This window comes from Rhodococcus sp. IEGM 1305 (genome assembly GCF_030058635.1).
In the GTDB taxonomy this organism is placed as follows: Bacteria; Actinomycetota; Actinomycetes; order Mycobacteriales; family Mycobacteriaceae; genus Rhodococcus_F; species Rhodococcus_F opacus_D.
This window is the reverse complement of the sequence record NZ_JASHKX010000042.1, coordinates 1-54,362: the sequence shown is the minus strand read 5'-3', so window position 1 is coordinate 54,362 and position 54,362 is coordinate 1. Positions and strand designations below refer to the sequence as shown.

General features: G+C 68.1%; 55 protein-coding genes and 1 pseudogene. 26 read left to right on the top strand and 30 right to left on the bottom strand.

The features are described from left to right. On the bottom strand, positions 1-182 hold a 182-nt coding region (locus QM693_RS32535), incomplete at its 3' end, for a class II fructose-bisphosphate aldolase (protein ID WP_283354393.1). A 204-nt stretch (positions 183-386) separates the two neighbouring features. Here QM693_RS32535 and QM693_RS32530 point away from each other — a divergent pair. After that, a complete protein-coding gene (locus QM693_RS32530; RefSeq protein WP_283354392.1) occupies positions 387-1,115 on the top strand; it encodes a VTT domain-containing protein in 729 nt (242 codons plus the stop codon). 24 nt (positions 1,116-1,139) lie between these two features. Then, positions 1,140-1,805 carry a DedA family protein gene (locus QM693_RS32525; protein ID WP_005260048.1) on the top strand — a complete coding sequence of 222 codons (666 nt, stop codon included), beginning with the start codon at positions 1,140-1,142 and terminating at the stop codon, positions 1,803-1,805. On the opposite strand, the pseudogene QM693_RS32520 reads toward QM693_RS32525, so the two are convergent. From QM693_RS32520 to QM693_RS32500, 5 genes and pseudogenes are all read right to left on the bottom strand, one after another. After that, positions 1,802-2,456, bottom strand: a pseudogene (locus QM693_RS32520) (GTP-binding protein); the annotation flags it as partial. The gene QM693_RS32525 and the pseudogene QM693_RS32520 overlap by 4 nt on opposite strands. An 88-nt stretch (positions 2,457-2,544) precedes the next feature. Then, complete coding sequence (locus tag QM693_RS32515) at positions 2,545-3,900, bottom strand: LLM class flavin-dependent oxidoreductase (RefSeq protein ID WP_283354391.1); 1,356 nt, start codon at positions 3,898-3,900, stop codon at positions 2,545-2,547. 68 nt (positions 3,901-3,968) lie between these two features. Next, on the bottom strand, positions 3,969-5,087 hold the full coding sequence (locus tag QM693_RS32510) for a glycoside hydrolase family 76 protein (protein WP_280784150.1): 1,119 nt from the start codon (positions 5,085-5,087) through the stop codon (positions 3,969-3,971). Positions 5,088-5,121: 34 nt separating this feature from the next. Next, positions 5,122-5,808, bottom strand: coding sequence for a TrmH family RNA methyltransferase (locus QM693_RS32505; protein WP_283331588.1), 687 nt, complete (start codon positions 5,806-5,808; stop codon positions 5,122-5,124). 4 nt (positions 5,809-5,812) lie between these two features. After that, complete coding sequence (locus QM693_RS32500) at positions 5,813-6,412, bottom strand: hypothetical protein (RefSeq protein ID WP_280784152.1); 600 nt, start codon at positions 6,410-6,412, stop codon at positions 5,813-5,815. A gap of 114 nt (positions 6,413-6,526) precedes the next feature. Between QM693_RS32500 and QM693_RS32495 the strand changes: the two genes are divergently transcribed. Beyond that, positions 6,527-6,973 carry a hypothetical protein gene (locus tag QM693_RS32495; protein WP_283331589.1) on the top strand — a complete coding sequence of 149 codons (447 nt, stop codon included), beginning with the start codon at positions 6,527-6,529 and terminating at the stop codon, positions 6,971-6,973. Here QM693_RS32495 and QM693_RS32490 read toward each other — a convergent pair. Beyond that, positions 6,957-7,685 carry a lysoplasmalogenase gene (locus QM693_RS32490; protein WP_283354390.1) on the bottom strand — a complete coding sequence of 243 codons (729 nt, stop codon included), beginning with the start codon at positions 7,683-7,685 and terminating at the stop codon, positions 6,957-6,959. The genes QM693_RS32495 and QM693_RS32490 overlap by 17 nt on opposite strands. A 102-nt stretch (positions 7,686-7,787) precedes the next feature. Between QM693_RS32490 and QM693_RS32485 the strand changes: the two genes are divergently transcribed. Further along, entirely contained in the window at positions 7,788-8,429 is a 642-nt protein-coding gene (locus tag QM693_RS32485) for a ScbR family autoregulator-binding transcription factor (protein WP_280784155.1), read from the top strand. A gap of 5 nt (positions 8,430-8,434) precedes the next feature. Here the strand turns inward: QM693_RS32485 and QM693_RS32480 are convergent, their stop codons facing one another. Then, positions 8,435-8,728 carry a hypothetical protein gene (locus QM693_RS32480; protein WP_283354389.1) on the bottom strand — a complete coding sequence of 98 codons (294 nt, stop codon included), beginning with the start codon at positions 8,726-8,728 and terminating at the stop codon, positions 8,435-8,437. A gap of 245 nt (positions 8,729-8,973) precedes the next feature. Between QM693_RS32480 and QM693_RS32475 the strand changes: the two genes are divergently transcribed. Next, positions 8,974-10,242: a benzoate/H(+) symporter BenE family transporter gene (locus QM693_RS32475; protein WP_280784157.1), complete on the top strand. Its 1,269-nt coding sequence runs from the start codon at positions 8,974-8,976 to the stop codon at positions 10,240-10,242. Between the two features lie 4 nt (positions 10,243-10,246). Here QM693_RS32475 and QM693_RS32470 read toward each other — a convergent pair whose 3' ends face one another. After that, positions 10,247-10,744, bottom strand: coding sequence for a DnaJ family domain-containing protein (locus tag QM693_RS32470; protein WP_283354388.1), 498 nt, complete (start codon positions 10,742-10,744; stop codon positions 10,247-10,249). A gap of 131 nt (positions 10,745-10,875) precedes the next feature. Here QM693_RS32470 and QM693_RS32465 point away from each other — a divergent pair, with 131 nt between their 5' ends. The 4 genes from QM693_RS32465 (at position 10,876) to QM693_RS32450 (ending at position 14,712) form a co-directional block, all read left to right on the top strand. Continuing rightward, on the top strand, positions 10,876-12,423 hold the full coding sequence (locus QM693_RS32465) for a flavin-containing monooxygenase (protein ID WP_283354387.1): 1,548 nt from the start codon (positions 10,876-10,878) through the stop codon (positions 12,421-12,423). Further along, on the top strand, positions 12,420-12,875 hold the full coding sequence (locus QM693_RS32460) for an SRPBCC family protein (RefSeq protein WP_283354386.1): 456 nt from the start codon (positions 12,420-12,422) through the stop codon (positions 12,873-12,875). Before QM693_RS32465 ends, QM693_RS32460 begins: the two co-directional genes overlap by 4 nt. A 93-nt stretch (positions 12,876-12,968) precedes the next feature. Next, a complete protein-coding gene (locus QM693_RS32455; protein WP_283354385.1) occupies positions 12,969-13,409 on the top strand; it encodes a MarR family winged helix-turn-helix transcriptional regulator in 441 nt (146 codons plus the stop codon). A 34-nt stretch (positions 13,410-13,443) separates the two neighbouring features. Then, positions 13,444-14,712 carry an MFS transporter gene (locus QM693_RS32450; protein WP_283354384.1) on the top strand — a complete coding sequence of 423 codons (1,269 nt, stop codon included), beginning with the start codon at positions 13,444-13,446 and terminating at the stop codon, positions 14,710-14,712. Between the two features lie 57 nt (positions 14,713-14,769). On the opposite strand, the gene pyrE is transcribed toward QM693_RS32450, so the two are convergent. From pyrE to QM693_RS32420, 6 genes are all read right to left on the bottom strand, one after another. Further along, positions 14,770-15,300, bottom strand: a complete 531-nt coding sequence (gene pyrE / locus QM693_RS32445; protein ID WP_005238397.1) for an orotate phosphoribosyltransferase — start codon at positions 15,298-15,300, stop codon at positions 14,770-14,772. Positions 15,301-15,320: 20 nt separating this feature from the next. Further along, complete coding sequence (locus QM693_RS32440) at positions 15,321-16,115, bottom strand: SDR family NAD(P)-dependent oxidoreductase (RefSeq protein WP_105420669.1); 795 nt, start codon at positions 16,113-16,115, stop codon at positions 15,321-15,323. A gap of 67 nt (positions 16,116-16,182) precedes the next feature. Next, positions 16,183-17,019, bottom strand: coding sequence for a TtfA family protein (locus QM693_RS32435; protein WP_502942691.1), 837 nt, complete (start codon positions 17,017-17,019; stop codon positions 16,183-16,185). 85 nt (positions 17,020-17,104) lie between these two features. After that, complete coding sequence (locus QM693_RS32430) at positions 17,105-18,055, bottom strand: DUF5666 domain-containing protein (protein WP_283354383.1); 951 nt, start codon at positions 18,053-18,055, stop codon at positions 17,105-17,107. Positions 18,056-18,198: 143 nt separating this feature from the next. Beyond that, positions 18,199-20,751, bottom strand: a complete 2,553-nt coding sequence (gene clpB / locus QM693_RS32425; protein ID WP_009478774.1) for an ATP-dependent chaperone ClpB — start codon at positions 20,749-20,751, stop codon at positions 18,199-18,201. Between the two features lie 168 nt (positions 20,752-20,919). Further along, on the bottom strand, positions 20,920-21,954 hold the full coding sequence (locus QM693_RS32420) for an alpha/beta hydrolase (RefSeq protein WP_283354382.1): 1,035 nt from the start codon (positions 21,952-21,954) through the stop codon (positions 20,920-20,922). Between the two features lie 191 nt (positions 21,955-22,145). Here QM693_RS32420 and QM693_RS32415 point away from each other — a divergent pair, with 191 nt between their 5' ends. Together QM693_RS32415 and QM693_RS32410 are read left to right on the top strand one after the other, a co-directional pair. Then, positions 22,146-23,366, top strand: a complete 1,221-nt coding sequence (locus QM693_RS32415; protein ID WP_283354381.1) for a globin domain-containing protein — start codon at positions 22,146-22,148, stop codon at positions 23,364-23,366. 60 nt (positions 23,367-23,426) lie between these two features. Continuing rightward, positions 23,427-24,179 (top strand): FAD-binding oxidoreductase, encoded by a 753-nt coding sequence (locus QM693_RS32410; RefSeq protein WP_283354380.1) that lies wholly within the window; start codon positions 23,427-23,429, stop codon positions 24,177-24,179. A 9-nt stretch (positions 24,180-24,188) separates the two neighbouring features. On the opposite strand, the gene QM693_RS32405 is transcribed toward QM693_RS32410, so the two are convergent. Next, positions 24,189-25,355 carry an FAD-binding oxidoreductase gene (locus QM693_RS32405; RefSeq protein WP_280784167.1) on the bottom strand — a complete coding sequence of 389 codons (1,167 nt, stop codon included), beginning with the start codon at positions 25,353-25,355 and terminating at the stop codon, positions 24,189-24,191. Positions 25,356-25,466: 111 nt separating this feature from the next. Continuing rightward, positions 25,467-27,044: an AMP-binding protein gene (locus QM693_RS32400; RefSeq protein ID WP_283354379.1), complete on the bottom strand. Its 1,578-nt coding sequence runs from the start codon at positions 27,042-27,044 to the stop codon at positions 25,467-25,469. Positions 27,045-27,217: 173 nt separating this feature from the next. On the opposite strand from QM693_RS32400, the gene QM693_RS32395 reads away from it, so the two are divergent. From QM693_RS32395 to QM693_RS32375, 5 genes are all read left to right on the top strand, one after another. Then, on the top strand, positions 27,218-27,712 hold the full coding sequence (locus QM693_RS32395) for a CinA family protein (protein WP_283354378.1): 495 nt from the start codon (positions 27,218-27,220) through the stop codon (positions 27,710-27,712). Between the two features lie 58 nt (positions 27,713-27,770). After that, the gene (locus QM693_RS32390) at positions 27,771-28,175 is read left to right on the top strand and encodes a ChaB family protein (RefSeq protein ID WP_283354377.1); all 405 of its coding nucleotides are present in this window, start codon (positions 27,771-27,773) and stop codon (positions 28,173-28,175) included. After that, positions 28,175-29,356: a zinc-dependent alcohol dehydrogenase gene (locus QM693_RS32385; protein ID WP_283333511.1), complete on the top strand. Its 1,182-nt coding sequence runs from the start codon at positions 28,175-28,177 to the stop codon at positions 29,354-29,356. Before QM693_RS32390 ends, QM693_RS32385 begins: the two co-directional genes overlap by 1 nt. Then, a complete protein-coding gene (locus QM693_RS32380) occupies positions 29,356-30,834 on the top strand; it encodes an FAD-dependent oxidoreductase (protein ID WP_280784172.1) in 1,479 nt (492 codons plus the stop codon). The genes QM693_RS32385 and QM693_RS32380 overlap by 1 nt, the downstream gene beginning before the upstream one ends. Before the next feature lie 69 nt (positions 30,835-30,903). Continuing rightward, positions 30,904-31,467: a type 1 glutamine amidotransferase domain-containing protein gene (locus tag QM693_RS32375; protein ID WP_283333509.1), complete on the top strand. Its 564-nt coding sequence runs from the start codon at positions 30,904-30,906 to the stop codon at positions 31,465-31,467. Here QM693_RS32375 and QM693_RS32370 read toward each other — a convergent pair whose 3' ends face one another. The 3 genes from QM693_RS32370 to QM693_RS32360 all read right to left on the bottom strand — a co-directional run bounded on the left by QM693_RS32370 (position 31,468) and on the right by QM693_RS32360 (position 33,829). Continuing rightward, complete coding sequence (locus QM693_RS32370) at positions 31,468-31,944, bottom strand: DUF4383 domain-containing protein (protein ID WP_283354376.1); 477 nt, start codon at positions 31,942-31,944, stop codon at positions 31,468-31,470. 72 nt (positions 31,945-32,016) lie between these two features. Then, a complete protein-coding gene (locus tag QM693_RS32365) occupies positions 32,017-33,201 on the bottom strand; it encodes a sensor histidine kinase (RefSeq protein WP_283354375.1) in 1,185 nt (394 codons plus the stop codon). 1 nt (position 33,202) lies between these two features. Next, on the bottom strand, positions 33,203-33,829 hold the full coding sequence (locus QM693_RS32360) for a response regulator (protein WP_025432069.1): 627 nt from the start codon (positions 33,827-33,829) through the stop codon (positions 33,203-33,205). Positions 33,830-34,118: 289 nt separating this feature from the next. Between QM693_RS32360 and QM693_RS32355 the strand changes: the two genes are divergently transcribed. Next, complete coding sequence (locus QM693_RS32355) at positions 34,119-34,595, top strand: hypothetical protein (protein ID WP_280780859.1); 477 nt, start codon at positions 34,119-34,121, stop codon at positions 34,593-34,595. Between the two features lie 47 nt (positions 34,596-34,642). Further along, entirely contained in the window at positions 34,643-34,789 is a 147-nt protein-coding gene (locus QM693_RS32350) for a hypothetical protein (protein WP_009478761.1), read from the top strand. 86 nt (positions 34,790-34,875) lie between these two features. Here the strand turns inward: QM693_RS32350 and QM693_RS32345 are convergent, their stop codons facing one another. From QM693_RS32345 to dnaK, 4 genes are read right to left on the bottom strand one after another with little or no spacing between them, the layout of a single operon-like run. After that, positions 34,876-35,283, bottom strand: a complete 408-nt coding sequence (locus QM693_RS32345; RefSeq protein ID WP_011597686.1) for a heat shock protein transcriptional repressor HspR — start codon at positions 35,281-35,283, stop codon at positions 34,876-34,878. After that, positions 35,283-36,467, bottom strand: a complete 1,185-nt coding sequence (dnaJ, locus tag QM693_RS32340) for a molecular chaperone DnaJ (protein WP_005238348.1) — start codon at positions 36,465-36,467, stop codon at positions 35,283-35,285. The genes QM693_RS32345 and dnaJ overlap by 1 nt, the downstream gene beginning before the upstream one ends. 22 nt (positions 36,468-36,489) lie before the next feature. After that, on the bottom strand, positions 36,490-37,140 hold the full coding sequence (gene grpE / locus QM693_RS32335) for a nucleotide exchange factor GrpE (protein WP_009478759.1): 651 nt from the start codon (positions 37,138-37,140) through the stop codon (positions 36,490-36,492). Next, positions 37,137-38,981: a molecular chaperone DnaK gene (gene dnaK / locus QM693_RS32330; protein WP_009478758.1), complete on the bottom strand. Its 1,845-nt coding sequence runs from the start codon at positions 38,979-38,981 to the stop codon at positions 37,137-37,139. The genes grpE and dnaK overlap by 4 nt, the downstream gene beginning before the upstream one ends. A 296-nt stretch (positions 38,982-39,277) precedes the next feature. Between dnaK and QM693_RS32325 the strand changes: the two genes are divergently transcribed. Further along, a complete protein-coding gene (locus tag QM693_RS32325; protein ID WP_280780858.1) occupies positions 39,278-39,844 on the top strand; it encodes a hypothetical protein in 567 nt (188 codons plus the stop codon). 6 nt (positions 39,845-39,850) lie between these two features. Here QM693_RS32325 and QM693_RS32320 read toward each other — a convergent pair whose 3' ends face one another. Beyond that, the gene (locus QM693_RS32320) at positions 39,851-40,111 is read right to left on the bottom strand and encodes a hypothetical protein (RefSeq protein WP_005238337.1); all 261 of its coding nucleotides are present in this window, start codon (positions 40,109-40,111) and stop codon (positions 39,851-39,853) included. A gap of 70 nt (positions 40,112-40,181) precedes the next feature. Next, complete coding sequence (locus tag QM693_RS32315; RefSeq protein WP_283354374.1) at positions 40,182-40,502, bottom strand: hypothetical protein; 321 nt, start codon at positions 40,500-40,502, stop codon at positions 40,182-40,184. A 132-nt stretch (positions 40,503-40,634) separates the two neighbouring features. Between QM693_RS32315 and QM693_RS32310 the strand changes: the two genes are divergently transcribed. After that, a complete protein-coding gene (locus QM693_RS32310; RefSeq protein ID WP_280780856.1) occupies positions 40,635-41,177 on the top strand; it encodes a DinB family protein in 543 nt (180 codons plus the stop codon). A 193-nt stretch (positions 41,178-41,370) separates the two neighbouring features. On the opposite strand, the gene QM693_RS32305 is transcribed toward QM693_RS32310, so the two are convergent. The 4 genes from QM693_RS32305 to QM693_RS32290 are packed head-to-tail and all read right to left on the bottom strand — an operon-like array spanning position 41,371 to position 46,796. After that, positions 41,371-43,590: an alpha-galactosidase gene (locus QM693_RS32305; RefSeq protein WP_283354373.1), complete on the bottom strand. Its 2,220-nt coding sequence runs from the start codon at positions 43,588-43,590 to the stop codon at positions 41,371-41,373. Then, a complete protein-coding gene (locus QM693_RS32300; protein WP_280780854.1) occupies positions 43,587-44,522 on the bottom strand; it encodes a carbohydrate ABC transporter permease in 936 nt (311 codons plus the stop codon). Before QM693_RS32300 ends, QM693_RS32305 begins: the two co-directional genes overlap by 4 nt. Beyond that, positions 44,522-45,445, bottom strand: a complete 924-nt coding sequence (locus tag QM693_RS32295; protein WP_283333501.1) for a carbohydrate ABC transporter permease — start codon at positions 45,443-45,445, stop codon at positions 44,522-44,524. Before QM693_RS32295 ends, QM693_RS32300 begins: the two co-directional genes overlap by 1 nt. A 55-nt stretch (positions 45,446-45,500) precedes the next feature. Further along, positions 45,501-46,796 carry an ABC transporter substrate-binding protein gene (locus QM693_RS32290; RefSeq protein WP_283354372.1) on the bottom strand — a complete coding sequence of 432 codons (1,296 nt, stop codon included), beginning with the start codon at positions 46,794-46,796 and terminating at the stop codon, positions 45,501-45,503. A 231-nt stretch (positions 46,797-47,027) separates the two neighbouring features. Between QM693_RS32290 and QM693_RS32285 the strand changes: the two genes are divergently transcribed. From QM693_RS32285 to galE, 6 genes are all read left to right on the top strand, one after another. Then, positions 47,028-49,106, top strand: coding sequence for a beta-galactosidase (locus QM693_RS32285; RefSeq protein ID WP_283354371.1), 2,079 nt, complete (start codon positions 47,028-47,030; stop codon positions 49,104-49,106). Continuing rightward, the gene (locus QM693_RS32280; protein ID WP_283333498.1) at positions 49,103-49,909 is read left to right on the top strand and encodes a DeoR/GlpR family DNA-binding transcription regulator; all 807 of its coding nucleotides are present in this window, start codon (positions 49,103-49,105) and stop codon (positions 49,907-49,909) included. Before QM693_RS32285 ends, QM693_RS32280 begins: the two co-directional genes overlap by 4 nt. Further along, positions 49,896-51,062 carry a galactose-1-phosphate uridylyltransferase gene (gene galT, locus QM693_RS32275; RefSeq protein ID WP_283333497.1) on the top strand — a complete coding sequence of 389 codons (1,167 nt, stop codon included), beginning with the start codon at positions 49,896-49,898 and terminating at the stop codon, positions 51,060-51,062. The genes QM693_RS32280 and galT overlap by 14 nt, the downstream gene beginning before the upstream one ends. Continuing rightward, positions 51,059-52,249, top strand: a complete 1,191-nt coding sequence (galK, locus tag QM693_RS32270; RefSeq protein ID WP_283354370.1) for a galactokinase — start codon at positions 51,059-51,061, stop codon at positions 52,247-52,249. Before galT ends, galK begins: the two co-directional genes overlap by 4 nt. Before the next feature lie 28 nt (positions 52,250-52,277). Continuing rightward, positions 52,278-53,360, top strand: coding sequence for an ABC transporter ATP-binding protein (locus QM693_RS32265; protein ID WP_280780847.1), 1,083 nt, complete (start codon positions 52,278-52,280; stop codon positions 53,358-53,360). A gap of 39 nt (positions 53,361-53,399) precedes the next feature. Continuing rightward, a partial coding sequence (gene galE / locus QM693_RS32260) for a UDP-glucose 4-epimerase GalE (protein ID WP_283354369.1) occupies positions 53,400-54,362 on the top strand: 963 nt, incomplete at its 3' end.

Here is a 54,362-nt window from a genome sequence, read left to right as displayed (position 1 = left end):
GAACCGAACTCGGCGCCACCGGTCGAGAACTGGATGATGCCGTCACTGCCGGCGTCCGCGAAGCCCTTGATGGCGGCGTTGATGGTTTCGGAAGAAGTGCAGTTGATGGCGGGGAAGGCAAAGGAGTGCTCCTTGGCCCGACCAAGCATCTCGGCGTAGACCTCGGGAGTCGCGATTGGCACGGCGGCAGTCCTCCATTAAGAGTCGATTTCGGCGCGCGCGATCAGCGCAGCGCGCGATGTGGTCCTAGCAGTATGGCAATACCGGTAGCGTACGTCTCCCGGTGGCTGTCGCGGCACCCCGTTTCGGCAGGTCCACGACCCGGCCGAAACTCCATGACCTGCAGTATTCCGTCAGTCGGGGAATACGCCGGTACGCTGAGGGCCGTGATTGTGCAGGCAGCATCGGATTCCGTGACCAACCTCGCGTTGTTGCCGGGATTCCTCGACCCGGTGAACCTCCTCAACTCCTTCGGCACGTGGGTGCTCGTCGGACTTCTCCTGGTCGTCTTCATCGAGTCGGGATTGCTGTTCCCCCTGCTCCCCGGCGACTCGCTTCTCTTCACCGCGGGACTCATCGCGGCGTCGAAAGGGGAGATCGAACCGTTCGCCCCCATCTGGGCGCTACTAGTTCTGATCCCCATCGCCGCGATCCTCGGCGACCAGGTGGGCTTCTTCATCGGCAGCAAGGGCGGCACCGCCCTGTTCAAGCACGACGACGCGCGGTTCTTCAAGAAGAAGTACATCGACGAGTCGCACGCCTTCTTCGAGAAGCACGGCCCGATCACCATCATCCTGGCCCGCTTCGTTCCGATCGTGCGCACGTTCGCGCCGGTCGTCGCGGGTGCGTCACGGATGAAGTACTCGCTGTTCCTGACGTACAACATCGTGGGCGGCATCCTGTGGGGCGCCGGCGTCACGCTGCTCGGCTATTTCTTGGGGCAGATCGAGTTCATCCGCGACAACGTCGACATCATCTTCCTGCTGATCGTCTTCGTGTCCGTCCTGCCGATCATCCTCGAGGTGGGCAAGCGCGTCGTGAAGTCGCGGCAGAGCGCGGGCGCAACGACCGAGGACGCACAGCCGGTCACCACACCCACCGATCCGACCTCCTGAAACCGATCGAGTAGCGCACTGACGATGGTCACCACGGCAGCAGGCACCTTCGGGCCTCTCGTCTCGGCCGGCCCAGCGCTGGTCTGGATCGTCGTCCTCGCGTTCGTGTTCATCGAGTGCGCGGTGATCCTGGGCTTGTTCCTGCCCGGCGACTCGATGCTGATCACCGCCGGAATCGTGTTGGCCAACCATGCGTCGGGCGCCGGCCACGTGTGGGCGTTGTCGGTCGGCGCGATGATCGCCGCGATCTGCGGAAATCAGGTGGGTTATGTCATCGGTCACCGCACCGGCAACCGCATCCTGGCCCGCAAGGGCGGGAAGTACCTCAACTACACCAACCTGCACAAGGTCAACGTCCTGCTGGAGAAGCACGGCTTCTGGGCGGTCCTCATCGCCCGCTGGATTCCGTGGGTCCGCACCCTGTGCCCGCTGGTCGCCGGTGCGGCCAAGATGAACCACACCAAGTACACGATCGCCAGCACCATCGGCGCCATCTTTTGGGCACCCGTCCTGCTGCTCATCGGCTTCTACTTCGGCTCTTTCCTGGACCGGGTGTCGTGGCTGATGCCGGCCGTGCTCGCCGGGATGGTCGCGCTGCTGGTGATCGGCACCGTGCTCGGGGTGTGGCACTACCGGCAGGAGATGGCGCGGCCGCCCGAAGAAGTGGCCGTCGAAGAAGTTCTGGACTAGTGCCGATGCACCGCGTCCCACGCGGGCAGCGGGTCGTCGAACCGAACCCGGGCCGCCGGCCCTGACGCCAGTTCGTCGTCGGTGAGCAGCGCCGGGTCCAGGATGTGCCGCGGGCCGTCGGGGTCGAGGCGGACACCGATGAACACGATCTCCTGCCCCGGTGTCTCGTGCGCGGACGCCCACAGCTGGGCCGGCTCGATCACGAGGTTCGGACCGGCCCGCGACCAGACGGCGGCGAGGTCCGGGCGGCTCGCGGCCCAGCCGGGCAGCTCGGCCGCGACCTCCGAGTTGTACAGGCCGGTCCCGAGAACCTCACCGGGATCCACGACGCCGCGCGTGTTGCGCAGCAGTGTCGCGGTGGGGTTGAGCCTGCGCACGGTGGCCTCGCTCACCGAGGAACGTCGACGCATCCACCACCGTCACCATCGTGTCGAGGGCGGCCACCGAACCGAGACTGAACCTGTCCTCGAACTCCCAGTCGAACGTGGCGGCGACGGGCATCGGTTCGGAGATGCCGGTCGATTCGATGACGAGATGGTCGAACCGGCCCTCCTTCGCCAGCCGCGCGACGGCCTCGACGAGGTCTTCCCGCAGGGTGCAGCAGATGCAGCCGTTGGTGAGCTCGACGAGTTTCTCCTGCGTCCGGTCCATCCGCAGCCGCGGGCTCCCGATGTCACACCCGTCCACTCGAACGGATACGGATGCGACACCGGGCGCGAGCGGACGCCGGCGGCCGCGCCTACAGCGCGACGGCGCCGGACGCGTCGGCGTACTGGCTCTCGGGGCGGGGCAGACCGAAGTGGTCGCGCAGTGTGGCGCCCGAGTACTCGGTGCGGAAGAGCCCGCGCTCCTGCAGGATCGGGACCACCTTCTCCGCGAACACCTCGAGACCGCCGGGGTAGTACGGCGGCATGACGTTGAAACCGTCCGCCGCGCCCTGCGTGAACCATTCCTCGATGGTGTCGGCCACCTGCACCGGCGTCCCGACGACCACCCGGTGCCCGCGCGCACCGGCGAGACGGTGCAGCAATCCGCGCAGGGTCGGACTCTCCCGCTCGACGATCCCGGCGATCACCTGCAGGCGACTCTGCTGGTTGTCCGTGACGTCGCCGGCGTCCCCGAACAGTCCGGCGGGCACGGGGGCGTCGAGTTCGAGGTGGCGCACGCTCGAACCCGTGAGGCCCTCGAGCTGGGCGAGCCCGTACTCGGGCGACGTGAGTTCGTTGAACTCCCGCTCCAGGTCGCGGGCCTCGGCCTCGGTGTCGCCGAGGAACGGGCTGATGCCGGGCAGGATCTTCACGTGATCGGGGTTGCGACCGTACTGCGTCGCGCGCTGCTTGACGTCCGCGTAGAACGCCTGCCCGTCGGACAGCCGCTGGTGCGCGGTGAAGATGGCCTCGGCGTACTGGCCCGCGAATGCGCGGCCCTCGTTGGACGCACCCGCCTGCACCAGCACGGGGTGTCCCTGCGGGGAGCGTGGCGCGTTGAACGGTCCCCGCACCCGCAGGTGGCGCCCCACGTAGTTGATCTCGTGGATCTTCGCCGGGTCCGCGTAGATGCCTGCGGCCTTGTCGATCAGGATGGCGTCGTCTTCCCAGCTGTCCCACAGTTTGACGGTCGCGTCGACGAACTCCCGCGCCCGCGCATAGCGGTCGGCGTGATCGGGGTGGCCGGCGAGCCCGAAGTTGGCGGCCGCCAGGTCGGTTCCGGTGGTCACGATGTTCCAGCCGGCCCGGCCGCGGGAGATGTGGTCGAGGGACGCGAACAGCCGCGCCAGATTGTAGGGCTCGAAGTACGTCGTGGACGCGGTCGCGATCAGGCCGATCCGTTCGGTGGCGGTCGCGATGGCGGTCAGCAGCGTGATGGGTTCGAGCGCTCCGGCGGCGCCGTGCTCGACGTCGCTGCGCAGGGCAGGGCCGTCGGCGAAGAAGATCGCGTCCAGCTTCGCCGCCTCCGCGGTCCGCGCGATGTCCTGGAAGTAGGAGACGTCGTACAGCCGCTCGGGTGTCGTGAGCGGGTGGCGCCACGCCGACTCGTGGTGCCCGGCCGGGTAGATGAACGCGTTGAGACTCAGCTGCCGCTGTTGATCTGACATAACGAACTGTTTAGCAGCGCCGAATCGGGGGCGACACGGTTAATTTTCGCGTGATTCGAACCGTCGCTCTAGCGGCGTGGATACCCTGCCGCGGAAACCATGTGCGCGGCCTCCATCAGCATCCAGCCGCCGAGCTGGACGGACATGTCGCGTTCCGGAACCCCGGACGACCGCACGGTGCCCCCGGTGAACGTGGCGATTCCCCCGCCCAGCCCCGGCAGCTGCGCCTGCTTGGTCCAATCGTGGCCGAACAGCGGCTGCCCCTCGATCTGCAGCCGGTTCTCCCAGGCCGATTCCGCGGAGCTCAGCACGAGCTGGGCGGCGATCTCCCGTGCCCTGATGTCGGCGGGCGACTCCCACGGCAGCATCACCGCGGTCAGCGCCAGATACCGCGCGAGGATCCCGTTGAACAGGCCACCGTCTCCCCCACCGCCGCCGTTTATGACGCCGCGGGGTGCGAGGTGCTCGTCGATGGCGTCGACCAGCCGGTGAGTCCTGTTGCGGTGCCGCGGCGAACCGAGGCGCACGGCGAGTTCGGTTTCGAGGCCGAGAACGACGCCCTGACAATACGAGTAGACGTTCCTTTCGATTTCACCACCCGGGTGGATGCCGTCGACGATCAGGTTGGTGTGCACGTCCCGCAGCGTGTCGTCGATCCAGTCGGCCGTGGCCTGGGCGCGCCACAGCTTTCCGGTGCGGGCCAGCATGATCCCGGCGGGCCCGTTGGCCGGTGCGTTGTAGAAGTCAGAGCCCTTCCGCCACGGGATGCCGCCCCCGGCCTCGGGCGCCCAGGCGTCGAACAACTGGGATTCGAGCGCCTGCACCGCACTTCTGTTGTCTATGAAGTGCATTCGCTGGGCACGCTCGAGGGCGATGCCCAGCCAGGCCATGTCGTCGTAATAGTTGTTGGTCCAGCCCGACAGGTTCCGCAAACGATGGCTACGCGCCAATTTCACGATGCGCCGACGACGGCGCGGCGTGGGGTCCCGTTCGAGCGCGTCCACGGCGCAGTCGAGCAGGTGGGCCTGCCACCAGTAGTGCCAGCTGAGGAACAACCGCTCGCGCCGCACCGCCGGCCAGGCGACGACGCCCAGCGTGGTGCCCGGAAGCGCCCACAGCCGGCGAAGGTGCCTGCTCACCACCGCTTCTTCAGCGGCGTCCGCGCGCGCCGACCACGAGTCCTGCATGAGAGTTGATCTTGCCTATTCGCCGGGGGTTCCGCTACCAGGCACGGTCGAGGTCGGCGTGCTGACGCACCCACGCATGCATGGCGATTCCTGCGGCGACGCCCGCGTTGATGCTGCGGGTGGAACCGAACTGGGCGATCGACACCGTCATCGCCGCAACCTCTTTCGCCTGGTCCGTGACTCCCGGCCCCTCCTGGCCGAACAGGAGCACGCAGTCGCGGGGCAGTCTCGCCGTCTCGAGCGGGACGGACCCGGGCGTGTTGTCGACGGCCACGATGGTGAGACCCCGCTCACGTGCGAACTCGACGAGGCCGTCGACGTCCGAGTGATGGAGGACGTGCTGGTACCGATCGGTGACCATGGCCCCGCGCCGGTTCCAGCGGCGACGTCCCACGATGTGGACCGCGGCGGCGGCGAACGCGTTGGCGGTGCGCACCACCGTCCCGATGTTCGCGTCGTGGCCGAAATTCTCGATGGCCACGTGCAGCGGGTGGCGGCGGCTGTCGATGTCCGCGACGATCGCTTCCCGCGTCCAGTACCGGTAGGCGTCGACCACGTTGCGGCGATCGCCGCCGGCCAGCAGTTCGGGGTCGTAACGCGGGTCGGCGGGGACCGGGGTGTCGTGCTCCTCGGTCCACGGGCCCACGCCGTTCGGGTTGTCCCCCCATTCGGTGGGCCCCGCCTCGGCGACTTCGACCTGGCCGGTCTCGACTCCGCTCACGATGTCAGAACGTCTCGTTCGAATCGGGGGCGACGGTGAACCCGTGCGACGTCTCGTCGTTGGTGCACGTGACGGCCGTGGCCGTGGTGCTGCACGTGTAGCCGAGCTTGGTCAGTTTCGCCCCGGCGGGCAGGGCCGCGTCCGGTTCGTCGCCGCCCGACGTGTAGACGAGGCCACCGGCGCACATGAACGACGCCTCGCCGTCGTTCTCGACGCGGATCCCGTGACCCCAGTCGACCATGCAGTCGGCCGGGCGCGGCGGCACCGGGCTCGTCGACCCCTGACATCCGGCCTCGGTGCGGTTCGGCAGCTTGATGATGCCGCACTGGAACCCGCCGTCCGGGGACGTGAAGAAGTACGACTCGTTGTGCTCGTAGGGGACGTCGACGAGCGTCGTGGTCGGCGCCTCCGTCGTCGTGGGCGGCGGCGCAACGGTCGTGGTGGTGGTCGTCGGCGGAACCGTGGTCGTGGTGGTGGTCACAGGAGCCGCGACAGTCGTCGTGGACGGCGGCGGTGCCACCGCGTCCGAGGACCCACCACACCCTGCGAGCATCATGGCCGAGCCAATGCTCAGACACACCAACGACACCCGACGCCACGCCATACGGCCACCTCCACACACGCTTACCTGCTGCCGACACTGCACTCTAACGGCAGTGCGGCGGTGGGGCCGCCTCGGCGACGCCGGGACGGGCTAACCTGGAGGTGGAGGCAATCGATGAATCATCAGCGCATCGTGCGGACGGTCTGCTTCGTCACGGTCGGCTACGTCATCGTCCTCGCCGTCTGGCTGGGATGGTTGATCGAGCACACCCCTCCCGCCACCATCCCGTACCAGATCATGGGATTGGTCGCCGCCTTCGGTTCGGCGCTGGGATTCGGGATGATGGCGGCCGAACGGCCCAGCCGCGCCGACCGCCTACTCGAACGACACGGGCTCGAAGGCTGGGCCCGGATCGAGCACGTCACTCCGCTTCGCCGCACCCCCGACAACGGCGAACTCACCGAATTGGATCTGCGGCTGACCGTGCCCGGTTCCGAGAGTTACGCCGGACGCGTCGTCTACGAGGTGCGGCGGGAGAATGCGACACGCTTCGTGCCCGGCGAGACGATCACCATTCTCGTGGACCCGAAGGACCGGGACCACATCATGCTCTGCCCGTGACCCGGCGACGCCCGAGCACGAGCATCCCCTCGACGAGCAGCAATTGGGCCGCAGCGTAGCTGGCGAGGATCACACCTTCCGCCGCAGCCCTCCCCCGCTCACCCCGGATGAACAAGCGCCGCACCACGATCAGACCGTCGGAGGCGGTGAACAGCATCCCGCCCGCGCCGAGCCAGCTACGACGGTCGGTTCCCGGCACGGCTACATTCGCGACGATGTCCGCGCCGGGCGCGAGGGACGGATCGGCCGACAGGGTCGACGTGGTGCCGAGCAGCGACCCGTACGCGGTCAGCGGCACGGCGACCTCCTTCGCCCGCCCGCGGAGCAGCGCCGCCGCGCCTGCCCAGCCGGCGAACCGGGGAAGCAGTGCGGGCGCGGTGGGCCGGGCGCCTCGGCGCAGCAACAACGCGGAATAGCCGACCTGCATGGCGGCGAACGAGGACGCGCCGCGCACCAGGCGGGCGTCGTCGTCGGGATCGATCATGAAGACGTCGCCCACGGTCGCGGCCGTGAGACCGGCGAGGAGGAGCGCGACGTCGGCGGGGTCCGTGTCGGCGCGCCGCCGCAGCACGCGGGCGGCGAGCGCGGGCGCGATCAGTGGTTTCGCGACCTGCTGCCACCGTTCACGGCCGGTGACGGCCCCGACGACGGTGGCCAGTGTCGCACCGGCGAACACCGCGTGCTCGACACCCCAGTTGTTCTTCGACTTCACGTCTTCCTCCCACACTCGCGGACGTGCCGAGGTTACCGGCCCGAAGAGTGGTTGACTTGAGAGTGGACGCGACGGACAATCCGCGATTGTGAGGCACAGGTGATGGCAAAACAGGCGCGCGCGGCAGCCACCCGCCATCAGGTACTCGAGGGCGCGGCACTGAGCTTCGAGAAGCTCGGGTACGGCGGCGCGAGCCTGAGCGGGATCCTCTCCTACGCCGACGTGACGAAGGGCGCCTTGTACTTTCATTTCGAGTCCAAGGAAGCACTCGCCTGGGCCGTGATCAAGGAACAGCACGCCATGGCGATGCTGGCGGCGCAGCGAGTGCTCGCGACGGCGCAGTCACCGATGGAGGCGATCCTGTTGTGCGCCAAGGAGATGGCGCGCCAGCTGCTGACCGAGCCCATCGTGCGCGCGGGGGTGCGACTCACCCTGGAACTCGGTACGTCCCGCGGCCCGGCCACCGATCCCTACATCGACTGGACCGACACCCTCGTCGCGCTCGCGGGCAAGGCGCGGGAGGCGGGAGAACTGCGCGGGACCGTCGACCCTGCCGCACTGGCCCGGTTCCTGGTCAGCTCGTTCACCGGTATGCAGTTGGTGTCCGAGGCACTGACCGGACGTTCCGACCTGTACGAGCGGTTGGCCGACATGTGGGCGCTGCTCCTGCCCTCGATCGCGTCGCCGGACATGTTGCCCCGCCTGCTCGAACTCGCGGCACTGCGCGACGACGTCGCGTCCTGACGGGCTCAGACCCCGCCGGGTGTGGGCGCGGGAGTGTCCGGCGCCGGATGCGGCAGATCGAGCGGTTGCGTCTGCGTCGGCACCGTCTGGACGACGGCGATCCGGGCGCCGTCCGGGATGGCGTCGACCGAGCAGATCGTTCCGAAGATGCCGAGCCCGCCGAACAACGCCAACAGTCCGTAGGCCAGGATCGTCGACGTCCGTTCGACGGCGGAACGCGGTTCGCGTTCCGCTGTCACCGTGGTGCGCCGCACGTACACGGCGCGTCGCTGTCGGGGAATTCGGGTGAGTTCAGCCATGTGGCCCTTCTTCGCATGGTTCGTCGGTGCGGGTGGTGTCGGGTCGACGCTTTCGAGTCTGTCGTGATGCCGCCCTTGTGTCGTTCACCCCAGGGATGGAAAGCGCCCCACCCAGGGTTCGGCGGCCCGGCGTGGGGCCCCGGGACGCGGGTGGTTATGATCCAGACCACACTCAGCATGTACGCACTGCGGATGACATGACCGCTCTGCGTACATCGCGAGTTTCGCCCGAGCAGGAAGGCCTCATGACGACCACCGAGGAACCGACTCGCAGCGACGACGTGCAGACCCGTCCCCCTCGCTTCGAGCGACCGCCGTGGCCGCCCGCGGGCCCGCGCCGCCTGCTCGGCGACCTCGGCGCCACCTACGCCGCCAACGGGTTGATCGGGCTGATCTTCTCCGCGACGGGTCCCGTGGCCGTGATCCTGGCCGCCGGCTCCGCGGGCGGACTGTCGCCCCAGCAGATGGCGTCGTGGATCTCCGGCGTCTTCTTCCTCAACGGCATCCTGACCGCCCTCGCCAGCTGGCTGTACCGTCAGCCGCTCGCGTTCTTCTGGACGATTCCCGGCACGATCATCGTCGGCGGCTCGCTCACCCACCTGTCGTGGCCGGAAGTGCTCGGCGCGTTTCTGGTGACCGGGCTCCTGATCCTCGCCCTCGGACTGACCGGGCGGGTGCGTCAGGTCATGGCGATGCTCCCCATGCCGATCGTCATGGCCATGGTGGCCGGCGTCTTCCTGAAGTTCGGCACCGACCTGGTCCGTGCCGTGGGAACCGATGCGGCCGTGGCCGTTCCGATGGTCGTCGCCTTCGTCGCCCTGGCATCGCGCGCCGCGCTCGGCCGGTGGATGCCACCGATCCTCGGCGCACTGCTCGTCGGGGCAGCCGCGGTGGCGGTCACGGGCCGCTTCCACCCGACCGGCTCGGGTACACCGTGGATCGCGGCGCCGATGTTCCAGGCTCCGCAGTTCACCTGGCAGGCGATCACCGAACTGGTCGTGCCGCTGGCGATCACGGTCATCGTCGTGCAGAACGGTCAGGGCGCGGCCGTGTTGACGTCCGCCGGCCACAAGCCGCCGATGAACGTCGGCACCGTCCTGTGCGGGGTCTGGTCCCTCGCCACCTCCGCCGTCGGAGCCGTCTCGACATGCCTGACGGGTCCGACCAACGCCCTGCTGGTGGCGTCCGGGCAGCGCACCAGGCAGTACACGGCGGCCGTCGCATGCGGGCTGCTCGCCATGGTCGTCGGCCTGTTCGCGCCGCTGTTCGTGCAGCTGATGCTGGCCACCCCGGTCGCGTTCGTCGCGACGCTCGGCGGGCTCGCGATGCTCCGGGCGCTGCAGGGTTCGTTCGTCGCCGCGTTCAGCTCCCGGCACACGCTCGGCGCGCTCGTGACCTTCCTCGTGACCGTGTCGAACATGCAGTTCCTCAACATCGGGGCCGCGTTCTGGGGGCTGATCGCCGGACTGCTCGTGTCCCGGGTGATGGAATCGGGTGATTTCCGGAAGGAGTGATCCGTCACCGTCTCCGCCGCCACCACCGCGTGCCCGTTCGGGGCGGATCCGGCTCGGGTTCCGGCGACGCCGTCACCTTCGGCTTCCGCGCCGGCCGGTTCTGCTGGCGCCAGGTCGCGACGACCTCGTCCGCGTCGACCGGACCGACCGGGATCCGTGGGCCGGAGGGGGCCCGCAACCAGGCGACGATCTGCAGGTTGATCTGGGCCACCACGTCCCGCACCGCCCGCTCGGACGGCAGACCGCGGATCGTGTCGGGCAACCGCTCGATCTCCTTCCGCAGCTGCAGCGGTGTGGGAAGCAGCGAATCGGCGGGCAGATTCTCGCGCCGGAGGTAGTTCTTCACCCACCACAGTTCGTCGTCGACATCGCCCGCCGGAATCGGTTTACCCGAGCCGGGGAGATCGTCGAAGTCGCCGCGCTCCTGAGCCAGCCGGATCTGTTTGTCGATCCAGCTCTCGAAGCTCACCCCGGGAGGTTTGCGCTCGGTCACGGAGGACATTCTTCCAGGACCCGTCCACCCGCGGTTGCCGACGGCACTTGCCAAGGCACATACTTCCTTTTACTGTGACACGGCGTCTCAGTTAACTGGACCGGCGTTGACGGTTCCGCATCCACCCCAAGGAAGAAGCCATGACAGCGACAACCACTCAGCACGCCGCCGCACCCGACGGCAGCGGAGACGAGCGGCACCTGCGCGTCGTCGTGGTCGGCGCCGGACTGTCCGGGATCGCCGCCGCGGTCAAGCTCGAACGCGCCGGCATCACGGACTTCGTCGTCCTGGAGAAGACCGATCGCGTCGGGGGCGTGTGGCGGGAGAACACGTACCCCGGGTGCGGTGTCGACATCCCCGCCCCCGTGTACTCGTTCTCCTTCCACCCCAATCCGCGGTGGCGCAGCAACTTCGCCCTGCAACCGGAACTGCTGGCCTACATCGAGGACACCGTCGACACGTTCGGTCTGCAGTCCAGGATCTCGATGCAGACCGAAGTTCGCGAAGCCGCATGGTCCGACGAGCGCCGACGCTGGATCCTCGACACCAGCCGCGGCACGATCGTCGCCCAGCACGTGATCTTCGCGGCGGGCCCCATCACCGAACCGAGCACTCCCGCCGTACCTGGAATCGACGGCTTCGACGGCGACATCTTCCACTCCGCCCGCTGGAACCACGACGTCGACCTCACCGGGAAGAGGGTCGCCGTCGTGGGCACCGGCGCGTCCGCCGTGCAGTTCATCCCGGAGATCCAGCCGGCTGTCGAGGAGTTGTACGTCTTCCAGCGCACCCCGGCCTGGGTGGTGCCGCGCCTGGACTTTCCGTTCCCCCGCATCGCCCAGCGGGTGTTCGCGCGGGTGCCCGCGGTGCAGCGCGCGTTCCGGCGACTCCTCGACGTCATCCTGCGGACGCTTACTTCGGTGATGCGCCGCGAACGTACCGCCCGGCTCCTCAACCCCATCGGTACCCGCTGGCTGGCCAGACAGGTACCGGACCCGGCACTTCGCGCGGCCCTGACACCGAACTTCACGCTCGGGTGCAAACGCCTCCTGCTGTCCAACACGTATCTTCCGGCGCTGACGAAAAGCAACGTCGAGCTGATTCCGCACGCCCTCGCCCAGGTCGACGGACGCGTGGCGGTCGGAGCCGACGGCACCCGCCGCGAGGTCGACGTCATCATCTTCGGCACCGGCTTCGACGTGAGCCATCCACCGATCGCGAGCCGGATCCGCGGCCGGGACGGAACGCTGCTGTCGGAGAAGTGGTCGAAGAGCCCCGAGGCCTACCTGGCCACCACGACGCCCGGCGCACCGAACGCGTACATCATGCTGGGCCCGAACATCTTGGTGTACAACTCGTTTCTCGGACTGGCCGAGACCCAGCTCGAATACGTGATCGACGGACTCACCAAGGCGGAGCGGCAGGGCATCGAAGTGCTCGAGGTGCGCGATCAGCCGTTCCGCCGGTTCAACGACGCCGTGCAGAAGGGTCTGGAGCCCACCGTCTTCAACAACGGCGGTTGCAGTAGCTACTACCTCGACGCCGACGGCAGGAACTTCGCCGCATGGCCCTGGTCCACCGGGTCCCTGCGCCGTCGCCTCGCCCGGTTCGACCTCGAGAACTACACCATCCGGCCGTACCGGACAGAGCAGCCCCCCGCCCTCCACCCGTCAGGAAAGTCACGATGATCGAGATCCATCACACTGCCGTCGCCGTCGCACCGGTCGCGGCCACGTTCGACTACGTGGACGACTACCGCCACGTCCCGTCCTGGATGTTCGGGATCACGAAATTCGATCCGATCGGCGACCAGGATCGGGGCCTCGGCGCGGTCTACGACGCCGCGATGAAGGTCGGCCCCAAGACCCTCGACTCCGTGATGAAGGTCACCGGGTGGGAACGCAATTCGGTGATCGAGCTGGAATCGATCGACGGCCTGTACACCCAGTCGCGGTGGCAGTTCGAGGCAATCGGCGAGACCGAGACCCGCCTGACGGTCGACTTCCGCTACGACCTGCCCGGTGGACTCGCGGGTAAGGCGCTCGGCAAGATCATCGAGCCGTTCGTTGCGCAGGCGATCCGCCACACCGACGCCACCCTGCGGCGTCAGGTCGAGCAGGGCGCGAAGCACTCGTCCTGAGCTACACGGCCCGCACCCACTGAGGGGCGGATGCGGGCCGTGTAGCTCTTCATCGGGTTTACATAGTTAGTTAGCCTATGTAATGTGTTTGGCATGGACGACGACACACGGCTGCAGAGCCTGCTCGTCGACCTGGTCACGAATTCTCACCGATTCACCAGGCTCGCGAGCTCCTTCGGATCCGAGGCTCACCCCCGGCCGTGGACACGTGCCCTCGCCCTGCTCGACGACCAGGGCGAGATTCGGATCAGCGAGTTCGCCCGCATCGACCGATGCTCGCAACCGTCCGCCACCGCCCTCCTGCAGAAGCTGGCCGATCGCGGATACGTCGCCCGCCGACCCGATCCAGAGGACGCCCGGGCAGTCCGGGTGTCCATCACGGGCCTGGGCCGCGAATGGCTGACCGTGGCCCGCAACGAGATCGCGGGTGCACTCGCCCCGCACTTCGCGGACCTCGAACCCGAGCAACTCGAACGACTGACGCAGGGCCTGTCGGAACTGCGGTCGATCGTCACATCGTCGGCGCGCGCCTGACCACCCATCCACACCCCGACATACATCGAAGGAGGTGGCCGTGAGCACCACGACCGCAACCGTCACGAACAGCACATCCAGCGAGGCTCCACCGAGCCTCCTCCACCAGCCGAAGTCGGTGTGGGCCGTCGCCTTCGCCAGCGTCATCGCGTTCATGGGCATCGGACTCGTCGACCCGATCCTCAAGCCGATCGGCGAACAACTCGACGCGACGCCGTCCCAGGTGTCGCTGCTGTTCACCAGCTACATGCTGGTCACCGGCGTCGCGATGCTCATCACCGGCGTCGTGTCGAGCCGGATCGGCGCCAAGAGGACCCTTCTCACCGGACTCGCCGTCATCGTCGTGTTCGCGGCGCTGGCAGGCAGCTCCGGCACCATCGGGCAGATCGTCGGCTTCCGCGCCGGCTGGGGACTGGGCAACGCCCTGTTCATCGCCACCGCGCTCGCCGCCATCGTCGGCGCGGCCAGCGGCGGCGTCGCGCGGGCCATCATCCTCTACGAGGCAGCGCTGGGCATCGGCATCGCCGTCGGCCCGCTGGTCGGTGGCGTCCTCGGCAACATCAGCTGGCGCGCACCGTTCTTCGGCGTCGCAGCCCTGATGGCCGTCGCGTTCATCCTCATCGTCGTGATGCTGCCGTCCGCGCCCAAGCCGGAGCACCGCACGTCGATCGCCGCGCCGTTCCTCGCCCTGCGCCACCGCGGCCTGCTCACCGTCGCGATCACCGCGCTGCTCTACAACTACGGCTTCTTCACACTGCTCGCGTACACACCGTTCCCGCTCGACATGGGCACGTACTCGATCGGATTCATCTTCTTCGGGTGGGGCCTCGCACTGGCCGTCGCGTCGGTGTTCCTCGCCCCGCGGCTACAGCGTCGCTTCGGCACGCTGCCGATGATGATGCTGGCCCTCGCACTGTTCGCCCTCGACCTCGCCATGATGGCCGCATTCACCGACAACAAGACCGTGCTCGTCGTCGGTGTCGTGCTCGCCGGGCTGTTCCTCGGTGTCAACAACACGCTCATCACCGAGACCGTGATGATCTCCGCACCCGTCGAGCGGTCGACGGCGTCCGCGGCGTACAGCTTCGTTCGCTTCGTCGGCGGCGCCGCAGCACCGTGGGTCGCGGGCAAGCTCGGTGAGAGCAACATCCACATGCCGTTCTGGGTCGGCGCCGTGTGCACCGCCGCCGCGATCATCGTGCTCACGACCGGACGCAAGGTCCTCGCCCACGTCGACGAGCACGATCCCGAACCGCACAGCGTCGAGGAAGCACTGGCCGTCACGGTCGCCGACGCCGACTGACCACCCCATGTGAGTGGCGAAGTGTGCCGGGGCACACTTCGCCACTCACATGTGCGGTCAGAGGTTCAGGTCGGGGAGGCCGAGGAGCGAACGGTACTCGAGACCCTCGGCCGCGATCACCTCGTCGGCACCGGTCGCGCGGTCGACGACGGTCGCGACACCGACGACGATCGCCCCGACGTCGCGCAACGCCTTCACCGCGGTGAGCGGAGAGTTGCCCGTGGTCGTGGTGTCCTCGACAACGAGGACACGCTTGCCGACGACGTCCGGCCCCTCGATCTGCCGCTGCATGCCGTGCGCCTTCGCGGCCTTGCGCACCACGAACGAATCGATCGGCCTGCCCGGGGCGTGCATCACGGCCATCGCCACCGGGTCGGCGCCCATCGTCAGTCCGCCGACGGCGTCGAAATCCCAGTCCGCCACCAGTTCACGCAGCAGCTTCCCGATCAGCGGGCCAGCCTCGTGATGCAGCGTGGCGCGGCGAAGGTCCACGTAGTAGTCGGCTTCCTTGCCCGAAGACAACGTCACCTTGCCGTGCACAACAGCCAGCTCACGCACCAACGCGGCCAGATCCTCGCGATCACTCATGCCCGAAACCCTACCCACCTCTATGTGCGGGCACGCCCCCGGCCGAACACGTTGGTCAGCCGCCGGACCAGACTCTTCGGGACGAGTCGACCGGCAGTGGTCAGCACCTTGTACTGGAGGCCGGGAATGCTCACGACCTTGCCGTCCTCCAGGTCGGCCAGCGACGCCGCGACCACCTGGTCGACGCTCAGCCACATCGGCTTCGGAATCGAACTCATCTCGATGCCCGCGCGCTCGTGGAATTCGGTGCGAATGAATCCCGGGCACAGCGCCTGGATCCGCACACCCGTGCCGCCCAGCCCGTTCGCCAGTCCCTCGGAGAACGAGATCACGTACGCCTTGCTCGCCGAATAGGTCGATCCGCGCCCGGACAGCAGGCCGGCGACGCTCGCCACGTTGATGACGGTGCCGTTCGCCGACGCGATCATGGTGGGCAACGCCGCGCGGGTCAGCTGCATGACGGCGGTGACGTTCACGTCCAGCTGGGACTGCAACAGCTCCGGCGTCGCCGTCCAGAATTCGCCCGACGTGCCGAATCCGGCGTTGTTGACCAGCACCTCGACACCCTTCCCGAGGCGCTGCGCCACTTCCTCACGCCCGGACGCCGTGGCCAGATCGGCCTGCAGGATCTCGGACTCGGTGTCGAACAACGCCTTCATCTCGTCGGCGAGGGCCTGCAAGCGGGTTTCGTCACGCGCGACGAGCACGAGGTCGTAACCGAGAGACGCGAACTTCCTCGCGAAACCGGCACCGAGCCCCGACGTCGGGCCGGTGACGAGGGCAACGGGTCGGGCGGAACTGGGGGGCGTCGACATACCGGTGACGGTAGCAAGGCGCTGCGCGCCTGTGCGCGGTTAACGAGTCCCAGGACTCGTCAGGCACTCACGGGCGCGGAGCTCCGGGGCCCGGCGGGCGGGGAGCGCCGGGGGTCTGCTGGCGCGGAGCTCCGGGGGCCGGCGGACGGGAAGCGCCGGGGGCCTGCTGGCGCGGAGCGCCGGGGGCAGGCGGGCGGGGAGACGTCGGACGCGCGGGACGCGCCTCGGCGGGAGCGTCTTCCCGCACTCGCGGCCGGCTCGGGTCGTGGTGGCCACGGTCGAGTCCCCGCGGTTCGGTGACCGGGGGCAGGACGTGCAGGATGCCGGACAGCCGGGCGACGGCCTCGATGGCCGAATCCCACTCGCGTCCGCTGCTGCCGATGGGCAGCGAACCGAGGGTCCATTCGCCCTCGCTCCACAGCATGTTCACGTGCGGCGGCACCGACTCGGTGAACGCCACCATGCGCTGATCGCAGACCCTGCGGGCGATTTCGAGGTCGGTGGCGAACACGACTCGCGGTCCGATGGCACCGAGGAGTTCGAGATCCGAGTCCTTCGGCGGCGGGGTCGACTTGAGGCGCAGGTCGATGTCGACGTCCGAGCCCACCCGGCGGCGCACGGCGACGATGGTCGCGGTCTCCTCGAGGTCGAACAGGATGAACGACTCGCCCCGGCGTTCGCCCTTCACCACGTCGATGGCGCTTAGGTACTCCTGCTTGGCCAGCGCGGCGCGATGGAATTGGCCAGGCAGCTTCTCTTCGACGTTGTCGTACGTGTAACCCTGGGCCTTGGCCCAGATCTGCCGCACCCGACCTGTCTGATCACGACGCGAGCGATCGAAATAGAGCAGCGCGCACGCGCCTGCGAGTGCGATCAACGCCAGTACGAACCACATTCCCGTCATCGGTGATCAGCCTAGCGAGTCGACGCCGCTACGAGGCGAAGCGGTACCCGGACACCCCGTGTCGGTTTTGCCCGGACCCATCGTCTCAGTTACCGCCGAGCTTCGGCAGCTCGGTGCTGATGATCGTCTCGGCCATCATCGTGCCGTTCTCGACCTTCGTCCCCTGCACCATCACGGTGAACCCGGGCTTCAGATCGGCGACCGTGGTGCCGTCGAGTGCGATCACGTTGGTCTGCGCGTTGGTCTGAACCGTCAGCCGGGATCCGCCGAGGGCGTCGAGGGTGAGTGTGGAGCCGTCGTTGGCGCTGATCGTTCCGAACGCGGCGCCCGCAGCGCCGATGGCCTCGCCGATTCCGCCGGGGAGTTGATCGAGCGGCGACTCCGACGTGGTCGACGGCGGCGGTGTCGTCTTCGGCGGCGCGGTTGTGGCGGGCGGACGGGACGTGGTCGGGCCCGCCGCCGTGGTGCTCGAGGAATTGTTCGGCGCGGACGTGAGGAGGGCGACACCGAAACCGATGACGGCGATCAGCAGCAGCGCGGCCGCCGTGGCGGCGATCCACGTGCCGATCCGCCGGGGCTTCTTCTCCTCGGGACTCTCGGTGACCGGCGCCTGGTACTGCGAGCCGGGGTACTGCCCCGGCGGGTACTGGGCGTTCGGGTACTGCCCCGTCGGATACCCGCCCTGGTACTGCTGGGCGTCGTACGGCGGATACGCCTGCGTGGCGTTCGGTGGCGGAGCCTGCGGGTCGTACCGCGGATCGTAGGTCGGGTAGGCCTGGGTGGGATTGGGCTGGTTCTGCCCGTACGCGGCGGTCGGATCGGACGTGTAGAACTGCTCGGTCGGCCTGCCTGCGGGGCCCAGGTGCTCGGTGCGCTGCTCAGCCGATCCGAGGTGCTCGGTCGGCTGGTCCTGCCGCGACCACGCCTGGGTGGGGTCCTCGTCACCGGCCCTCGACGCGGAATCGTCGGTGGTCCACGACTCCGTTCCGTCGTACGCGCGTTCCTGCGGGGTGCGCGGGTCGTCGGGGTTCGTCATGATCGGCCCCTCCCTCGGGTTCGTCTGGCCGGTGTCCTGCGGCTACGGACGGTCCAGGGTAACGGCGAAACTTAAGACGTCGCTGTGAAAACACAGGTGAGTGGCACGGCGTGCGGGAGCACACCGTGCCACTCACGTACGGATCAGCCGAGGACGAGCGCGTCCCCGGTCTCGGACACCTTCACGGGGACGGTGTCACCGTCCTTGACGTCACCGGCGAGCAGCAGCTTCGCGAGCTGGTCGCCGATCGCCTGCTGAATCAGCCGGCGCAGCGGCCTGGCCCCGTACATCGGGTCGTAGCCGCGGACCGCCAGCCAGAAGCGGGCCGAGTCGGACACGTCCAGCGTCAGCCGCCGCGCCGCGAGCCGGCGGGACAGCTGGTCGAGCTGGATGTCGACGATGGATTCGAGCTGCTCTTCCGTGAGCGACTCGAAGATCACGACGTCGTCGAGCCGGTTGATGAACTCCGGCTTGAACGCGTGCCGCACCGCATCCATCACCTGCTCCCGCGATCCACCCGCACCGAGGTTGGACGTGAGGATCAGGATGGTGTTGCGGAAGTCGACGGTGCGTCCCTGACCGTCCGTCAGCCGGCCTTCGTCGAGGACGGCGAGCAGGATGTCGAACACGTCGGGGTGCGCCTTCTCCACCTCGTCGAACAGCACCACCGTGTACGGACGCCGTCGCACGGCCTCGGTGAGCTGGCCGCCCGCCTCGTACCCGACGTATCCGGGCGGGGCGCCGACGAGCCGGGCCACCGAATGCTTCTCGCTGTACTCGGACATGTCGATGCGGACCATGGCGCGCTCGTCGTCGAACAGGAAGTCGGCGAGGGATTTCGCGAGCTCCGTCTTGCCGACGCCGGTGGGCCCGAGGAACAGGAACGAACCGGTGGGCCGGTTGGGGTCGGCGACTCCGGCGCGGGCGCGGCGCACCGCATCCGACACGGCGACGACGGCCTCTTCCTGGCCGACGACCCGCTTGCCGAGTTCGGATTCCATCCGCAGCAGCTTGGCGGTCTCGCCCTCCATCATGCGTCCGGCCGGGATGCCGGTCCATGCCGCGACCACGTCTGCGACGTCGTCGGGACCCACTTCCTCCTTGAGCATGACGTCGCCGTCGGCGGCGGCACCGGACTCGCGGGCTGCCTGCTCGAGTTCCTTCTCGAGCTGCGGGATGCGGCCGTACCGCAGCTCCGCGGCCCGGCCGAGGTCGCCGTCGCGTTCGGCGCGTTCCTCCTCGCCGCGCAGCGTCTCGAGCTGCTCCTTGACCCCGCGCACGGAGTCGATGGCCTGCTTCTCGTTCTGCCAGCGGGTGGTCAGCTGGTTGAGCTTCTCCCGTTCGTCGGCGAGTTCCTGCCGCAGCTTCTCGAGCCGGTCCTTCGACGCCGCGTCGGATTCCTTCTGCAGCGCCATCTCCTCGATCTCGAGGCGGCGGACGATGCGTTCGACAGTGTCGATCTCCTCGGGTCGCGAGTCGATCTCCATCCGCAGCCGGGACGCGGCCTCGTCGACGAGGTCGATCGCCTTGTCCGGCAGGAACCGGGACGTGATGTAGCGGTCGCTGAGCGTGGCGGCGGCGACGAGCGCGGAGTCGGTGATGCGCACACCGTGGTGCACCTCGTACCGCTCCTTGAGCCCGCGCAGGATGCCGACGGTGTCCTCGACGGAGGGTTCGCCCACCAGCACCTGCTGGAAGCGACGTTCGAGGGCGGCGTCCTTCTCGATGTACTTGCGGTACTCCTCGAGCGTGGTCGCGCCGACGAGCCGCAGCTCACCGCGGGCGAGCATCGGCTTGATCATGTTGCCCGCGTCCATCGCGGACTCACCGGTGGCACCCGCACCGACGATGGTGTGGAGCTCGTCGATGAACGTGATGACCTGACCGGCCGAGTTCTTGATGTCGTCGAGGACGGCCTTGAGCCGCTCCTCGAACTCGCCGCGGTACTTGGCGCCCGCGACCATCGATCCGAGGTCGAGGGAGATCACGGACTTGCCGCGCAGCGATTCGGGAACGTCGCCGGCGACGATGCGCTGGGCGAGTCCCTCGACGATGGCGGTCTTGCCGACACCGGGTTCGCCGATCAGCACCGGGTTGTTCTTGGTCCGGCGGCTGAGTACCTGCACGACGCGGCGGATCTCGTTGTCGCGGCCGATCACCGGGTCGAGCTTGCCGTTGCGGGCCAGGGCGGTGAGGTCGGTGGAGTACTTCTCGAGCGCCTGGTATGTCCCTTCCGGATCCGGGCTGGTGACGCGCGCACTGCCGCGGACGGTGGTGAACGCATCACGCAGCGCCTCGGGGGTGGCGCCGTGCCGCTTCAGCAGTCCGGCCACGTCCGACTCACCCGAGGCGAGACCGACCATCAGGTGTTCCGTCGACACGTACTCGTCGTCGAGTTCGGTGGCGAGGTGCTGTGCTGCGGTGAGTGCGGCGAGGGCCTCGCGGCCGAGCTGCGGTGTGGTTGTGGCGCCCGTCGTCTTGGGCAGCCGGTCGACGAGATCCTGCCCTTCACGATGGACCACGGTGGGATCGACGCCGACCGCCTTGAGCAGCGGGGCGGCGATGCCGTCGGTCTGGTCGAGCAGGGCCACGAGCAGATGCGCGGGCCTGATGTCGGGATTACCGGCCGACGACGCCGACTGGAGCGCAGCGGTCATCGCGGCCTGGGTCTTGGTGGTCGGATTGAACGAGTCCACTGTTCACCTCTTCTGGCGTTGTAGAGCGGTCCGCCGCCCGGGGCCGAGTGGCACGTGGCGACGCTGTCATCTTCTTAACGCGCGAAGGGTTGAGTCTGTTCCGCTCAACTTTAGAAATCTTCCGCTACCCCCATCATCTCGCCCCGCAACGCTTCGCGGGGCGGGATGTCAGGCCCCGATCGCGGTCGCCATAGTCGGCCAGGACGCGGACAGGTCGTCGCGCCAGTACCCCCACGAGTGCGTTCCGACCGGCCGGAGGTCGACCGTGGCCGGAATGTCCAGGGCGCGGAGTTTCTCGGCCAGCCGCATCGTGCAGTCGTTGGTGACGGCCTCGATGACACCACCCACCACGACCTGCGTCGCAAGGTTGCGACGGTCGCCGCCGACGGTCCGGGCGTCGAGGGTGTCGTACGGTCCCGGCAGCCCGCTGCCGTTGGAGATGTAGAGGGTGGTCCCCCGGAGCTTCTCGGCGTTGACGTACGGATCGTTCGCGGCCCACAGCGGATCGTTGGCCGCACCCCACATATTCTCGGGGTTGCCGCCGAAGTCCGACACCGTGATCTCGACGAACCGGCGCGCCACCGGGTCGCTCGTCATCGCGCACCCGCTGTACGCCCCGACGCTTTGATACAGCCCCCGCTTGGAGATCGCGAGGTTGAGGACGCTGGTGGCCGACATGGACAGCCCGGCGATGGCGTTCTTCCCGGTCGTCTCGAGCGCCGAGTCGACGATGGGCGGTAGTTCCTTCGTCAGGAACGTCTGCCACTTGTTCCGCCCGAGCTCGGGATCGTCCTGCTTCCAGTCCGCGTAGTAACTGGACTGGCCACCGAACGGGATGACCACGTTGACGTCCTTGTCGGAGAAGAACTTCTCGACGTCCGCCTTCTGCTCCCAGCCGAACTGCTCGGAGTTCCCCTCGACGCCACCGAGCATGTAGACGGTGGGACGCTTCTCCGACGCGGCCCGGATGACCCGGACGGTGATGTCCTTGTCCATGGCGGTCGAGTGGACGGTGAAGTTCATCTGCGATTCGCCCACCGGGGTGACTTCGATCAACCGCGAACCGTCGGGCGCCTCGTCGGCCGAGATCGACTCGATCGTCGTCCGTGGTTCCGCCGAGACGACGCTTCCGCCGCTGATCACCGTCAGCGTCACGGCCGTCACGACCGCGGCGGTCCGGCGAATCCGAACCGAACTGGCCATCCCCGGACGAAACCGACCCCGATCCCGCGCACAGCCAACTCTCATGGGCCCCCCTCGGTAACGCCGCCTGTTTACTGGATGCATCGTGCCTTGCCGGTGGTCACAGCTCAATGGCGACCCACCGAAATACCGGGGGCGAACGCCCAGCCGGCCGTTGCCGTAACCCCGGGTCCGCGCGCGGGACGGCTAGAATGCGGGTGTTCGAATCAGCAGGCACGGAGGCAGGGGACGGCTTGACACGAGATTGCCTCGATCCGCTCGTGATTTCGCGTCTACGCGCCAGCTTTTCGTCGATCGTGTCCACCGAACACGGACGCAACCGGCTCACCACCACGTTCTACGCCACCCTGTTCGCCGAACACCCCGAATTCCGCGCGCTCTTCCCGCCTGCGCTGGATCAGCAGGGCCACCGCCTGTTCCAGGCGCTGCAGTTCGTCATCGACAACCTCGACGACGAGGGCCGGGTCCTCGGTTTCCTGAGCCAGCTCGGCCGTGACCACCGCAAGTACGGCGTCGAGGGCAGGCACTACTTCGCGTCGGGCAATGCGCTGCTGGTTTCGGTGCAGAGTTCCTTCACCCAGGCCATCTGGACGCCCTCGCTGACCGCGGCCTGGACGGAACTGCTCGACCTCCTCCTCCACACGATGGCCGACGCCGCGGACACCGACGACCTGCCCGCCGCGTGGGGCGCCACCGTGGTCGATCACGAACGCCGCCTCGACGACCTCGCGATCGTCCGTCTCGAGACCGACTCCCCCATCCCCTACGGTGCGGGCCAGTACCTCAGCGTTCAGATCCCGCAACGGCCTCGGATGTGGCGATATCTGTCGGCGGCCATTCCCGCCAACCCGTACGGACAGCTCGAGTTCCACGTGCGCCGCGTGTCGGGTGGGTGGGTGAGCCCCGCCATCGTGAACGAGACGCAGGTGGGCGACCGGTGGCTGCTCAGCTCCCCGCTCGGTGGGCTCGAGGTCGACCGCGACAGCGGGCAGGACGTCCTGATGATCGGTTCGGGAACGGGCATCGCGCCGCTGCGCGCGCAGGTGATGGAAATGGCGATGCGGTCGAACAATCCGCGGGTCCACATGTTCGTGGGTGGCAAGTACCCGTGCGATCTGTACGACATCGAGACCCTGTGGCACCTGTCGCTGAGCAATCCGTGGTTGACCGTGGTTCCCGTGTCCGAGGAGGACGAGGACCCGTGGTGGCACACGATTCCCGCTCCGGAGGCGCCGCCGGGGTTGCATCAACGCCTCCAGGGGCAGCTCGGCCGCGTCGTCGCCCGGTTCGGGTCGTGGGCGGACCGGCAGATCCAGATCTCCGGTTCGCCGGCGATGATCAAGACCACCGTGTACGCGTTGCAGGGCGGCGGTACGCCGCCCGAACTGATCCGGCACGACCCCCTGATCTAGTTCCGCAGCCCGTCCCCGCCCATCCGCCATCCGGTTCGACCGTCGGGAGAGCATCACGCCATGCAAGCCACGCAGACCACCTGGACCAGCACCGTCGTCGAGCATCACCGTCTGCGGCACGACCTCGCCGTGATCCGCCTCGTTGGTGATTACGTCCCGTTCGTGCCGGGGCAGTACGTGGACGTGAGCGTGCCCCAGAACCGTCGGCTGCTGCGCAGACTCTCCCCCGCCCTGCCGCCGTCGTTGGACGGCAAGCTCGAATTCCACGTCCGGACGGTTCCCGGCGGCTGGGTCAGCGGCGACATCGTCACGGGAACCTCGCCCGGCGACCAGTGGCAGATCCTCGAGCCGCGCGGCACGATGTCCGTCGACGAGGACGGGCCGGACGTCATCATGATCGCCGGCGGCACCGGCCTGGCCCCGTTCCGGTCGATCCTGCTGGACCTGTCGCGCAAGCCGAATCCGCCGCGGGTGTTCCTGTTCACGGGCGATCGGACGCCGCGCGATCTGTACGCGTCGGACATGCTCTACCTGCTGCTGCAGGATCTGCCGTGGCTCACCGTCATTCCGGTGGTGGAGAACGTCGTGAATCCGGACTGGACCGACGAATGGTACGAGCGCACCAGAGTGGATGTGGGGTTCACCGAGGACGATCTCATCGAGGGCTCACTGCCCGACGTCGTGACGTCCTACGGCGCGTTCACCGAGCACCAGGTGCTGGTGTGCGGGTCGGCGGCGATGGTCCGTGCCACCCTCGACCGTCTCCGCGACACCGGGACCCCCACGGAGAACATTCAGTTCGACCCGTACTGAGCCTTCGGGTCAGTAGGACGGGTCGTGCCGGATGTTTTCCGGCGGAGTGCCCGCGGCGTGCAGCCGGAACTTGGTGGTGTTGATCATCGCCTCGGAGCCGACGAGCTGGATGTCGCGCTCGGCCCACGTCCCGAAGTCGGCGACGACCTGCCCCACTTTGCCGGTCAGCCGGCGGTGCATGCCGGGCAACGCGGCGCTGCTCGGCCCGGTGTACCACCAGGGGTCCTCGTCCTCCTCGGTGACCGGGACGACGGTCAGCCACGGGTTCTGCTCCGCGAGCGCCCACAGGGTGCCCAGGTCGTAGAGGTCGCAGGGGTACCGGCCGGCGAAGAAGAGGTGGACGCGGCGGTCTTGGCCGCGTTGCGACATCTGCAGGATCTGCGCGCGCAGCGGGGCGATGCCCGTCCCCGATCCGATCATGAGAATGTCGCGACCGTTGTCGTAGCGGACTCCCAGGTCGCCGAGCGGGGATCCGATCACCCACCGCTCGCCCACGAGGGTCTGGCTGACGATGGCGGGGCTGACCCAGCCGCCCGACACCCGGCGGACGTGGAACTCGATGATGCCCTGGTCGTTGGCGGGGTTCGCCGGCGACAGGTACCGCCACATCCGGGGACGCGACGGCACCTGCACGCTCACGTACTGGCCGGCGGTGTAGGCCATCGGCTCGTCGAGTTGCAGGCGGACGATCGACACGTCCTTGCGGACCTGCAGGTGCTCGATCACGGTCGCACCCCACGCCGGCGGGCCGCTCTCGGCGTTGGCCGCATCCATCATGGTGGCGGCGACGACCGAGAGGACGTCGCGCCACGCCTGCTCGAGTTCGTCGGTCCACGGCTCGGTCGAGGGGAACTGTTCGACCGCGGCGATCAGGGAGTTGCCGACGGCGACGTAGTGCGCGTCCTCGATTCCGTACTTGCGGTGGTCCCGGCCGAGCTGGGCGAGGTAGGCGAGGATCTGCCCGGATTCCTCCTCGAGCCGTTCGATCACGTACTGGACGGCGGAGATCAACCGGTCGCGTTGCTCGTCCATGGCCGCGGGGAAGAAGTCCCGGGCGTCGGGATACCGCGCGAACAGCAGCGCATAGAAGGACCGGGACAGAGTCTGAGGCCCGTCCGGCACCGCCGCGATAGCCTTGAAACTCGACCGGACCAGCGATATTGCCTGTGAATCCACCGCGCATCCTCGTCACCGACTGAACGCGGCCCCGCCGCGAAGTACTTGGGCAGACTATAGGCGCGGACGCCACGCCGCAGACCAGGTCCCTTCTTTCCGGCCCTGGTCGTGCTATCCGACCGCTCGGTCTGCACTTTCCCAGTACCGGGAGCGCAGCGCCTTCTTGTCCAGTTTGCCGAGCGGGGTCAGCGGCAGTGCGTCGACGAAGTCGATCGACTTGGGGGCGTGCACCGATCCCTTCGCGGCGCGCACCCGTTCGACGAGTTCGGCGGCGTCGACCGTCTGCCCGGCCCGCAACACCACGCACGCCTTGACGGCCTCGCCCCACTTCTCGTCCGGAACGCCGACCACCGCGACCGAGCCGACGGCAGGATGCGCCGAGATGACGTCCTCGACCTCCCTGGGGAACACGTTGAAGCCGCCGGTGACGATCATGTCCTTCTTGCGGTCGACGATCGTCATGAATCCGTCTTTGTCCTTGCGCGCGACGTCGCCCGTGTGCAGCCAGCCCCCGCGGAACGCCTCGGCGGTCTCGGCGGGCTTCTTCCAGTACCCCTTCATGACCAGCGGGCCGCGGACGCAGATCTCGCCGAGCTCACCCTGCGGCACCTCGTTCAGGTCGTCGTCGAGCAGGGCGACGTTCAACCAGGGCACGGGACGCCCGCACGTCGCGAGCCGGCTGGGATCGTCCGCCAGGTGCTCTTCCTTCCGCAGCACCGCGATGGTCATTCCGCATTCGGTCTGGCCGTAGAACTGGAAGAAGATCTGGCCGAACTTCTCGATGCCCTCCTTCAACCGGGCCGGCGACATCGCCGAGGCGCCGTAGAACAGCGTCTGCAGGCTGGACACGTCCCGCTTCGGCAGGTCGGGGTGATCCATCAGCAGGTAGATCATGGTGGGGACGAGCATCGTGGCCGAGATCTTGTGCTTCTCGATCGCCTCGAGGACGGCACCGGGCTCGAACGCGGGCAGCACGATCAGCGCGCCACCACGCAGCAGGGTCGGGATGAAGAAGGCGGCGCCGGCGTGCGACAGCGGCGTGCAGATGAGGAATCGCGGTTCGTCGGGCCACTGCCATTCGGCCATCTGAATCTGATTGAGCGTCGCGCCGGACTGGTAGGAGCCGACGACGCCCTTCGGCTTGCCGGTGGTGCCGCCGGTGTAGACCATGCTGCTGTTGTCGTCGGCGGCCACGTCCGCCGCCCGCAGGCGTTGCGGGGTGAACGTCTCGGCGAGTGCGAGAATGTCGGTGCCGACTTCGGACGGCCCCAACGACAACACGTTCTCGATCGACGGCGACTGCGCCACCAGTTCGGCGGCGCGCTCCTCGAAGGCGGTGGGATCGAAGATCAACGTCTGGATCTCGGCGTCGTCGACGATGTACAGATGGTCGTCGAGCGAGCCCATCGGGTTCAGCGCGCTGGCGCGGCATCCGGAGATCATGGTGGCGCCCATGCTGATGAGCACTTCGGGCCTGTTCTTGGACAGCATGGCGGTGCTCGTGCCCTTACCGATTCCGAGTGAAGCCAGTGCCTGCGCAAAGCAACTGATCTGATCGCGCATCTCACCGCCGGTGAGGACGACGTCGCCGAGGTAGAGCGCCGGCTTGTCGGAGTTGCGTTCCAGTGCAGTGATGAGGAGGTCTGCAGCGAAGGCGGGTCGATGCAGATCTGCGAACTCGTCGGTCATCTGTAATCCTTCTACTCCCGCGACGCCGAGGCGCGTGGTCCGGCGGCCTGGATTTTCTGTGTCCTGGGTCACCGACACCCTAACCGGAAACCGGAAAAACTGAAACCTGTTCCACCTGGCGCGCGGTGCCGACGGCAACTCCGCGCCGGAACGCGTCCGATAACGTGAGGTCCATGAGTCCGCAGGACCGAATCGCAGAACGGATCTCGACCGCTGCCCAGAGCGCGCACGTCTTCCTCGCAACGGCGGAATCGCTCACCGCCGGACAGATCTCGTCCATTCTCGGCGCGGCGCCCGCCTCCTCCGACTGGTATCGGGGCAGCGTGGTCGCGTATTCCAGCGAAGTGAAGCACCGGGTGCTGAAGGTGCCGGACGGTCCCGTCGTCAGTGAGGCCAGTGCCCGCGCGATGGCCGGAGCGGTCGCGGAACTGCTCGGAGCCGACATCGCCGTCGCGGTGACCGGTGCGGGCGGCCCCGACCCTCAGGACGGGCAACCGCCGGGGACCGTCTGGTTCGGACTCTTCACCCACGGCCGTATCGACACCGAGATGCACCGATTCGCCGGTGAACCGCAGGACGTCGTGACCGCAACGACCGACCGTGCCCTGGAACTGCTCGAGCAGGCGTTGGTCTCCGCGCCCGGTCGAGTTCCTCCCCCGCTCGCATAGATCTCCGAGAGTCGGGTAATCGTCCGAACGGGCACCTCTACACCCGAGGAGGATTTCCGTGCCGAAGACCACCGACAGCGGCAAGCCGAAGAAGAGCGAGCTCCCCGAGACGCTGAAGAAGTCGTCCGAGAAGGCGCAGCGCACGTTCGCCAAGGTGTACGACTCCGCAATGGATCAGTACGGGGACGAGGAACGGGCGCATCGCGTCGCGTACGACGCCCTCAAACACAGCTACGAGAAGGTCGGGGACCACTGGGAGGCCAAGGACGAGAAGGGCCCCTCGGACGAGCGCGCGAAGAGCGGCGGCCCGAACGCGTCCGGTGAGACGGCCGAGGGCGTCGACGCCAACGCGAGCAAGGACCACCTCCTGCACATCGCTCAGCGGCTCGACATACTCGGCCGGTCCACCATGACCAAGGACGAACTCGTCGACGCGATCGAGAAGGCGAACCGGAGAGCCTGATGAGAGCCGTGACGTGGCAGGGCAAGCGGAAGGTCAGCGTCGACACCGTCCCCGACCCCGTAATCGAACAGAAGACTGACGCGATCGTCGAGATCACCACCACCAACATCTGCGGCTCCGACCTCCACCTGTACGAGGTGCTCGGCGCGTTCATGAGCGAGGGCGACATCCTCGGCCACGAACCGATGGGCATCGTGCGCGAGGTGGGCTCCGAGGTGACCGAGGTGAAGGTCGGCGACCGGGTGGTGATCCCGTTCCAGATATCCTGCGGCAGTTGCCACATGTGCGATCGGAAGCTGTTCACCCAGTGCGAGATCACCCAGATCCGGGACGAGGGTATGGGTGCGGCGCTGTTCGGGTATTCGAAACTGTACGGGAGCGTTCCCGGCGGCCAGGCCGAGTATCTTCGGGTGCCGCACGTGAAGAACACGCACATCACGGTTCCCGAAGGTCCACCGGATTCGCGCTTCGTGTATCTGTCCGACGTGCTGCCGACGGCGTGGCAGGCCGTCGAGTACGCGGACATCCCCGACGGCGGTTCCGTCGTCGTTCTCGGGCTCGGACCGATCGGCGACATGGCGGCACGCATCGCTGCGCACAAGGGTTTTCGTGTCATCGGCGTGGATCTCGTGCCCGAGCGTCTCGCCCGCGCGCAGGCGCGGCACATCGAGACGGTCGACCTGACCGACACCGAGGGCGAACTCGGCGACGTGATCCGGGAGATGACCGGCGGCCGCGGCCCCGATTCCGTCATCGACGCCGTCGGCATGGAAGCGCACGGCTCCCCCGGCGCGAAACTTTTGCAGCAGGTCACGTCTCTCCTGCCCGACGCCATCGCGGGCCCGCTGATGTCGACGGCGGGAATCGACCGGCTGCACGCGCTGTACGCGGCCATCGACATCGTGCGCCGCGGCGGCACCCTCTCGCTCATCGGGGTGTACGGCGGAATGGCCGACCCGATACCTATGCTCACCCTGTTCGACAAACAGATTCAGCTGCGGATGGGCCAGGCCAACGTGAAGCGGTGGGTCCCGGACATCCTGCCGTTGCTCACCGACGCCGACCCCTTGGGCGTCGACACGTTCGCCACTCACGAACTGCCACTGGACCACGCCCCGCACGCGTACGAGATCTTCCAGAAGAAGGAAGACGGCGCTGTGAAGATTCTCCTGAAGCCGTAATGCCTTCTCTGTGGCTCGATCACGTCGCTGGGCACCGCGGTGCGGTCACCGGGCGGTCGTGGGACGAACGCGGACGGTACGACACCGTGGTGGTGGGCGCGGGGGTGACCGGACTGATCCTCGGGTTGCTGCTCGCCCGCGCGGGACAACACGTCGCCGTCGTGGAAGCGCGGACCATCGGCGCCGTCACGACGGGGAACACCACAGGCAAGGTCAGTGTGCTGCAGGGGACCCGGCTCGCCGAGATCGGCCGACGCCACGCGGTGCACATCCTGCGCTCGTACGTCGAGGGAAATCTGGAGGGCCAGCAGTGGCTGCTCCGGTACTGTCGCGATCGCGAGATTCCCGTGGGCACGGCATCGGATTTCACGTTCGCGCAGACCGAGTCCGGCACCGACGCGGTGCGCGCTCAGTACACGGCCGCCCGATCAGCGGGCCTGCCCGTCCGACTGGTGCCGGAACTCGACATCCCGGTGCCCCACGTCGACGCCGTCACAATCGACGACCAGGCGTTCCTGGACCCGATGCCCGTTCTCCACACGGTGGCCCGCGACGTGATCACGCACGGCGGCGACGTGTTCGAGCACCGTCGTGTGACGGCGGTCCGGACGCTGGTGCGATTCCACGTCCTGTCGACGCCGGACGGCGACATCGAAGCCCGACGCGTGGTTCTCGCGACGGGAACTCCGATCCTCGATCGCGGAGGATTCTTCGCCCGGCTGAAGGCGGAACGATCGTATGCGGCGGCGTTCCGGGTGCCGGGCGGTGCTCCCGGCGGCATGTACCTGACCGCCGATCAGCCCACCCGGTCGTTGCGCCCGGCCGACGACGGTCGTGTTCTGGTCGTCGGCGGCAACGGTCACGACGTGGGCCGAAGCACGTCGCCGCAGGCCGCGGTCGACGATCTGCTGGCCTGGACCGGCCGCCACTTTCCCGGGGCGACGCCGACCCACCGCTGGTCGGCGCAGGACTACTCCTCGCTGAACGCGCTTCCCTATGTCGGCCCACTGGTTCCGGGCAGCGACGGCATTCTCGTCGCGACCGGCTACGGAAAGTGGGGACTCTCGAACGGCGTCGCCGCCGCTCTTGCGCTCGCCGGACGCATTCTCGGTGGCCACATGCGGTGGGCGGAGGCCTTCCAGAGCTATTCGCCGACGCAGCTTTTCGACCTTCCCGCGGTAGTGAAGGCGAACGGCGAGGTGGCGAGGGAGATGGCTGCGGGCTGGGGCGACGCACTCGTGGGGCGGCAACGCGGGAAGGGCCGGGCACGCATCGTGCGAGAGGGTCTGCTGCCCGTCGGCGAGTACACCTCGAACGGTCACACCGAGCGCGTCTGCGCCGTCTGCCCGCACCTCGGTGGTGTGCTCCGCTGGAACGATGCGGAGGCGTCGTGGGACTGCCCGCTGCACGGGTCCCGATTCACTGCCGGCGGAACACTTCTCGAGGGCCCCGCAACCACCGATCTCCGACGACTCTGATTCCCACCCGATTGGCCGCGGGCCATCTGGGTACCCGTCGCTTGTTCTCACGAAAGGAAGGAAGTGCCCATGACATCGGCAGAGACACTTCGCGGCCGGAAGGTCGCGATCCTGGCCACCCACGGCGTCGAGGAAGTCGAACTCGTCGAACCCCGGAAGGCCGTGGAGGACGCCGGCGCGGAGGTCCGGCTGATCTCGTTGTCCCCCGGCAAGATCCAGGCCATGAACTCGGACGTGAACGCGGCAGGCACCTACGCCGTCGACGCCGTCGTCGGCGACGTGGCGGTCGCCGACTTCGACGCATTGATCCTGCCCGGCGGCACCACGAACCCCGACCACCTCCGGATGGACGCGTCCGCCGTCGCCTTCGTCCGTGACTTCGTCGCTTCGGGCAAACCGGTGGGCGTGATCTGCCACGGACCGTGGACGTTGGTCGAGGCCGACGTCGTCCGCGGCCGCACTCTCACGTCGTATCCCAGCGTGCGCACGGATATCCGCAACGCGGGCGGAACCGTGGTCGACGAGGAAGTGGTGGTCGACAACGGGTTGGTGTCGAGCCGCAACCCCGACGACCTGCCCGCGTTCTGCGCGAAGATCGTCGAGGAATTCGCCGAGGGCCGCCACCCGCAGTGACTAGTCCATCGGCGAGTGCGGTCGGGTCGGGTCCGTTGCGGGCGACGACCCGACCCGCGCCGTGAAGAATCCGAGCGCGACCATTGCGGCGCCGAGTGCGAAGTGCAGCCAATTGTCTGCCGTGTTGACCGGCACGAAGTTCGCCGCACTGGCCTGGTCGATCACCAGTCCGTAAATCCACAGCACGAGATAGACCACACCGCCGACGATCAGGTACAGGCGCGCAGTCTGCACTGTCCTGGCGAATGCGATGCCGGCGACGCCGAAAATCAGGTGAACGACGTTGTGCAGCACCGAAACCTGGAATATCCCCAGCAGTTTCGCGCCCGAATGGTGCCCGGCGCCGCCGAGCAGGTCGTAGTCGGTCGTGATGCCGGGAACGAAACCCAGGATCCCGACCAGGAGGAATACCGCACCCACGACGAGCGCGGCGATCTGAACCGGCGACTTCGTCCGGGACGACTCGCGCGTACCCATTGCTCTGCCCTTCCTTCGCGATCGACTGGTCCCCGATTACCCGTCAGCGAACACGTCAACCGCCCAGCGCCGTCAGCGCGAGTCCGGCACCGTCACCACCACGCGGGTGCCCGATCCGGGTGAGGACGTGACGTCGAAGGTGCCGCCGAGGCTTTCGACCCGCACGATGTGCGACGCCAGCCCGATGTGCCCCTGCGCCACCCGTTCCGGGACGACGGCCGGATCGAAACCGGCGCCGTCGTCGGCGACCGTCAGCGTGGTCCGCCCGTCGGCGCGGGTGAGTGCGAATTCGATCGTCGTGGCGCGGGCATGTCTGGTCACGTTGGTGAGCAGTTCCCGCGCCACCCGGTAGAGCAGCTCCTGGCAGTCGGGGTGACCGACGTCGTCGAGGCTCACCGACATCTCGAACCCCCGCCGGGCGTAGAGATCCGTGAGCTCGCGCAGCGCCGCGGTGAGGCCCAGCTGCGCGAGGACCTGCGGATGCAGTGTGGTGACCGTGGACCGCAATTGCGCCGCCGTCTCGCGGAGGGCGGACTCTGCGGCGACGAGCATGTCGTCCGGGTTTCGCTCCAGGGCCTCCTCCACGTCCAGCCGGGCGGCCAGGACATTCTGCAGGGGCCCGTCGTGGAGGTCCTCGGCCAGTTGCCGTCGCTCGCGTTCCTCGGCCCCCATCGATTCGGCGATCAGCTGCCTGCGCACATCCATCAGCGAGATCACCGTCGCAGAGCGCCGGACCAGCACGTACGACAACGCCGTCGTCGCGGCCGCGAGCCACAACAGGAACCCGAAGTAGAGGTACACCTCGTCGGGGAAGCCGACTGCGTCGTCGCGCTTGGAGTAGACGATCCACACCACCTGGTACCCGACGGCGGTGCAGACGCCGACGATCGCCGTCAGACGCGGCCGGTACTGGAACGCCACCGAGATCGGCAACAGGAAGAACACCGGCAGCAGCACCGACGTCGCGCCGCCGGAGACGACGCACAACGCCACTACCGCGGTGACGTCCGCGGCCGTGGACACCCAGCCCGCCCACGGTCCGACGTCCCGCACCAGGACGAAGATCAGCCAGCCGAGAGCGACCGCCGCATACCCGATCAGCAGACCCGCGAAGACGTCGGGTTGCCAGTGCGTCACGCGGATCACCGGCCCGAGCAGCGCCATCAGACCGATCAGCGGTAACCGGAGTATGGCGGTCACCCGGACCGCCTCGGTGCTGTAACGACGAACTACGCGACTCTGGGACGGAAGCGGCACGTCACTCCAGCAAGCCGCGTCGCATCGCCTCGGCCACCGCGGCCGCGCGGTCGCTCACCCCGAGCTTCTCGTAGAGGCGCTGGACATGGGTCTTGACCGTCGACGGCGCCAGATACAGCTCACCGGCGATCGTGGGAATGCTCTGGCCGCGCGCAATGAGCGCCAGCACTTCCTTCTCCCGGCCGCTCAGCGCCGGCCCGACCGGTTCACTGCGACGACGCACCTCGCCGGCCAGTCCGACGGCGAGGGAGGCGGGAAGGACGTCGCGGCCCTGTGCACAGTCCAGGACGGCTTTCACGATCTCCGCCCGAGTCGATTCCTTGGGCAGAAACCCCGCTGCCCCCTCCTGCAGCGCGTGGTAGACGATCGCGGACTCGTCGTGCGCCGACAGCAGCAGCACCCGCGTGGCGAGTTCGGCTCGTCGGACGGCCGCCGCCACCTGGGAACCGTCCAGCTCCGGCATCCGATAGTCGAGCAGTGCGACGTCGGGGGCGAGTTCGCGGATCAGGGCGAGCGCCGCCGCACCGTCGTCCGCCTCGCCGACCACCTCGATGTCGCCACTCGCGAGGAGCGCACGGACGACACCGTCCCGAAAGATCGGGTGGTCGTCGCCCACCACCACACGCACGGCGCTCACGGCGCGGTCCGAGGCGAAGCGACTCCGGCGAAGTCCATTGCTCACTTTCTCACGAGAGCAGGCCCGCGCGGAGCACTTCGCGACCCCGCTGTCCCCCGATCGGTGGACACCGGATTCATCCCGCCCTCCGTCCTGTCGGTGGACAGACGACGGCGCGCATTCGCGACATAGTTGATGCACACCGGAAAACGGGGAGATCGGAAACCGAAACCCCCACGGCCCCAGACGTTCCCCCCGAAGCGTCAGACCCCCGAAGTTCCAGAACCCAGGAGAAGCCATCATGCGCACCACCGCCCGCCGCCGCGTCGCATTCTTCATCGCACTGCCCGCCACCGCAGTGGCCGTCACCGGATTCGCCATCGCCGCCGCCGGGGTTGCCACCGCGGGCACGATGCCGACGTCGGGACCCACGATCGCGATGACGATCAGCAACGACACCGATCTGCCGATGGTCCTCGCGGGCTCGTCGAACCCCTACGGGCAGTGGATTCAGGCGCCGTCGGACTACCTCGCCCCGCACAGCAGCCAGATCGTGAAGGCATTCTCCACCGACCCGAACGGCGTCGAGGTGGACGCCACGTACTCGCTCCCCGGCGGTGCCCAGGCTGTGTTCCGCGCCGACAACTACAGCAACACGACCGACGTGGACGGAACTCGCGTCGACGCCAACTACGGCCACGCCTACGGCATCAGCAGCTGGATCGACTCGGGCTACCCGAACATGAACGCCGGCTACCACCTGTACGGGCACCCCTGACAGACGATCCCGACCGTCCACCGAACACTCGACGAAAGCCGGAGAACATGATCATGCACGTCACCGAGACCCCCACCCCCACCGTCTCCCGCACGATGTGGACCACCGAGGAGATCAAGGCACGCCTCGAGGAGATGAACATTCCGCGATCACGCACCCGCCGCGGGCCCCGCTGGGGCAACCGCGACCGATAAGCCGGGGGTTGGGGCCCGATGTCGCACTGGTTCACTCCGACAGGACCAGTGCGACATCGGTTCGGTTCACCCGAGAGATCGCCGGGTCAGCGCTGGTGCCGCGGTTTCCACACGACGAGGGCGTTGCTCCGCGGGATCGGAACGAGGTCACGCCGGTACCCGGCATGAATCTTCGCGATCTCCTCGGCCAGCTCGCGAACCCGGTGCTGCAGAGCCTCCACCTGGTTGGTGAGTTCGATGATCCGCTTGATCCCGGCGAGGTTGACGCCCTCGTCCTGCGAGAGGCGTTGCACCTCGCGGAGCAACGCCACATCCCGCGGCGAGTACCGTCGCCCGCCACCGGACGTGCGGTGCGGGGTGACGAGACCGAGCCGGTCGTAGTTGCGCAACGTCTGCGCATGCATGCCGGCGAGTTCCGCGGCCACCGAGATCACGAAGATCTGGGCGTCCGGATCAACGGCGCTCTCGCGTGGATCCTGGGTCGTATCGCTCATCAAGCACCCGCCCACCCGGCCCTCGGATCGAATCCGCTGGCCTTCTCTGCTTCCAGATAGGTCTTCAATGCTTCGGTGGCCGGGTCGTCGAGCTTCTGCGGAACGGCGACCTTGACCGTGACCAGTAGGTCACCGGCGCCACCGGCACGCTTGGGGACGCCTCGGCCGCGCACCCGCAGAACCCGGCCGTCGGCGGTGCCCGCCGGAATCTTCACACCGACACGCCCCTCCAAGGTGGGGACGGAGACGGTGGTTCCGAGCACGAGCTCACCGTAACTGACGGGGACGACGAGGGTGAGGTCGTCGCCGTTGCGGCCGAACACCTTGTCGGGACGCACCCGGACCGTGACGAACAGGTCGCCGGACGGTGCGCCGCGCAGGCCCGCTTCACCCTGGCCTGCCAGCCGGATCTTCTGTCCGTCACTGACACCCGCGGGGACGCGGACGGTGATGGTGCGGGTCCGGTTGGTGACGCCGTTGCCGTGGCACACCTCGCACGGCGAGTCGATGATGGAGCCGGTGCCGCGGCAGTCGTCGCACGGCTCACTGAACCCGAACGCGCCCTGGTTGCGGCTGACGATTCCGGTCCCGTTGCAGCGCGGGCAGACTCGCGGGCTGGTTCCCGGCTTGGCACCGCTGCCGTGGCAGGTGGTGCACGGCGACGGACTGGTCAGCCGCAGCGGAACCGTGACGCCCAGCGTGGCTTCACGGAATTCGAGGGTCGTCTCCGTCTCGACGTCGCTGCCGCGACGGGGACGGTTGGTCGTGCGGGTCGCGCCGCCGCCACCGGCGCCGCGATTGAACAGGCCACCGAAGATGTCGCCGAGGCCGCCGTCACCGGCCGCCGCGCCGCCGCCACCGAACAGGTCGTTGATGTCGAATCCGCCCTGGCCGAAACCGCCGGCTCCGGGGTTGAATCCGCCGCCGCCCTGTCCGAAACCGCCGCTCGCGAACAGTCGCCGGGCCTCGTCGTATTCCTTGCGCTTGGCAGGGTCCGAGAGCACGGCGTGTGCTTCGCTGACGGACTTGAAACGCTCCTCGGCCTTCGTGTCGCCGGGGTTCGCGTCGGGATGAAGGTCGCGGGCGAGCTTGCGGTACGCCTTCTTGATCTCGTCCGCGGATGCGTGGGACGAGACGCCCAGCTCCTTGTAGAAGTCCTTTTCGATCCACTCCCGTTGGCTCACTGGGCGTCTCCTCCTCTCGCTCTTACTCTTGTTCCGACTCGGCGGGCTTCGCCGCCTCGTCGGAGGTGTTCGCGCCGGCATCGCCTGCGCGATCGATCACAGCTACCATCGCATGCCGCAGGACGCGATCACCGAATTTGTAGCCCTTTCGCATCACTGTGCCGAGAACGGGGTCGTGACCCTCGCCCTCGTGCTGCACTGCCTCGTGCAGCGCCGGATCGAATGCGTCGCCCTCGGCGCCGAACTCGCTCAGGCCGAGCGACGTGAGGGTGCCGGTGAGCTTGTCCGCCACACCCTTCAGCGGCCCCGAGTCGAGGTCGCCGTGGCTGCGTGCACGGTCGAGGTCGTCCAGCACCGCGATGAGCTCACCGACGACGGACGCCTTGGCGTTCGCGATGTCGGCCTGCTTGTCGCGCTGGACGCGGCGGCGGTAGTTGGCGTACTCCGCCTGCAGTCGCTGCAGGTCGGCGGTGCGCTCCGCCAACTCGTCCGTCTCCGGAGCTGCCGTCTCCGGCAGGGCCCCTTCGTCCACCGAGCCGGGCTGCGGTGCGGCAGCGGTGCCCGCGAGGGGCTCCACTACCGGCTCCGCGTCCCGTGTCCGACCGGTCTCGGGGTCGATCTTCCGCTTGTCCACGAAAGTGACCGGTTCCTGCTCGGTGTTGTCGGACGTCACTTCTTCTCCGAGTCGGACGGCTCGTCCACGACCTCGGCGTCGACGACGTCGTCGGCACCATTCGCGCCGGAGCCGTCGGTGTTGGCGGCTTCCTCAGCGGCGCTGGCCTCGTAGATCGCCTGGCCGAGGGCCTGCGACTCGGTGGCCAGCTTCTCGACCGCGGTCTTGACGGCCGCGATGTCGGTGCCTGCGAGAGCGTCGTTGGCTTCCTTGATGGCAGCCTCGACCTTCTCCTTGACGTCGGCGGGCACCTTGTCCTCGTTGTCCTTGATGAACTTCTCGGTCTGGTGCACCAGCGACTCGGCCTGGTTGCGCACCTCGGCCTCTTCGCGGCGGGCCTTGTCTTCCTCGGCGTGAGCCTCGGCGTCCTTGACCATCCGCTCGATCTCTTCCTTGGACAGACCGGAGCCGTCCTGGATCTTGATCGTGTTCTCCTTGCCCGTGCCCTTGTCCTTGGCGGTCACGTGCACGATGCCGTTGGCGTCGATGTCGAAGGTGACCTCGATCTGCGGCACGCCACGCGGGGCGGGCGGCAGGTCGGCCAGCTCGAACGAGCCGAGCAGCTTGTTGTGCGAGGCGATTTCGCGCTCACCCTGGAACACCTGGATCTGCACCGAGGGCTGGTTGTCGTCAGCCGTGGTGAAGGTCTCGGAACGCTTGGTCGGGATGGTGGTGTTGCGCTCGATGAGCTTGGTCATCACGCCACCCTTGGTCTCGATGCCGAGGGACAGCGGGGTGACGTCGAGGAGCAGCACGTCCTTGACCTCGCCCTTGAGGACACCGGCCTGCAGGGCGGCGCCGACGGCGACGACCTCGTCCGGGTTGACGCCCTTGTTGGGCTCACGGCCACCGGTCAGCTCGCGAACCAGATCGGAGACGGCGGGCATACGGGTGGAACCACCGACGAGCACGACGTGGTCGATGTCCTTGACGGCGATGCCGCTGTCCTTGATCACGGCCTGGAACGGCGCGCGGGTGCGGTCGAGGAGATCGGACGTGATCTTCTGGAACTCGCTGCGGGACAGCTGCTCGTCGAGGAACAGCGGGTTCTTGTCCGCGTCGACGGTGATGTAGGGCAGGTTGATCGACGTGCTCTGCGAGGAGCTCAGTTCGATCTTGGCCTTCTCGGCAGCCTCACGGAGACGCTGCAGGGCCATCTTGTCCTTGGTCAGATCGATGCCGTTCTGAGCCTTGAACTTGTCGACGAGCCACGTGACGATCCGCTCGTCCCAGTCGTCACCACCGAGGTGGTTGTCGCCGGACGTGGCCCGGACTTCGACGACGCCGTCGCCGATTTCGAGCAGGGAGACGTCGAAGGTGCCGCCACCGAGGTCGAAGACCAGGATGGTCTGTTCCTTGTCGCCCTTGTCCAGGCCGTAGGCCAGTGCGGCCGCGGTGGGCTCGTTGACGATGCGCAGGACGTTGAGACCGGCGATCTGGCCGGCTTCCTTCGTGGCCTGACGCTGGGCGTCCTCGAAGTACGCGGGGACGGTGATCACGGCGTCCGTGATGTCCTCACCCAGGTACGCCTCGGCGTCGCGCTTCAGCTTCATGAGCGTGCGCGCGCTGATCTCCTGGGGCGTGTACTTCTTGCCGTCGATCTCCACGTTCCAGTCGGTGCCGATGTGGCGCTTGACGGAGCGGATGGTGCGGTCGACGTTGGTGACGGCCTGGTTCTTCGCGGGCTGGCCGACCAGCACCTCACCGTTCTTGGCGAAGGCGACGATCGACGGGGTGGTGCGTGAACCTTCGGCGTTGGCGACCACTACGGGCTCGCCGCCTTCCAGCACAGACACGACCGAGTTCGTTGTACCGAGGTCGATACCGACGGCACGAGCCATAGTGTTCCTCACTTTCGTTTTGCAGTCCTGTGGGCAGGTTTTTCATTACTGAACTGCGATGTTGGCGCTTGGTGAGCGCCCTCCGCTCAAGTTTGCACTCCGACACCGTCGGGAGTCAATTCGAACTTGAGTCTTGCACGCTCATGTTGTCGTAAGGCTCAACGGAGGGGTGCGGAGATTTGTTCCCGGATGCCCACATCTTTTTCGGCGCCGTGTTTCGAGGCCTTGCTTCGGGGCCGCCGACGCGGACCCGCGCGTCGGCACGCCACGGTACGGCAGGTCGATAGGATCGCAGCGTGACGACACCCGAACAGCCGCCACGCCGGCCCGAACCGCCGCGACCCGTACCGCCGCGTCCGGAGTTCGCGGTCACCCCGCTGCGCGCCACCCCCACCGATGCCACCCCGAAGGCCGTCGCGGTGTCGCTGTCCGCCTGGGTGGGATCGTTCGTCGTTCTCGCCGGAATCGCCGGCGCCATCGCGCTCGACCTCGGCGCGGTCCGCGACGCCCTCGAGGCGTCGGTCGCCGCCGACAATCCCGGCGATTCCGCGACGGACATCACCGACACGGTGAACCTGACGCTGATCGCCAGCGGCGCCATCGCCGTCGTCCTGATCCTCCTCGGACTGCTGGGCATACAACTCCTGCGCGCCCGGAAACCGGCGGGCCAGATCACCCTCGCGGTCGTCGGCGTCCTCAGCGTCGCCGGCGGAGTGGGCCTGTGGACCCTGCTGTCCGACGCCGGTGACGCGACCGCCGGTGTGCTGCAGTGGGCGCCGCTCGCCTACAGCGCCCTCGTCGCGGTGGGAGTGCTCGCCCTGTTCGCTCCCGGTGTGTCTCCGTGGCTGCGCCGGAACCGCTGACCGGACTCACACCTGGCACGGATCGGTACTGCCGTGGAACTCCGGGTCGGGGTCGTATTCGCGGTTGGACGTACCCGAATACTCTGGATCGGGGTCGTACTCGTCGTTGGTCGTCCCCGTGAAGTCGGGGTCCGGATCGTACTCGTCGTTGGTCGTGCCCTCGTAGGAGGAGTTGCAGGCCGGGTGGGCGGCAGCGGTCTGGGTCACGGACGCGGCGCCGAACACGAGAGCCACGGCTGCCAGTGCGGTCATCGTCGTGCGGATCATGATGATTCCTTTCATCGGTGGGCTGATCATCGGTGGGCTGGGCGGACCCAGAAGAGAGAACCGAGCGGGGTCACCCGGGTGCGGGCTGGTGGGGCATCGCGGGTTCGCCCGCGCCGATCCGGCTCGACCCGGCGATATCGGTATGGCGCGTCACCGTGGGGGTACCCAAATCGGGGCCCGCAACACCCGGCGCGAGCGGCGGAATCGTCAGGGCTCGCCGGAATTCCATCTGCCCGCCGGTATCGCTCTCGGCGGCGGTCGAGGCGTACGCGAACGTGCCGACTCCCACCGTGACGGCGACGAGGACGGGCGACACCATGCCGCCGAGAACGCTGGGCCATACGCGTCGGTGCGAAGACCGGGGTGCCGGTCCCGGAGAGTCGAAGTTCATACCGAGAATCCTTCGCGGCGCGCGCTTTCCACACATCCAGGAAGGCACCCAACTTGGACCCCGAGAAAAACCCTGAGAAGGCCTTCCTAATGAGGACCGTTTCTGACCTCAATCGCTTCTATTGTTCTTCTCATGACCACTTCGCAGAAGTCCCCGGCCACCGGTGAGCGCGCCGACCTCCTCCAGATCCTGCAGGAGCAGCGAGCCACCCTGTTGATCACCGTCCGCGACATCGACGACGCACAGGCACGGCAACGTTCGACCGTCAGCGACCTGACGCTCGGCGGACTGATCAAGCACGTGTCCCACACGGAAAAGCACTGGGTCGAAACCATTCTCGAGCCGGACGAGAACGCGGAGTTCGACATGGAGTGGGCGATGGAGAAGTACTACATGCGCGAAGACGAAACCCTCGAGGGACTGCTCGCCGAGTACGCCGAAGTGGCCCGCGCGACGGAGGCCGCCGTGGCCGGCCTCGACGACCTGGACGTGCTCGTCCCACTGCCCACCGCACCCTGGGCACCCGAGCGGCAGTGGTGGACGATCCGCCGCACCCTGCTCCACATCATCCGGGAGACCGGCCACCATTCCGGTCACGCCGACATCATCCGGGAATCCCTCGACGGCGGAAACACCACCATGCAGATGGGCGCCGACGCGGGCATGGAGTTCTGACCCGCCCGGCAGAACAGACGAAAACACCTCACCGGGTTCGGGTTCCGGTGAGGTGTTCTCTTCATGCGGCGTTCGAGTGTTGACTTACCTCCTGCGGTTCAACTTTTTCGCCGACTGGTGAAAACCATGGTGCCCCGCTGCGGGGGCACCGGCCACCTACCCCAGGGTGAATCCTGCCCACCTGGTGCCGCGGCTACGCCTCCGCGGTGACGGAGAGCACGACCACGTCGTCGGGGAAGGACGCGGGTGTCTGCAGTCCGGCGACCGCGAGGGCCCGGCCCGTCATCGAGACGCCGGGAACCTCCCTCCGCGCGGACAGCCCGTCGGCTCGACCACCCTGTGGGTGCACGTCGAACCACGCCGGGGGTTTCAGGCCCTCGTCCGGTGCACCGGCGAAGACGGGACGCACCCGATAGCGCCGGTCGGGGTCGAGCCCGGGCAGCGTGAACCTGCCGCGCGGTGACACCTCGGAGCGCCCCACGTACGCGAGGAAGAACAGCGCCTCCGCCCGGTCCTGCGCGACCGCGCCGTAGACGAGCAGGGTCGGGTCGATCTCGTCGGCGCGCACCATCGTTCCCGTGTGCAGGAGTTCCCGGTGTCGCTTGTACACGTCGATCCATACCGCGAGCTGAACGTTCTCGTCGTCGGTGGCGGTCGCGAGATCCCACTCGATTCCGAGGTGACCGTAGAGCGCCGTCCCCGCCCGGAAGGACAGGCGGTGGTACCGGCCGGTCGTGTGGGAGATGCCGGACGCGATGTGCGAGCCCAGCAGCTCGGGGGGAAGCAGCTGCATCGTCCACCGGTTCATCTGCTGGCGCTCGAGCGGATCGATGCAGTCCGAAACCCAGACGCGGTCGGTGCGCTCGAGGATTCCGAGGTCCACCCGCGCTCCGCCCGACGAGCAGGATTCGATCTCCAGTCCGGGGAAGCGGCGCTTCAGTTCGTCCATCAGCCGGTAGGTCGCGAGGGTCTGGTCATGGACGCCGGCGCGGCCGTGCGGTGCGGTGCCCGCGTCGATCAGGTCGCGGTTGTGGTCCCACTTGATGTAGGCGATGTCGTACTCGCCGAGGATCGCGGACATGCGCTCCAGGATGTGGTCGTACGCCTCGGGGATCCCCAGATTGAGCACCTGCTGGTTCCGGGACGGCACGGGCGTGCGCCCGCCGGTCGCCATGACCCACTCCGGATGCGCCCGCGCGAGGTCGGAATCGAGGTTGATCATCTCCGGTTCGAACCACAGGCCGAACTCCATGCCGAGGGAACGCACGTGATCGACGAGCGGATGCAGACCGTTCGGCCACACCGTCTCGTCGACGTGCCAGTCCCCCAGGCCCGCCAGATCGTTGCGCCGGTACCTGAACCAGCCGTCGTCGAGCACATAGCGTTCGACGCCGAGCTTCGCCGCGCGATCCGCCAGGTCCGTCAACCGGGCCAGGTCGTGGTCGAAATAGACCGCCTCCCACACGTTGATCGTCACCGGGCGCACGCGCCGCGGGTGCGTGGGCCGCGACCGGAGATAGTCGTGGAAGCGATGTGCCTGGGCGTCGAGGCCGTCGCCGTAGGCGCCGTAGACCCAGGGCGTTGCGTAACTCTCGCCGTCCGCGAGCCGTACCTCGCCCGGCAGGAGCAGTTCCCCGCCGCCGACCACCTGGAAACCGGTGAAGAGACGTTCGGCGTAGTGGCGGTGGTTGCCGCTGAACGCGACGTGGGTGCCCCACACTTCGCCGCGGCCGAACCCGAATCCGGGTACGCCGACGGAGAGCACCGTCGCGGCGTCCGGGCCGGTGCGTCCCTTCCGTCCTTCGCGTTCGTGGATGCCGACGGTGAGTTCACGGCGCTGCGGGGTCCGTTCCTTCCCCCACCGGCCCGCGAAGTCGAGGATCTCGCGGGCCTGCGGCGGGACCGGGAACGCGAGCTGGAGGTCGTCGAGAACGTAGAAGGAGTCGCCCGCGTTCGTGACCTCGGCGCGCGCCCGGAGCAGGCCGCTCGGTAGCAGCTCGATGTCGAGGACCAGACCGAGATCGGCGACCGTGTCGTGCGCGGCGACCCGCACCGCGCCGGCACCGACCGCGACGAGTCCCGACCGGTGCTCGGCTGCGTCGACCGTGAGCGCGGTGGTCGTGAACAGCGGCGACCAGTCGGCGCCGTCCCGGTGCCCCGCGATCCCGGGCTTCCCCACCCACCCGGTGTGGTGTTCGGGGAGTATCGACAGCCGCACCGGGAGATCGACCACGTTGCCCGCCGGGGGCTCGATGTTCGCCTGCGCCAGGGCTTCGACGTCGGCGAGGTCGAGGTCGCCGAGCGCCGCACCCCAGTGCACGATCGCCGGCAACCGGCCCCCGGTGAGATCGAGAACGACGGACACGCCGCCGGCGGTGAGGTGGACGTACGCGTGCGGTGAAGTCGCAGTCACTTGTTGGCTCCCATCGTCAGCCCGGAAACGAAATGCCGCTGCAGCGCGACGAATACGAGCACCGTCGGCAGTGCGACGAGCACCGATCCGGCGGCGAGCAGGTTGGTGTCGGTGAAGAAGCTGCCCTGCAGATTCTGCAGTGCGGTGGTGACCGGCAGCTTGTCGCCGCTGACCATCAGCGCCAGTGCCCAAAAGAAGTCGTTGTAAATCCAGGTGATCATGAGCGTCGCGAGCGCGGCCAGCGCCGGACGGCACAGTGGGAGCACCACCTGCCAGTACTGACGGAACAGCCCGGCGCCGTCCACCGTCGCCGCCTCGAGCAGTTCCGGCGGGACCGTCTTCATGTAGTTGCTGAGCACGAACACGCAGAAACCGGTCTGGAACGCGACGTGCACCAGGATCAGTCCCCAGTAGCTGTCGTAGAGCGAGCCCGACGAACTCATCCAGTACGGCAGCGGAATCGCGTTGTACAGACGGAACAACGGGGTCAGCAGTGTCTGCTGCGGCAGCAGATTGCCCGCGATGAACACCGCCAGCATGATCACGTTGAACTTCCACGGGAACCGGGCGAGCACGAACGCCGCCATCGACCCGATGAACAGGATCAGCAGCACCGCCGGGATGGTGATGAGCATCGAGTTGAGGAAGTAGTGCGGGATTCCGCCGACTTCCCACGACTCGGTGTAATTGCTGAGCGTGAATCCGCCGACCGACAGGTAGCCGTGGCTGAGGACGTAGTCGTAGTCGCGGAACGAGTTGTAGAGCGCCCACAGCAGCGGGAAGATCCACAGCAATGCCAGGGCGGTGAGAAGGAGGTAGATCGCGGCGTGCGCGGTACTCAGCCGGCGCCGGTTGGCCACCGCGGCCTTGTTGCGGGGCCCGGTCCGGTCGACGGGCGCACTGTGGTCGGCGAGGGGTGTCGTCATGGTCATCAGTCGTCGCTCCGCATCACGATCCAGAGATAGAGGGCAATGAATACCAGTGAGATCACGAGCATGATCGTCGCCAGGGCAGACCCGAATCCGACCCGGCCCGCTTCGCCCACGACGTTGGCGGTGACGAGGGCGGAGATGAGTTCGAGGCCGTTGCGGCCCTTGTTGATCACCCACACGAGGTCGAAGGCGCGCAGGGCCTCGATGACGGTGATGACGATGATCAGCAGGTTGGTGGGCTTCATCAGGGGGAACACGATCCGGAAGAACGTGCGGATCGGACCCGCACCGTCCATGAGGGCCGCTTCGCGCACCGACGGGTCGATGGCCTTGAGACCGGCCAAGTACAGCAACATGATGTAGCCGGTGTGCCGCCAGCTGGCGGCGACCATGACGGCCCAGATGTTGACGTCGGGGTTGCCTAGCCAGTCGACGTCCGTGCCGAGGATGGTGTTGAGCACGCCGCCGTCGGTGGCGTAGATCAGCTGCCACACGAACCCAACCAGTGCCATCGACAACACCACGGGGATGTAGAAGATGCTCTGGTACAGCCGGCTTCCCTTCAGACCCCGGTCGAGGAGGACCGCGAGGAAGATGCCGAGGATCGTCGGGAAGACGAACAGGAACGCCAGCCAGAGGACGTTGTTGTGGAGGGCCTGCTGGAACGGGGGGTACGCCTGGACGGCGTCGACGTAGTTCTGCGGGCCGATCCACTCGATGGTGGACGTGCCGCCGATGCCGTCCCAGCGTGCGAACGACAGGATCACCGTGAACACGGTGGGAATCCACACCATCCCGATCACGATCGCGGCGGGCAGCCCGAGCATGACGGCGATGGTCCACCGGTCACCCCGGCTGCGCCGGATCTTCGGTGCCCGAACCCTGGGTTCGGTTCCGGCCTGGGGAGGAACTGTGCTGGTCATGAATTCACCTGACCTGTCGGGACCGTGATGGTGGTCGTTGTCTTCTCGTGTGCTCTCATTGCCCGAACACCGCCGCCTTCTGACGCTCGATGCTGCGGACCAGGCCGTCGACGTCGTTCGGGTTGCCCAGGAACTGCTGCATCGCCGGGATCATGACGACGGACGCGAAGTCGGGGCGGGTGTCCCGGTCGAGGAACTGGGTGATGGACCCCGCACCCTGGACGAGGGCGGCCGACTTCTGCACGAGCGGAGAGAAACTCGACAGATCGGCGTCGCGGTGCGCGGGTATCGCCTGGGGGTCCTGCTTCGCATACGCGACTGCGGCGTCGGCGCTGGTGAGGAAGGAGAGGAACTGCTGCGCGCCACCGAGGTTCCGCGGGTCCTTGCGCATCATGAATCCGTCCATCGGCGCCTCGACCGCCGAAGCGCCGACGGCGGAGTCGAGTTCGGGGAACGCGAAGAAGTCCAGATCCTCGCGGTCGGGCCCTGCGGGGAAGCTCTGCGCGACGAACATGCCGGCCACCAGCATGCCGACTTCCTTGTTGAGGAGTGCCTGCTGCGCCTCGGACATCTTGCGGCCCAGCGGTTGCGGCTGGTGGAACGGGAGGATCTCGCGCCAGGTGTCGAACACCGACCGGACGCGGTTGTCGGTCCAGCTCACCTCGCCCGCGAGGAGGGAGCGGTGGAAGTCGACGCCGTTGAGGCGCAGGTCGAGATAGTCGAACGTGCCGAACGGGGGCCAGCCGTCGCGGACGCCGAACCCGATCGGGGTGAGTCCGTCGGCCTGCATGCGCTTGGACAGGGTCACCCATTCGTCGAACGTCTTCGGCGGCGCGTAGCCGCGCTGCTGCCAGAGGCTGGGGCGGTAGAACACCGCCCACGGGTAGTAGAAGAACGGGATCAGGTACTGCTGGCCGTCGGTTCCGGTGGACGCCTCACGGAAACTGTCGCTGAAGCCGCTGCCGTGCGCTTGCCACACCGAGCTGACGTCGTCGACGAGACCCTTGTCGGCGAAGTACTTCATGCGGTACCCCGACATCCAGGTGAAGACGTCGTCCGGGGTGCCCTGCAAGTAGTTGTTGACGTTCTCCTGGAACGAGGTGGAGTCGACGGAGTTGATCCGCACGGCGGCGCCGGTCTGCTGCTGGAACATCCCGACGACGTCCTGGACGCCGAGTTTGGCGTTCTTGTCCGACAGCCGCGATCCGAGGGTGATCACGTGGGGGTCGACACCGCTCGTGCACCCGGACAGCACGCCCGCGGTCGACAGGGCGCCCGCGGCGCCGAGCGCGGCCTTGAGAAAGGTGCGCCGGGAGGGTTGCCACGGGTGCGGCAGCTCGTTTCGGTTCATGGTGCCCTTTTCGGTTGAGTACCGGGTGGGGGCGGAGTCGCTCACCACCTGATCGAAATCGAACAACTTCGATCACATTTCGGTGCTGTCGCCTCACGCCCTTACGTGATGCAGGTTACAAAATCACGCCGCACTGCGCGTTGTCAACCAGTTGCATGCGCGTTCACCTGCACAAGTGCAGAAATGTTCATTCGTGTTGACTTTTGAACAGCGATCCGACAGATTGTGAGCATGCACACAGCGAGCGATTCCGGCGGGCGGCACCTGCGGTGGCCGACCCGGGGCATTTCCTTCGGCGGTGACTACAACCCCGAGCAGTGGCCGGAAGAGATCTGGCAGCGCGACGTCGAACTCATGCGCGAGGCGTGTGTCGACTTCGCGACCGTCGGCGTCTTCTCCTGGGCGCGGCTCCAGCCCACCCCCGACACGTGGGACTTCGGCTGGCTCGATCGCGTCCTCGACCTCCTGCACGACGGCGGCGTCCGCGTCGACCTGGCCACCGCGACCGCGTCCCAACCGCCCTGGCTCACGGCCGCGCATCCCGAGGTCCGGCCCGTGGACGAGCGTGGCTACCGGTACGAGATCGGCAGCAGGCAGACATGGAGCCCGAGTTCCCCGATCTACCGCGACCACTCCCTCGTCCTCGTCGAGAAGATGGCGACCCGATACGGCGGCCACCCCGCACTCGCGCTCTGGCATGTGTCGAACGAACTCGGCTGCCACAACTCACGCTGCTACTCCCCCGACAGCGCGCGGGCGTTCCGGCGGTGGCTGCAGCGTCGCTACGGCGACCTGACCGAACTCAACCGGGCGTGGGGCACGACGTTCTGGAGCCAGCACTACAGCGACTGGAACGAAGTGGTGCCGCCCGCCGCGAGCACGACGTTCGGCAATCCCACGCATCTGCTGGACTGGCGCCGGTTCTGCTCGGACGCCCTCCTCGACCAGTACCTCGCCGAGCGGGAGGTGTTGCGGCGCATCACCCCCGACATCCCGGTCACCACCAACTTCATGGTGGGCATGGGCTCACCGCAGTCGCTCGCCGGCGACATGAACTACACGCAGTGGGCGCCCGAACAGGACCTGGTGTCCACCGACCACTACCTGGTGGGGCCCGCGACGGGCGACGGCGCCGCCCACCACCGGCTGTCGTTCTCGGCCGACCTGACCCGCGGCATCGCCGGCTCACGGCCGTGGCTGCTGATGGAACATTCGACGAGCGCCGTCAACTGGCAGCCGGTCAACCGGGCGAAGGCACCCGGGGAGATGCTGCGCAACTCCCTCGCCCACGTCGCCCGCGGAGCGGACGGCATCGCCTTCTTCCAGTTCCGCGCGTCCGACGCGGGTGCGGAGAAATTCCATTCGGCTCTGGTTCCGCACGCGGGCACCGACTCCGCGCGATGGCGGGAAGTCGTCCAGCTCGGCGCCGTGCTGCGCCGCCTCGAACCGGTGGCAGGCAGTCGCGTCGAGGCGCCGGTGGGTGTGCTGTTCGACTGGGAGTCGCAGTGGGCGTGCGAGCAGGACGGGCACCCGTCCCGGTTGATGCAGCCCATGGCGATCGCCGAACGCGCCCACCACGCCTTCTCCGGCGTCACGTGTGACGTGATCCCCGCGGACGCCGACCTGAGCCGGTACGCCGTGGTGGTCGTTCCGGCCGTGTACCTGTGCAGCGACGAGGACGCCGCGCGCATCGAGGCCGCGACCCGCGCCGGCGCACAGGTGCTGGTCACCGCATTCTCCGGGATCGCGGACCGCGACGATCACATCCGGCTCGGCGGCTACCCCGGGGCGTTCCGCGACCTGCTGGGTGTCCGCACCGAGGAGTTCTTCCCGCTCGGCGCCGACGAGACCGTCGCCCTCGACGACGGCACCGCGGCCCGCATCTGGACCGAGTACCTGACGGTGTCCGAGGACGTGGACGTTCTCGCCCGCCACACCGAGGGGCATCTGCAGGGCGTGCCCGCCCTCACCCGCAGGCCGGTCGGCGACGGCGCGGCCTGGTACCTCGCCACCGTCCCCGACACACAGGGCTGGGCGAGGATCGCCGAGACGATTTGCGCCGCAGCCGGTCTCGACCTCCACGCGGGACAAAACTCCGACGTCGAGATCGTACGCAGGCGGGGCGAGAACGGGTCGTGGCTGTTCGTCCTGAACCACACGACCGAGAAGGTGACCGTCGAGGTGTCCGGCACCGACCTCGTCACCGAACGAGTGGTCGACGGACCGCTCACGCTGGCACCCGGCAGCTGTGCTGTGATTCGCGAAGACAGCGCCGACACCGGCGCCCGGACCCGAAAGGCGGACGCATGATGCTCGCTCGTCAGCGCCAGCAGGTGATCCTCGACGAGGTCACCTCCCGCGGTGCGGTGAAGGTCGTCGACCTCGGCGCGACGCTCGGGGTCTCCGACATGACCATCCGGCGCGACATCAACGAACTCGTCGAGCAGGGTCTCGTCGAGCGGGTGCACGGCGGGGTCACGCTGCCGCGGTCGGCAAGTGTGCACGAACCGGGGTTCTCGGCGAAGTCCGAACTCGACCGCGAGGCCAAGCGGGCCATCGCCCGCGCCGCCGCCCGGCTGGTGCGGCCAGGCACGTCCGTGGGCATCTCCGGCGGCACCACCACGCACGCCCTCGCCCGCGAACTCCTCGACGTCCCCGACATCACCGTCGTCACCAATTCGCTACCCGTCGCCGACGCCTTCCACGAGGGCGGCCGCGACGACCAGACCATCCTCCTCACCGGTGGTCAGCGCACCCCGTCGTTCGCGCTGGTCGGGCCGCTCACGGTCGCCGCCCTGCGCGGGATCCACGTGGACATGCTGTTCCTGGGTACGCACGGCATGGGGATCGACTCCGGACTCACCTGTCCCAATTTGATGGAAGCACAGACCAATCAGGCGCTCGTCGCGTCGTCGCGGCGGGTCGTGGTGCTCGCCGACCACACGAAGTGGGGGGTGACCGCGCTGGCGAACACGATCCCACTGTCCGACGTCGACATCCTCATCACCGACGCCGGGCTCGAGCGCACCGCCCAGGAAGCTCTCGCCGACCACGTCGGCGACCTCGTGGTGACACGGGAGAACCGGGAAGGACCCACCGATGACCGTGCGTGACGAACAGGATGCGCCGGAGACCGGGACGCGGCTCCGGATGCGCAAGACCCGGACGACCCTCGCGGACGGCCGCGAACTGATCTACTTCGACGACTCCGAGCCGTACGTGTCGGGCGGAGCCACCCGCGAGCTGGTGGATTCACGTCCGCTGCCGCCGGCGGTGTCGCAGTCGCAGATGCGGTTCGACGTGCTCACCGGGGAATGGGTGGTCATCGCTGCCCAGCGGATGGACCGCACGTTCCTGCCGCCGCCGGACGCGTCGCCGCTCGCCCCGAGCGTGCCGGGCAAGGCACCTACGGAGATTCCGGCCGACGACTACGACGTGGTGGTGTTCGAGAACCGTTTCCCGTCGCTGGCGACGGCCGCCGCCGAGCAGGACCTTCCGGACTGCGTCGACGGAGAAGCGTTGTGGCCGTTGGCACCGGGAGCGGGCAGGTGCGAGGTCGTGTGCTTCACCAGCAACCCGGATGCCGCCTTCGCCACCCTGAGCGTCGACCGGGTCCGCACCGTCGTCGACGTCTGGGCCGACCGCACCGCCGAACTGTCGGCGCTGCCAGGGGTCCGGCAGGTGTTCTGCTTCGAGAACCGGGGCAAGGAAATCGGCGTCACCCTGACTCATCCGCACGGGCAGATCTACGCCTACCCGTACCTGCCGCCCCGCACGGACGCACTGATCCGGCGCTCCCGCGAGCACTTCGAGAGCACCGGGCGGCTGCTGCTCGCCGACGTCCTCGACGCCGAAACTCGATCCGGCAGGCGCGTGGTCCTGGCCGCCGAGCACTGGACCGCGTACGTTCCCGCCGCCTCGCGCTGGCCGCTGGAGGTGCATCTCGCACCGCACCGCGACGTCCGTGACCTCACCGAACTGTCCGAAGACGAGCGGGACGAACTCGCCCACGTCTATCTCGAACTGCTGCGGCGGGTCGACCGGTTCTTCGAGGGTGTCGACGCCGTGCCCTACATCGCCGCGTGGCACCAGGCGCCCGTCGGCGAGGACCGTCCGCTCGGACGCCTGCACCTGCAACTGTTCTCGATGATGCGGTCGCCGGGCCGGATGAAGTACCTGGCGGGATCCGAGTCCGGGATGGGGGCATGGGTCAACGACACCACACCCGAGCGCATCGCCGACCGGCTGCGGGAGGTGGCGTCGTGAATGGTGCGCAGTGGGTCACCCCCGTCGACGCCGCCGCAGTCGCCGCCCCTGCGGAGGCGCTGTTCCGCAGCACGTTCGGCGGCGTCGCGGACGGCGTCTGGACGGCACCCGGCCGGGTCAACCTCATCGGTGAGCACGTCGACTACGCCGGCGGACTGGTCCTGCCGTTCGCGCTCCCCTACGTGACGGTCGTCGCCGTCCGTGTGCGGGGCGACGGGATCCTGCACGCCGTGTCCACGCACACCGGCGAGTCCTGGCGCGGTCCGCTCGACGACGTCGCCCCGGGCCACCCGGCCGGCTGGGCCGCGTACGTCGCCGGGGTGGTGTGGGCGCTACACCGGTCCGGACACCTCACAGCGGGAACCGGTTTCGACGTCGCAGTGCATTCGACGGTCCCCGTCGGCTCCGGGCTGTCGAGTTCGGCAGCGCTCGAGTGCGCCTTCGCTCTCGCCGCCGCCGACCTCGCCGGACTGCCCACGGACGACGCCGGCCGCCGCCCGCTGATCACCGCGTCCATCCGCGCGGAGAACGAGATCGCCGGCGCGTCCACCGGCGGCATGGACCAGTCGGTCGCGATGCTCGCCCGCCCCGGCCACGCTCTGCTCCTCGACTGCCGGGACGGCGCCACCCGCCACGTTCCGCTCGACTTCGACTCCGCCGACGCCCGGCTGGTGGTCATCGACACCAACGCGCCGCACCGGCTGGTCGACGGCAAGTACGGCAACCGGCGCGCCGCCATCGAGAAGGCCTGCGCCGACCTCGGCGTCGCCACCCTGCGCGACGTCGCCGACCCCGACGCCGCCGTCGCGGGACTGAGTTTCCCGGCAGCGCAGCGGGTCCGGCACGTGGTCGGCGAGATCCGCCGCGTCCGGGAGGTCGCCGACCTGCTCGACCGCGGGCGGATCGCCGACATCGGCGACGCCCTGAACCGCTCGCACGCCTCGTTGCGCGACGACTACGAGGTCAGCTCCGTCGAACTCGACTCCGCCGTCGACGCCGCCCTCGAGGCCGGCGCCTGGGGTGCGCGGATGACCGGCGGCGGCTTCGGCGGCTCCGCGATCGCCCTCGTACCCGCCGACCGGGTCGACGCCGTCGTCGAGAACGTCGCCCGACGCGCCGAGACCGCCGGCCTGCCGGTCCCCCAGTTCCTGCACGCCGAGCCGTCGGGCTCGGCACACCGACTCTGAGATCCCCTTCCACGACCAGGAGAACACCATGGCACGAGTCACGTACGACGCAGCCACCAAGATGTACCCCGGTTCCGATGTGCCGGCCGTCGATTCGCTGAACCTCGACATCGAGGACGGCGAATTCCTCGTCCTCGTCGGCCCGTCCGGGTGCGGCAAGTCGACGTCGCTGCGGATGCTGGCCGGTCTCGAGGACGTCGACTACGGTGCCATCCGCATCGGCGAACGCGACGTCACCGCCCTCGCACCGAAGGAACGGGACATCGCGATGGTGTTCCAGAACTACGCGCTGTACCCCCACATGACGGTGGCGAAGAACATGGGCTTCGCCCTCGAGATCGCCGGCATGGACAAGAGTGAGATCGGCCGCCGCGTCGAGGAGGCCGCGAAGATTCTCGATCTCGGCGACTACCTGAACCGCAAGCCGAAGGCCCTCTCCGGTGGGCAGCGTCAGCGCGTCGCGATGGGCCGGGCGATCGTCCGCGACCCGCAGGTGTTCCTCATGGACGAGCCGCTGTCGAACCTCGACGCGAAACTCCGGGTGCAGACCCGCACCCAGATCTCACTGCTGCAGCGCCGGCTGGGCACCACCACCGTGTACGTCACCCACGACCAGGTGGAGGCCATGACCATGGGCGACCGCGTGGCCGTCATGAAAGCGGGCATCCTGCAGCAGTGCGCGAGCCCGAAGACGCTGTACGAGAAGCCGGTCAACAGCTTCGTCGCCGGGTTCATCGGGTCACCGGCCATGAACCTGTTCGAGGTCGACGTCGTGAACGGCGACGCCCGGATCGGTTCACTGTCGACGCCGATCGAGCGGTCGGTGGTGGGCGCCCTGGACACCGGCCGGGTGGTCGTCGGTGTCCGCCCCGAGGCGTGGACCGTGTCCGACCGGGGCACCACGGTGAAGGTCGACGTGGTGGAGGAACTCGGCGCGGACGCCTACATCTACGGACGCATCGTCCGCGACGGCGAACTCGGCGGACACGACATCGTCGCGCGCGTCAGCGACTCCGCATCCCCGGCCAAGGGCGAGGTGATCCGGCTGGCACCGGACCCGGCCCGCCTGCACTACTTCTCCCCGACGACGGGGGCGCGACTCGGCGACTGAGCGAACCGACCCCCCACCGCCGAACCGAAGGAGCAACAAGTGAAACTTCTCGTCACCGGCGGCGCCGGTTACGTCGGCAGCGTCTGCGCCCAGCGGCTGCTCGAGTGCGGCCACACGGTCGTGGTCGTGGACGACCTGTCGACCGGCAACGCCGACGCGGTGCCGGCAGGAGCGGAGTTCGTCGAGGAGGACGTCGCGAGTGCGGCCGAGCGGGTTCTCGGCAGCGGGGACTTCGACGGCGTGTTGCATTTCGCCGCCCGCTCCCTCGTCGGGGAGTCGGTGGTGACGCCGGAGACGTACTGGAACGCCAACGTCGTCAAGACCCTGACCCTGCTGGAGGCCATGCGCTCGTCCGGTACCGGCCGGCTGGTGTTCTCCTCCACCGCAGCGACGTACGGATCACCGGACTCCGTGCCGATCACCGAGGACGCACCGACCCGGCCGACCAACCCGTACGGTGCCACCAAACTGGCGATCGACCACGCGATCACGTCGTACGCGGTCGCGCACGGTCTGGCCGCGTGCAGTCTGCGCTACTTCAACGTCGCCGGCGCGTACGCCGGGCTCGGCGAGAACCGTCTCGTGGAAACACACCTGATCCCGCTGGTGCTGCAGGTCGCCGCCGGGCACCGGGACGAGATCTCGGTGTTCGGCACCGACTGGCCCACCCCGGACGGCACTGCCGTCCGCGACTACATCCACATCCACGACCTGGCGGAGGCGCATATCCTCGCGCTCGAGTCGGCCCGGCCCACAACGCACCGCGTCTACAACCTCGGCACCGGCACCGGGTTCAGTGTGCGGGAGGTGATCTCGTCCTGCGAACGCGTGACGGGCCGAACCATCGCCACCCGGGACGCCCCGCGGCGCGCCGGTGATCCGGCGGTCCTCGTCGCGTCCGGCGCACGTGTGCAGGCCGAACTGGGCTGGCGACCGAGACACACGGACCTCGATGCGATCGTGGCCGATGCGTGGACGTATCTGCAGTCGCTGGGCGCGCGG

Bases quoted from the DNA above. Each gene is read 5' to 3' on its own strand.
- QM693_RS32510 (WP_280784150.1), bottom strand. From the start codon at position 5,087: ATGCAGGACTCGTGGTCGGCGCGCGCGGACGCCGCTGAAGAAGCGGTG.
- QM693_RS32465 (WP_283354387.1), top strand. From the start codon at position 10,876: ATGACAGCGACAACCACTCAGCACGCCGCCGCACCCGACGGCAGCGGA.
- QM693_RS32285 (WP_283354371.1), top strand. From the start codon at position 47,028: ATGCACACAGCGAGCGATTCCGGCGGGCGGCACCTGCGGTGGCCGACC.
- QM693_RS32415 (WP_283354381.1), top strand. From the start codon at position 22,146: ATGCGGGTGTTCGAATCAGCAGGCACGGAGGCAGGGGACGGCTTGACA.
- galT (WP_283333497.1), top strand. From the start codon at position 49,896: ATGACCGTGCGTGACGAACAGGATGCGCCGGAGACCGGGACGCGGCTC.
- QM693_RS32460 (WP_283354386.1), top strand. From the start codon at position 12,420: ATGATCGAGATCCATCACACTGCCGTCGCCGTCGCACCGGTCGCGGCC.
- QM693_RS32345 (WP_011597686.1), bottom strand. From the start codon at position 35,283: ATGAGCGATACGACCCAGGATCCACGCGAGAGCGCCGTTGATCCGGAC.
- QM693_RS32455 (WP_283354385.1), top strand. From the start codon at position 12,969: ATGGACGACGACACACGGCTGCAGAGCCTGCTCGTCGACCTGGTCACG.
- QM693_RS32375 (WP_283333509.1), top strand. From the start codon at position 30,904: ATGACATCGGCAGAGACACTTCGCGGCCGGAAGGTCGCGATCCTGGCC.
- QM693_RS32440 (WP_105420669.1), bottom strand. From the start codon at position 16,115: ATGTCGACGCCCCCCAGTTCCGCCCGACCCGTTGCCCTCGTCACCGGC.
- QM693_RS32410 (WP_283354380.1), top strand. From the start codon at position 23,427: ATGCAAGCCACGCAGACCACCTGGACCAGCACCGTCGTCGAGCATCAC.
- QM693_RS32435 (WP_502942691.1), bottom strand. From the start codon at position 17,019: ATGACGGGAATGTGGTTCGTACTGGCGTTGATCGCACTCGCAGGCGCG.
- QM693_RS32485 (WP_280784155.1), top strand. From the start codon at position 7,788: ATGGCAAAACAGGCGCGCGCGGCAGCCACCCGCCATCAGGTACTCGAG.
- QM693_RS32395 (WP_283354378.1), top strand. From the start codon at position 27,218: ATGAGTCCGCAGGACCGAATCGCAGAACGGATCTCGACCGCTGCCCAG.
- QM693_RS32400 (WP_283354379.1), bottom strand. From the start codon at position 27,044: ATGACCGACGAGTTCGCAGATCTGCATCGACCCGCCTTCGCTGCAGAC.
- QM693_RS32470 (WP_283354388.1), bottom strand. From the start codon at position 10,744: ATGTCCTCCGTGACCGAGCGCAAACCTCCCGGGGTGAGCTTCGAGAGC.
- QM693_RS32475 (WP_280784157.1), top strand. From the start codon at position 8,974: ATGACGACCACCGAGGAACCGACTCGCAGCGACGACGTGCAGACCCGT.
- QM693_RS32495 (WP_283331589.1), top strand. From the start codon at position 6,527: ATGAATCATCAGCGCATCGTGCGGACGGTCTGCTTCGTCACGGTCGGC.
- QM693_RS32370 (WP_283354376.1), bottom strand. From the start codon at position 31,944: ATGGGTACGCGCGAGTCGTCCCGGACGAAGTCGCCGGTTCAGATCGCC.
- QM693_RS32320 (WP_005238337.1), bottom strand. From the start codon at position 40,111: ATGATCCGCACGACGATGACCGCACTGGCAGCCGTGGCTCTCGTGTTC.
- QM693_RS32500 (WP_280784152.1), bottom strand. From the start codon at position 6,412: ATGGCGTGGCGTCGGGTGTCGTTGGTGTGTCTGAGCATTGGCTCGGCC.
- QM693_RS32525 (WP_005260048.1), top strand. From the start codon at position 1,140: ATGGTCACCACGGCAGCAGGCACCTTCGGGCCTCTCGTCTCGGCCGGC.
- QM693_RS32315 (WP_283354374.1), bottom strand. From the start codon at position 40,502: ATGAACTTCGACTCTCCGGGACCGGCACCCCGGTCTTCGCACCGACGC.
- QM693_RS32300 (WP_280780854.1), bottom strand. From the start codon at position 44,522: ATGACCATGACGACACCCCTCGCCGACCACAGTGCGCCCGTCGACCGG.
- QM693_RS32430 (WP_283354383.1), bottom strand. From the start codon at position 18,055: ATGACGAACCCCGACGACCCGCGCACCCCGCAGGAACGCGCGTACGAC.
- QM693_RS32265 (WP_280780847.1), top strand. From the start codon at position 52,278: ATGGCACGAGTCACGTACGACGCAGCCACCAAGATGTACCCCGGTTCC.
- QM693_RS32385 (WP_283333511.1), top strand. From the start codon at position 28,175: ATGAGAGCCGTGACGTGGCAGGGCAAGCGGAAGGTCAGCGTCGACACC.
- QM693_RS32310 (WP_280780856.1), top strand. From the start codon at position 40,635: ATGACCACTTCGCAGAAGTCCCCGGCCACCGGTGAGCGCGCCGACCTC.
- QM693_RS32290 (WP_283354372.1), bottom strand. From the start codon at position 46,796: ATGAACCGAAACGAGCTGCCGCACCCGTGGCAACCCTCCCGGCGCACC.
- QM693_RS32380 (WP_280784172.1), top strand. From the start codon at position 29,356: ATGCCTTCTCTGTGGCTCGATCACGTCGCTGGGCACCGCGGTGCGGTC.
- QM693_RS32350 (WP_009478761.1), top strand. From the start codon at position 34,643: ATGATCATGCACGTCACCGAGACCCCCACCCCCACCGTCTCCCGCACG.
- QM693_RS32480 (WP_283354389.1), bottom strand. From the start codon at position 8,728: ATGGCTGAACTCACCCGAATTCCCCGACAGCGACGCGCCGTGTACGTG.
- QM693_RS32280 (WP_283333498.1), top strand. From the start codon at position 49,103: ATGATGCTCGCTCGTCAGCGCCAGCAGGTGATCCTCGACGAGGTCACC.
- pyrE (WP_005238397.1), bottom strand. From the start codon at position 15,300: ATGAGTGATCGCGAGGATCTGGCCGCGTTGGTGCGTGAGCTGGCTGTT.
- QM693_RS32515 (WP_283354391.1), bottom strand. From the start codon at position 3,900: ATGTCAGATCAACAGCGGCAGCTGAGTCTCAACGCGTTCATCTACCCG.
- dnaK (WP_009478758.1), bottom strand. From the start codon at position 38,981: ATGGCTCGTGCCGTCGGTATCGACCTCGGTACAACGAACTCGGTCGTG.
- QM693_RS32355 (WP_280780859.1), top strand. From the start codon at position 34,119: ATGCGCACCACCGCCCGCCGCCGCGTCGCATTCTTCATCGCACTGCCC.
- QM693_RS32420 (WP_283354382.1), bottom strand. From the start codon at position 21,954: ATGGCCAGTTCGGTTCGGATTCGCCGGACCGCCGCGGTCGTGACGGCC.
- QM693_RS32295 (WP_283333501.1), bottom strand. From the start codon at position 45,445: ATGACCAGCACAGTTCCTCCCCAGGCCGGAACCGAACCCAGGGTTCGG.